Source organism: Breoghania sp., assembly GCF_963674635.1.
In the GTDB taxonomy this organism is placed as follows: Bacteria; Pseudomonadota; Alphaproteobacteria; order Rhizobiales; family Stappiaceae; genus Breoghania.
Genome location: NZ_OY771475.1, coordinates 456,574 through 514,244, shown reverse-complemented (window position 1 = coordinate 514,244; position 57,671 = coordinate 456,574). Strand labels below are relative to the sequence as shown.

The window sequence follows — 57,671 nt, the reverse complement described above, 5'->3', positions numbered from 1 at the left end:
GCCGTCGCGCTTGGCGTCCCCCTGGAGGAGGTGGTCAAAGCCATCGAGAAGGGCTTGGGCGGCACCCTCGGCCACATCGCGCTGATCTTCGGTATCGGAGCCATGCTGGGGCGGCTTCTTGCCGATGCCGGCGGCGCCCACCGCATCGCCCTGACATTGATCGAGAGATTTGGCGAAAAGCGCGTCGAATGGGCCGTCATCGTCGCCTCCTTCATCGTCGGCGTCGCACTCTTCTTCGAGGTGGGTCTCGTTCTGCTGGTCCCGCTGGTCTACACGATGGCCAAGGAGATGCGGATCTCCCTGCTGCGGCTCGGTGTGCCGATGGTCGCGGCCCTGCTTGCCACCCATTGTTTTCTGCCGCCGCACCCCGGCCCGACCGTCATCGCAGGCGAATACGGCGCCGATATCGGCAAGGTGCTGCTCTATGGCATCATTATCGCGATCCCAACCGTGATCGTTTGCGGCCCCGTCTTCAACCGCCTTGCCATGCGCCTGATCCCGGACGCCTACGCCAAGTTCGAACTGCCTGAGGGGGCGAGCGCCTCCACCGACTTCAAGCTTGAGGAGACCCCCGGTTTCGGCATCTCCGTGCTAACCGCCATGCTCCCGGTCATCCTCATGGCCGCATCGACCATCGTCACCATTGCCCACGGAGCCCCCGGCGACAGCCAGTTCTTCACCATCATCGACGTGGTCGGCGATGCCTCCGTCGCCATGGTCCTCTCCCTGATCTTCGCCTTCTTCACCATGGGCGTGAACCGCAATATCCCGGTCGAGAAGATCATGGGGTCCTGCGCTTCGGCCGCCAACCACATCGGCATGATGCTGCTGATCATCGGCGGCGGCGGCGCCTTCAAGCAGGTGCTGATCGTCGGCGGCGTTGGCGACTATATCGCCCAGCTGTTTCAGGGAAGCCATGCCTCCCCCGTGCTGTTCGCCTGGGTTGTGGCCGCCATCCTGCGCATCTCGCTGGGATCCGCCACAGTCGCGGCAATCTCCACCGCAGGCCTTGTCATCCCGGTTCTGGCGCAAACACCGGCGGATCTGGCGCTTGTCACACTGGCAACCGGCGCCGGAAGCGCTATCTGCTCGCACGTCAACGATGCCGGCTTCTGGATGTACAAGGAATTCTTCGGCCTCTCGATGAAGGAAACCTTCGCAACCTGGACGCTGATGTCCACCTTCGTCTCGGTGATGGGCCTCCTCGTCATCCTGTTGATCGAAGCGCTCACCATAGTCTGAGCGACCGGCGTGCCAAGACGACACGCCCCCTGAAACCAAAGGCGGCCGCTCCCCTATCCGGCCGCCTCCCCCGCGCCCCTGCCATAAGACACCACAGGCATTGCGCACCCGAACCGAACGCCCCGCAACGCCGGGACCAAGCCCCCTGCCTCACTCTCCCAACACGAGGATAAAGCCATGAACGTTTATGCAGATCCCTCCAGCCTTTATGCCGATCCGTGGGCAGGGTTCAGCGACGGACAGTGGCGTCAGGCAATCGACGTCCGTGGCTTCATCCAGGAAAACTACACGCCTTATGAAGGCGATGACGCCTTTCTGAGCCCGGCGACCGAACGCACCAGGGCGATCTGGGCGAAGCTCGGCGAATTGCTGAAGGAAGAGCGCAAGAAGGGCGTTCTCGACGTTTCCACCGACCGTCCCTCCACGATCACCGCCCATGATGCGGGCTACATCGATCGGGACAACGAGGTGATTGTCGGCCTGCAGACCGATGCCCCGCTCAAACGCTCGATCATGCCGAATGGCGGCCTGCGCATGGTGGAAGGCGGCCTGGCCGCCTATGGCTACGAGCTTGCCCCGGAAGTGAAGGAGATCTGGAGCAAGTACCGCAAGAGCCACAACCAGGGTGTCTTCGACGTCTACAGCCCGGAAATCCTTGCGGCGCGCAAATACGGGGTCATCACCGGCCTGCCGGATGCCTATGGCCGCGGCCGCATCATCGGCGACTATCGCCGCGTGGCGCTTTACGGCACCGATTTCCTGCGTACCCAGAAACAGGCCGACTTCCACGCCCTCGACGACACCGTTTTCGACGAGAAGACGATGCGTCTGCGCGAGGAAATGTCGGAACAGTTCCGTGCGCTCGACGAGCTGCGCGAAATGGCGGCGAAATACGGCTGCGATATCTCGCGCCCGGCCGCCAATGCCCTTGAGGCCATCCAGTGGACCTATTTCGGCTATCTGGGCGCGGTGAAGGAGCAGAACGGCGCGGCCATGTCGCTCGGCCGCATCTCCACCTTCCTCGACATCTACATCCAGCGCGATCTTGAGGCCGGGTTCCTCACCGAAGAAGCCGCGCAGGAAATGATCGACGACATGGTCATCAAGCTGCGCATTGTCCGCTTCCTGCGCACGCCCGACTATGACGCCCTCTTCTCCGGCGATCCGACCTGGGTGACGGAAGTGCTTGGCGGCATGGGCGAGGATGGCCGCACGCTCGTCTCCAAATCGAGCTTCCGCTTCCTCAACACCCTCTACAATCTCGGCCCCGCCCCCGAACCGAACCTGACGGTTCTGTGGAGCACGAGGCTCCCCAAGGGCTTCAAGAACTTCTGCGCCAAGGTCTCTGCCGACACCTCCGCCATCCAGTATGAAAACGATGACCTGATGCGCCCGCACTGGGGCGACGACTATGGCATCGCCTGCTGCGTCTCGGCCATGCGCATCGGCAAGCAGATGCAGTTCTTCGGCGCGCGCGCCAATCTCGCCAAGGCGCTGCTCTATGCCATCAATGGCGGCGTCGACGAGAAGTCGCAAAAGCTCGTCGCACCGGGGTTCGAGCCCATCACCGCCGACGTGCTGGACTATGACGAGGTGATGGCCAAGTTCGACAAGACCATGGACTGGCTGGCCAAGACCTACGTCAAGGCGCTCAACATCATCCACTACATGCACGACAAATACGCCTATGAGCGGATCGAGATGGCGCTGCATGATCGTGATGTGCTGCGCACCATGGCTTGCGGCATTGCCGGGCTTTCGATTGCCGCCGACAGCCTCTCGGCGATCAAATACGCCAAGGTGCATGTCATTCGCGACGAAAACGGCCTGGCGGTGGATTACAGGATCGAGGGCGACTACCCGGCCTTCGGCAACAATGACGACCGCGTCGACGACATCGCCGTCTGGCTGACCGAGACCTTCATGGACAAGATCAAGGCCCAGCCCTCCTTCTATCGCGACGCCATGCCGACACAGTCGATCCTTACGATCACCTCGAACGTGGTCTATGGCAAGAAGACCGGCAACACGCCGGACGGACGGCGCGCGGGCGAGCCCTTCGCACCGGGCGCAAACCCGATGAACGGACGCGACAAGAAGGGCTTCGTGGCCGCGGGCGCATCGATCGCCAAGCTGCCCTACGAAGCCGCGCTCGACGGCATCAGCTGGACGGCCTCGGCCACGCCCGGTTCCATGGGCAACACCGAGGAAGAGCGGATCGAGAACCTGTCCAACTGCCTCGACGGCTTCGCCGCCGCCAATGGCTTCCACGTCAACGTCAACCTGTTGAAGCGCGAGACGCTCCTCGACGCCATGGAGCACCCGGAAAACTATCCCCAGCTCACCATCCGCGTCTCCGGCTATGCGGTGAACTTCATCAAGCTCACCCGAGAACAGCAGCTCGACGTCATAAACCGCACCTTCCACGCATCCATGTGAGGGGCAGATCAACACCAGGGGGAGACGCCCGCCTCCCCCTGGTCACTACCCCGGCATCGACATGAGCGCCTGCCCCTCGGCGCGGTTCTTTTTCGACAAGACGCACGACCACCGCAAAAGCACGTCGCAACAGGCTGAACGGGGCTCTTCAAGCTTGCCGACCGTCTACAGGGGAACTTGAGCCGCCTCTGCTGCGCACCGACCGACAATCTTCTTGTTGATGAATGGCTGCGCTTTGCGGCAATCTCCAGCCATGGATTCCATCAAGACAACGCGTCTCTGCCTTCGAAACTTCCTGAGCAGTGACGCAGACGCCCTCTTTGCCTATCTGCACGACCCTGTGGTCAGCTGCTTTCTCGATCTCAGGCTCAAGAGCCTCCAGGAGGCGCAAGCCGAAGCCGTGAAACGCAGCACCAACGACGAGCATATCGCGGTCTGCCTGCGGGACACGGGCGAGCTCATCGGCGACCTGTTTGCCGTTCCCGAGGAAGACACTTTTTCCGTGGGCTGGAATTTCAATCCGGCCTTTGCGGGCAAGGGATATGCGACGGAGGCAGCCCGCGCGCTGTTTGCCCATCTTTTCGCGCATAAAGGCGCACGTCGCCTCTACGCTTATGTGGAAGACCACAACACGTCATCGCAGCGCCTGTGCGAACGGCTCGGAATGCGCCAGGAAGGTCTGTTCCTGGAGTTTGTCTCTTTCCGAAGCGATTCAGCCGGCAATCCCGTCTACGAAAACACCTTTCAGTATGCCCTCCTCCGCAAGGAGTGGACGCCGGACACACAAAGCGCGTTGCGGGATTGATATGAGGCACCTCCCAATCGACCAAACGATTGCACCGGTCGGAAAGCACGAACGCGCCTGAACAGGCAAATGGTGGAGAGGAAGCCCTCTCTCGGCACAACCGGACGCCACATCAGGACATATTATATCCTATAGTCTTTATTTAGATATTGCCCCGTCGGCTCATCCCTCTCGTCAGATATCATCGAATATCGTCAAATCGCGCGTCTTGGGATGGGCTGAATGAGCTGCCAGGCCGCACGGACATCCATGCCGCCGAGCCAGGCCTTTCATTTGCAAATGCAGGCAGAGCCGAGGCCTGGATTGGCGCGTAAATCCGCAACGCGAACACATGCCCAGCGCGCCCTCCCTGTCCCAATCATCTACCCTCGCAAGATCGGCTACGCCTCAGGCCTGCCGCTCTTGTCGGGCCTGAGCCGCGCTCAAATGAAATTCACTCCAGGAGCAACATCAAAAGACAACGCGAAACTACTTATGTATTAAAACGAATACAAAAGGACTCTTACTTACTTCTCGCGGATTTTCTCTCGTTCCCTCCAGCGGGTTTTTTTGCCTTTGCTTTACCCACGCAAGATCTCAACGCCCCCATCCAGATCAAATTAAGCCCTCATTAAATAGATTGCTTTATTGATAGATTACGTAAAGTACACTACTCGCACAGGTTGCGTCTTGTCACTTGAAACGCCCATATGGCAGCAATAGAAAATTCGACGATGCGAAAAAGCGAAGATCTATCAGAGAACGCGGTTACCACTTACGGGCCAGCCGCCTTGATCGGCTTATCCGGTTTTCTGATTGTTGGCTATCTGACCTTGTTCAGCTTTGCGGAGAACGCGCCGGTTATTGTCATTTCTGCCCCCTGGGACAGTGAACGGCAAGCGATAACCCGCGCCCTGACACCGGCCTCAAAACTCATACGATCGGACTTTGACGGCACCTTCGTGACGGTTTTGCCTGAGCAACAGGATTACCCGGCAAAGGTGCGGGCGCTTGGCGCCTGGGCGGTCATCAGTTCCTTTGGTGTCGGAGGCTGCATGCCGAAACCAACAACAAATGACGGCAGCAACGTCTAATGAATCGTCCCCAATCAGCTCGTTCCTGATCAAGTTTACCCAGAGGACAGAAATGAACGCGACCTCCCCATCTTCCGTCGTCGAGACCGCCCCTGAACTCACAAAACTCCGCCAGATCGCGAGCAAGGCGTTCATTGCAAGCCTTTGGCTCATGATACTGGTCATTGGAAGCGTCGCTTCGTTTTCATCCGCACCAGCACTGACGGTATCCGCGATCGCAGCGGCGCTCGCGGGCGTCTCAACCCTCATGTTTGTCAAGGACCCGGTTGGACCGGCGACCCGATTTGCCATCGGGGCATCACTGACCACCGACTGGGCGCTGTTGGTTTTCAGCGCAAGCGGATTGCCGGACGGACTGGTTCTCGATGCCCACATGCTGTTTTTCGTTCTGAATGCAGTGCTGGTCATCTATTTCTGCTGGCGGACTATGCTGATCGTCAATGCGATCGCGACCGTGCATCACGTCGCCTTTTCCTTGCTTTTGCCGCTCTATATCTGGCCATCGGCCGAGTATGTCCTGCACCATTTCCTCATCCATGCCAGCTATGTCGTGCTGGTGGGCGGTCCGATGCTTTGGCTGGCCTATCGCATCAATCGTCAGTTCACAGACAATCACCAGGCGATGAAGGATCTGAACCTCGCTCAGGCTGAGGCAGGCAAACTGGTGGAAGAAACCAAAATCCGTGCCCAGCAAGAAGAAACCAAGCGGACAGCCATGTTCGATTTGGCCGAGAAACTCGATGCCAGCGTTGCGGGTGTCGTCGGGTCCCTGTCCTCCGCATCATCCAAACTCCGGACCTCCGCGCAGGAAATGGCGGCAGGAGCGACGCAAACAAACCAGCAAAGCCAGAACATGTCTCAAGCGGCCAATGAGACATCAAGCAATCTTGAATCTCTGGCAGCCGCGTCCGAAGAGCTCTCAGCGTCCATCGCCGAGATCAGCCGGCAGATCACCCAGTCGACCGACATTGCCAACGGAGCGGCCCGGGAAGCAGAAGAAACCAATCATAAGATTCAGGGCCTGGCCAAGGCCTCGTTCAAGGTTGGCGAGGTTGTCCAGCTGATCACTGCCATTGCAGAGCAGACCAACCTTCTCGCCCTCAATGCCACCATTGAAGCCGCCAGAGCCGGAGATGCGGGCAAGGGCTTTGCCATTGTGGCCGCGGAAGTCAAGGAACTGGCAAATCAGACCTCGAGCGCGACGGAGAGCATCGGAAACCAGATCGCTCAGATCCAGAGCGCCACGCAAGAAGCCGTGGATGCGATTGATGGCATCGGCAAAACGATCGACAAGGTGAAGGAAATCTCGGTTTCCGTCGCCACCGCCATCGAAGAACAAGACAGCGCCACCCGCGAAATTGCGCGCAATGTCGAGCAAGCTGCGAATGGCGTCAAAGGCGTTGCCCACAACATCTCAGACGTCGCCAGCGCGTCCGAGAGCAATCTCAAATCGGTTGGGAACTTTGTCGATACAGCCGAGGAGCTTTCCAAGCAGTCTCAGGCATTGCGGACAGAGGTCGACGACTATCTGATCAAGACAAAAGCCATCTGATCATCGACTTCGAAGACTATGGCGAATGCTCTTTGCTTTCCATGGAAAGAGCATTCGCCAGCTCATATCGTGCGACGAAGATCCCTATCGCATGACAGCGCGAGGATCATACCCGCTTTTCGGCGGCAATGAAGGGCACGGACCGGGACCGATGCCCGAACACCTGTCGGCCGTCCCGGAGGGCGCGGGTGCGGAACACTCAGCCCGCCCCGCCCTTCGCTTTCCAGCGACAGCTGCGATTGGGCAACTGCGGGATATGGCTCTCCGCCGCCCCCCCTTCTTGAAAGAGGCGCCTGACCGATCATAGGCGGTTGAATGCCAACGGAAGTCTCAAGGGCGCACGATCAAGCCACCTGCAGGACGTTCGTGTCGCGTGTGACTTCGAAGATGGGATTGCTGCCAGCTTATCCAGATATCCGCCAGCTTTGGACAAGACTATCTCCACGAAAGAGCCCCACACCGAAGACACATCCCAAAATCCACCAACCTTGTTGGCGGATAGAGAAGGTATAGCGGTTTATTAAAAGCGTACGAGACTGCGTGTATTGAATAAAAAGACGCAGGATGGTTCCCCTAAATAGGAGAGGACTGTTTCTTTCGATATATGGAAAGGGAATATGGCGGAGAGGAAGGGATTCGAACCCTCGATACCATCGCTGGTATACTCCCTTAGCAGGGGAGCGCCTTCGACCACTCGGCCACCTCTCCGGTCCCGCGTTGGTATCGGCAAAGAGCAAGGATTTCAAGGGATATTTCACCCCTGCACAACTTGTCCACGCGCGTTTCCGTCAAGACCTTCCATAAACAATAGGCGAACAACGCAACAGCGCGCTGAAGCTCCCAAATGCAGCGAAGCGCAGTCCCCTTCTCCGCTCTAGACGGAAAACGGAACTACGCTCCGCTCAATTCCAGACATCCTCGCTATCGGGAAACAGCCAAGATTCCCGCAGCCACATGACACGTCGCGCGACCCGGCCGGCAACTGCTCGCCCGACATCCTCGCATCCGCCCGCAGGCGCAAAATGCAACGCGCTCACTGCATGGACAGCCATTCACGCGCCGCACGTTGGGCCTCCGCAATATCCGAAGAACTCATCTCCTCGGAAATTTCCTTGCGATACTGAACCGCCTCACGAACGCCGCGCATCGCTGCAAGGTTGAACCACTTGTGCGCGCTCACCAGATCCTCCGGAACATCGCGACCGGTCGCATAATTCATGCCCAACTCAAACAGCATTTCGCCATTGATCTGCCGCGACCCCATCACGGCCATGTCTTCACTCAGAACCTCTATGCGTGCCATTGTCGTCTCCTCGCTTCTCCGTTTTGACCTAAGACCGGATGCCCTTGCAGCTCCGGGCCTTTCGCGAGGAAAAGTCTCGTCCAATGGCTTCAACCGCGCGTAAATTTTCTCGGTTAATCGACCGAATACAAATCAAAAACGAGAAGTAAATTTGACGTATCATTTACCACCTCGCACCAATTCCGGCATATGAATCAAGACCGATCGAATAGAAACCGACGCTTAACTGTCACGCTTTGCTAACCATGCGCGAAAAACGCTTGCCGGGCGGGACGGGAAATGGCGCTTCACTCCGCCTCGCCCATGTGCCAGCCCCCCCCAGCCGCATCCGCGAACAGTCTTTCGCCTTGCCGGATCAATTATCGCCCACATGCCGCTACGGCATGTCTTGCGCCCTATCGCAAAGGCGGTAGGCTCCACTTGACGATGGCAAGTTGACGCGCACCGAAGACATCAGAGACCGGGCGCCGAACGGCCGTCGAGATTGAAAAACAAGACAATCAATTTTGGGGAGGAGACAAGTATGACAGTTGGAAACCACTTGGATGTCGATACGCACAAGAGAATTGGCGCCCGCAGGGCGGGATCTGTCTTGCGACTGGGGGCATGCCTCGCGCTTGCCGGGGGCTTGATGGTGTCTGCCCTGTCCGGAGCGGCTTTTGCCGCCGACGCCAAGGGTACCTGGGCGCGCCCCTCCGGCTCCTCCCAGATAAGGATCGCCAAGTGTGGCGGCAGCCTTTGCGGCAAGCTGGTCTGGCTGCGTGACAAGGGCAAGAAGGACGAAAAGAACCCCGACGCCTCAAAGCGTGACCGCTCGTTGCTGGGGGTACAGACGGTCTATGGCATGAAGCCGTCGGGTGACGATGTCTGGAAGGGCAAGGTCTACAATGCCGAGGATGGCAAGACCTATACCGGCAAGATGGAACTCGTCGGCCCGAACAAGCTGAAGCTCTCCGGCTGCGTGCTGGGCGGGCTCATCTGCAAGGGCGAGACATGGAACCGGGTCAACTGACCCGAAGCCTCTCACACCACCACCGTCTGGCGGGAAACGGGATCAGCCGCGGGCTGGTCCCGTCGCGAGGTCGAGAGCGGCGCCCCTATCCCCCTCGGCCTGCGGCTCTGGCGCCGCGTCGCGCGGCCTGCTGTAGTAGTCCAGCGCGCGGCGGGCTGCTGCGATGATCGCGTCCTCGCGCCATTCCTGCGGGGTCAGAAAGATGCCGCGATTGCGGGCGCGCTCACCGGACCCGATGGACGCCGTCCACCACACGATGATCGGCGCAAGGATCAGCGGCAGCACGACCGGGCTTAACCAGGCGACCAGGCTGGGCACGAAGTAAAACGCAAAGCCCAGCGTTCCCATGCCGACCACGCACATCCACCAACTTGCCTTGAACGATGTGAGCAAGTCGAGAGAGCCGTCCTCGCGCTCGCTCGATGGCCAGCCGAAATCGGCCCCCGTTATCACCTGCCAGACAGAACGGCTCTGGAACATCATGTGGATCGGGGCGAGAAGCGATGCGAGCAACAATTCCAAAAGCGCCGACCAGGCTGTGCGCAGGCGACCGCCATATGGCCCCGCCTCGCCCGTCACGACGGCGCGAAGAAGCAGCAGCGCCTTTGGCAGAATCAGAAGCGCGACGACGCCAAAGAGCAGCGCCAGGCCCTTTTCCGTTTCCGGATGCGGGAACCGCGGGAACATGGAATCCGACATGAAATAGACCGGCGGCGGCGCAAACAGGGGAGCTGCGACACTGGCAATCAGGAACAACAGCCATACTGGCGAGGCCAGGTAGCCGAAAATCCCCTGAAGGATGTTGAGCCGGCTCCACAGCGGCAGGCCGGGGGCTCTCAAGACGCGGGAATGCTGAAGATTGCCCTGACACCAGCGGCGGTCGCGCTTGGCATATTCGATGAGATTGGCCGGAGCCTCCTCAAACGATCCCTCAAGGTCGGGATCAAGCCGCACCCGCCAGCCGCCACGCGCCAACATGGCCGCCTCGACCGTGTCATGGGAAAGGATGTCGCCGCCGAAGGGCGGCTTGCCCTCAAGCGCGGGCAGGCCGCAGGTCTCGGCAAAGGCGCGCACCCGGATAAGGGCATTGTGCCCCCAGAACGGCCCCTGCCGCCCCTGAAGGGCCGCCACACCGCGCGAAAAGAGCGGCGAATAGAAGCTGGCGGAAAACTGGATCATGCGCCCGAACAGCGTGCGTCGCCCGATGATCTGCGGAACCGTCTGCAAAAGACCCAGATCCGGCACCGCCTCCATGCGGCGCACCATCTCCACAATGGTGCGGGCATGCATCAGACTGTCGGCATCGAGCACCAGCATGTAGTCATAGGCGCCGCCATTGGCGCGGATGAAATCCGCGATATTGCCCGCTTTGCGACCGACATTCGGCGAGCGATGGCGATAGAAGAGCCGCCCGCCTGCCCCCAGCGCCATCACGGCACGGCGATAAAGCGCCTTCTCGTCCACCACCGATTGCGCACGCGTGGAATCCGACAAGACGTGGAAATCGAACGTGTCGAGAACACCCATGTCATCAATGGCGCGATACATGGCATCGAGCCGGGCAAAGACCGCATCCGCGGCCTCGTTGTAGACCGGAATGACGATGGCTGTGCGACCACGCGGAGGCCCGTCGGAGACCGGGACCTTATCCGCCCCGAAGAGCAGCCCAAGCACTGCGGTACAGGCCCCCCATGAGAGCCACAGCGCACAGAAGGAGACCAGTGTCACGCGCACCACGTCGACCCAGTCGAATCCGTCCGCCACGGCGATGGAGCCGAACATGGCGGCAGCGCCGGCCGTCAGCCCAAGGGTGAGAATGATCGCTCCGGACCGGCGCAAGCCAACGGCGAACGCTTCCATACGACCCGATTTTCCACGATCATGCGCCATCGCGCGACACTCCGGGCGGGGTCGCCCCCAAGACGCCCGCGCATTGATGAGAGAGGAAGAGATCAGCCCTGGCGGGCGCGGATCCGCGAGAAGAGGCGGGCGAATACCGGCCTGCGTTCGCTTTGAAGGACCTGCACCGGCATGGCGAGCGGCGCGCGCGGTGCGGGCAGGCACAAGGAGGCCACCACCACGCGCGGCAGTTGCCCCTCAAGGTCTCCAGCCACAAGCTGACCGATCAGGCGCGAACGATCCTCATCGCACGACGGCCGCACGATCGTCTCGATGGCATCGCTGACCGCCTCGCCCAGCACCTCATCATCGAGATCGGGCCGGCCTAAAGCCTCACGCAAGGTTGCCCATGATAGATTGGAGTGAACCGCTTGCACGGACGCGCGAGCGAAGCCACCGGATTGCATCTCGGCACTCATACCGTCTGTCCCCACTGATATGTCCAAATTTCGCTCAAACGATCCTCTCCAAGCAAAAGTGCCGCGTTTATCTCCACCGGATCACCCGCGTCCTTGCGCCTGATATCGAGGATCAACCTCCAAACGTCGCTACCCTGCAATTTGTTCAAAATTTTGTGCTGGACCTTCCCGTTGCTGACACTGACCCGCGCCACAACCTCGGCATCCTCGCCAAGCCCGACAAGCGGATCGCCCGCAAAATCGATCAGGAACTTGCGAAGGTTCGGATCCGGTTTCGAGGCGGAGGTTCCGCCAGCGCCGGCATGGGTGCGCAGGACACGGGCGAGCGGAACATCGCCCTCCACATCCATCGCCCAGAGCATGCGGTAGTGAAGCCAGTGCTCAGCGCCCGCCTCAAGCCCGTTTTCCGGCATCCAGAAGGCCACCACATTGTCGTGGACCTCCTCCTTGGATGGGATTTCCGCCAGAAAGACGGAGCCCTTGCCCCACTCGCCCACCGGCTCGATCCAGACCGACGGTCGCCGTTCGTAACGCGCCTCGGTGTCGAGATAATGGTCGGGCGAACGATCGCGCTGCAGAAGGCCGAAGCCGCCGGGATTGTCCTCGGAGAAGACCGAAAGCTGGAGCTGGCCAGGATTGGTCAGCGGACGCCAGATCCGCTCGCCATTGGCCCGCAGAATCACCAGCCCGTCGCTGTCATGCACCTCCGGACGATAATCGTCGAACCCGGTGCGGTCGTTCTCACCGAACAGATACATGGAGGTGAGCGGCGCAAGGCCGAGACGCGCAACCGCATCGCGCAGGAAGATCGCGGCCTGCACGTCCACAACGGTTTCAACGCCCGGGGTGATCGAAAAGGCGTAGGCCCCCGCCACCCGCGCGCTTTCCAGCTCGGCGAAGATCTTGATATCGCGCGCGCCCTTTTCCGGGCGCTCGATATAGAAACGAGTGAAGCGGGGAAACTCCTCCGCACTGCCCGAGGCGGTATCGACCGCAAGCCCGCGCGCGGAAAGCCCGTAATTATTGCCACGACCCAGCGCACGGAAGTAGCTGGAGCCCAGAAAGGCAATCAACTCATCGTGATAGTCGGACCGGTTCAAAGGATAATGGAGCCGGAAGCCGGCAACGCCGGGAAGATCTATCTTGTCGAAGCCTTGCTCATCCAGAGGACTGCGGAACTCGAAGTCGCCAGGATGGAAATCCAGCGGCCGCGAGATGCCCTCATCCACTTCAAAGATACGAACGGGCTTGTCGAACAGCCAGCCGGGATAAAAGGCCTGCAATTCGAAATTGTAGCCATCCTCGCGCCAGCGCGCATGATCCGGCCGGAACCGGATTCGGCGGTGCGCGTCATACCCGAGCGCACTCACCTGTTCCGGCAGTTCACCTTGATCATCGACAAAGGGCGCAGCCGCGCGCGCCTTCATGCGAGCGACAAGCCAGTCCCAGTTAAAGGGCTTGCCCTTGTCGGCCACGGTCGCCGTCGCCTCGCCTTCCGGAGAAGGCGCATTGCCTTTCGCCGGGTCCGCGTCCTGCGCAAAGGCTGGGAGGATTCCGCCGCCCGTCATCGCTGCGATGAAACAGGCGCTGGCCTTCAGGTAATGTCGTCTGTTGATTTCTGAACTCGTATTCTGTGGCACGTGAGAACCTGACCGATGGGTCCTGACCCGGCGCTCATGCAGCCACCGCGCGCCGGAGTGCATGGCGCGCGTCACGCAGATCGCAAGTCATTTCCCGAAATTTGCTTCGTGAAGACCGAACCACCGGCCTGCTGTGCAAACGCAGCAAACACAAACAGGTTCCACCCCGTTCGGTTGTACTGACGCTCAGCGGCCAAGGCCGTTCATATCTCCCTATGTGGGTTTTACTGCAAGCAAATTCATCAAGGATCGAGGCAAAGGCATGGCAGGATTAGGAAAATCTGATGCAACGCACAAGACAGCGCCGTTCCGAACGCAATCAGGGGCCCTTAGGCCCCTGACATAAATCACGATATTCGAACGAAGAGCCGGCTTATTCGATGCCGATCTTCTGGCGCAGCAGATCGTTGACAGCCTGAGGATTCGCCTTGCCTTGCGAGGCTTTCATGACCTGCCCGACGAACCAGCCGAGGAGACCCGGCTTTTCCTTGGCCTGAGCCGCCTTCTCGGGATTGGCTGCGACAATTTCGTCCACGATGGCCTCGATCGCGCCAAGGTCCGTGACCTGCTTCATGCCGCGATCTTCCACGATCTTCTTCGGGTCTCCGCCTTCCGACCACACGATCTCGAAGAGATCCTTTGCGATCTTGCCCGAAATCTCGCCGCCCTTGATAAGATCGACGATGCCACCCAGCTGATCGGCCGAAACCGGGCTGTTGGTGACATCCAGACCTTCCTTGTTCAGGCGGCCGAACAGTTCGTTGATCACCCAGTTCGCGGAAAGCTTCGCATCACGGCCCTCAGCGACGTCCTCGAAGAAATCGGCGGACGCCTTTTCATGCACCAGAATATCGGCGTCATAGGGCGTCAGGCCGTAATCGGCGATGAAACGGGCCTTCTTGTCGTCGGGAAGCTCCGGCAGATCGGCTGCCAGCGCATCCACAAAGGCCTGATCGAATTCCAGCGGCAGCAGGTCGGGATCGGGGAAGTAGCGGTAATCATGCGCCTCTTCCTTGGAGCGCATGGAGCGCGTCTCGCCCTTGCCCGGATCGAACAGCCGGGTTTCCTGATCGATGGACCCGCCATCTTCCAGAATGCCGATCTGGCGGCGTGCTTCATACTCGATGGCCTGACCGGCGAAGCGGATGGAATTGACGTTCTTGATCTCGCAGCGCGTGCCGAATTCACCACCGGGCTTGCGCACGGAGACGTTGATGTCGGCGCGCATGGAGCCCTGTTCCATGTTGCCGTCACAGGTACCCAGATAACGCAGGATGGTGCGCAGCTTGGTCAGATAGGCCTTGGCCTCGTCGGAACAGCGCAGATCCGGCTTGGACACGATTTCCATCAGCGCCACGCCGGAACGGTTCAGGTCGACGAAAGACATTGTCGGGTGCTGGTCATGCAGCGACTTGCCTGCGTCCTGTTCCAGATGCAGGCGCTCCACGCCGATTTCCACCTGCTCGCCATCCGCCATGTCGAGAAGGATCTTGCCTTCGCCGACAATGGGCTGCTTGAACTGCGAAATCTGATAGCCCTGCGGCAGATCCGGATAGAAATAGTTCTTCCGGTCGAAGACGCTTTTCAGGTTGATCTCGGCCTTGAGGCCAAGACCCGTGCGAACCGCCTGACGTACACATTCCTCGTTGATCACGGGCAGCATGCCGGGCATGGCCGCATCGACCAGCGACACGTTGGAATTGGGATCCTGACCGAATTCGGTGGAAGCCCCGGAAAATAGCTTCGACTTGGAAGTCACCTGAGCGTGGACCTCCATGCCGATGACGATTTCCCAGTCGCCCGTGGCGCCCTTGATAAACTTCTTGGGATCGGGGGTTCGGGTGTCGACGATCGTCATGACTGCAAAGTGTCCTGTCTGCGGCAAAACGGATACCTGCGCGCGGTCACGAAATCGCACGCGGGCTTTTGTTTGTTGGGTAGTGCGTCTTTCGCCGCGCCGCAAGAGGTTCTTGCGACAAGCCTTACTTCGACGCCTTTGCTCCACGGCGAAGGATGAAGCCGATGATGACCGCAACCGCCTTGTAGAGCTCCTCCGGGATCTCCTCACCCAGCTCCACCTGCGAAAGCGCCTGGGCCAGAATCGCATCCTCCTCCACCGGCACGCCGCTTTCGCGCGCGAGCTTCAGGATGTTCTCCGCGATATGTCCTTCGCCCTTGGCCGTAACCGTCGGCGCGCCCTGGTTGTCATAGTGAAGCGCGACGGCAACGCGACGCTTTTCGTCGCGGCGGGCCGGGACTGTCTTTTTCGCCGGATCGCCCATCATGTCAGCCGATCCAGAAAATAGCCCGAAGGCGCGGCCTTGTTCTTGGCGGGCCCTGCGGGCAAACCGTGCCGGATGCGGACGCTGGCCACATCGATGCCAGCGAGTTCCAGAACGCCGGAAAGCTCGTCTGCCCCCTCGCGAAGTGCGGCGGCCACATCGGGACGCTGCGCCCAGAGTGTCACCGTCGTGCCCTGCCCGCCAAGCGCCACGAGGCTCTCCACAGCCCCGGTTTCGGGAAGATCGAGCGCGAAGTGAAGCCGCCATCCGGCCGCTTCCGGCTGTTCAAAGGTCCCCCCACCTTCCTCGTCGCGAAAGATCTGAAACTGCGCCATCGCCGTGCCCGCGGAGACCATGAGAGGGATTTCGAAGGTCCAATGAGCCGCCTGCCCTGGCCGCCCGTGCAAGGTCGCGGCATCCGGTCCGCCGGATTGCCCGCTCGGCTGTGAGGCGATCTGAGAGAGCCGGATGCGCGAAAGCGCGGCTTCCGTATCCGACAGAAGCATGCGCGCCGCCTGTTTCGGCCCGGTCGCATCCGCGAGCCCCGATTGCGCCGGCTGCTGGCCCTGCGGCTGACCGCCCGCGCGCGGCGGTGGCGGCGGTGTTCCGGCGCGGGGCGGCAGCGGCAGGTCCGCATCCTCTCCAAGAAAGCCGGACAAGACCGCGCGCAACAGGAAGAGCGTGTTTTTCAGGTCCGCCTTGCCCCCGCCCTGAACACTCGCATTGACGAGCGCCTGCAATGTGTCGGGTGCCGCCAAAACGTCTCCCGCCGCCGTCGCGCGTGCTGGTGAGGATTGGGAACGCGCACCCTGCGGCACCTGACCTGAGGCGCTTTCCCCCCTGGCCGTTGCCGCCTGCGCTTCGCTGAAGAGCCCGGACCGCCCGGCGGCGACACGCACCTGCTCGCCGGTCACCCCATCGGCGGGAAGCCGGAAGCCCAGAACATCGCGCACCACTTGCTGAAGAACGGGCGGCAGCGGGCTCGATTTTCCCGAGGCCGCCGCCGCATTGGCAAAGAGCGGGGCCATGGAATCCTGCCGCGATGCTGCCAGGGGGCGCGCCTCATTCACCGCCTTTTCCAGCGCTTCGGGCGCCGCCGTCGGCTTCAGCGTACCGGGGGCGGACGTCTGAACGAGCTTCACCTCGCCCGATGGCATTTGCCGGGCAGAGGCCAATGCCTGCGTTGTCTCCCCGTTGACGGGTGCCCCCTGACGGTTCGTCAGAAGCGATAGCTGCGGCGGCTCTGCGCCAGTCCCATTCGATGCGATCTTTACGAGAACAGTTCCGCCCGCTTCCGGCAGTGCGCCGAGCGGGGCCTTGATCACGCTCTTGCCGATCGCGATCTGCGGCATGCCGTCGGATGCGGCAAGCAGGACCTTCGCCGCGACAAGGCTCCCCGCAGGCGGCAATTTGCCGGGCCCGGAGACCACCGTCGCCTGCACGGGAGCCTGCGCGCGCGCGGCGTTGGCCATGCGCGCGACATCGCCCGAAAGCGGCTGGTTGTGCGGATCGACGAGCGCGCCGAGCCGCAATGTGGGCTGAGCGCTGCCAACACCCGTGCCGACCTCCGCCCGCAAGGTGACCGTCGCGCCCTCCTTGAGCGCGACCGGCAGGCGAACCTCCACCTGCGCGCGCCCGATGGACAGCCGCGTCGTGCCATCCGCGCCCTGCTGGATGACCTTGGCATTGACCAGATCGCCGGTCTTGAGGGCTGCAAGCGTTTGCGCCGGGTCGGATTGGGCAGCCACCGACCCCGCCGTCTGCCCCGAGGCCGGCGGTGTTGCGGTGAAGGCAGGACCGGTGCGCACCTGGCCGCTTGCCGCCTGGGCTCGCACCGCCTCGGGATTTGCCGGACGCCCCTCCCCATCCACCACCACCGCAAGGCGTGGCTGCGTGCCACCCGTCTCCACCTTCAGGGCGACGGTTCGCATGCCTTGGGGCAAGGCTTCGGGAAGCCGCGCATCAAGCATGGTGCGCCCCACATTGAGACGGGTCGCACCTTCGGCTGTCTGTCCGAGAACCTGAGCATTCAGAACATCGCCCGGCGTGAAGACGGGACGCTGCACGGCAGGTTGCGGCAATGGGATGGCCTGACCGGCCGCAGTGCCCCCTGTTCCGGTATTCTGCGAGGCCGCAAGAGCGGCGCGCGCGACATCCGGTGTCATCGGCTGGCCCTGCGCATCGACCATCAACGCCAGATTGGGCTGCGTCCCGCCAGATTGCACCTGCAGGGCCACCGTTGTGCCCGCCGGAAGGGCCATCGGCAGGCGCACCTCCACCTGCTGTCCCTTGCCAAGCGAAAGCTGTGTCGTGCCGTCCCCACCTTGCGAAACCACGCGCGCAGCCACCACCTGCCCGGCTCCCAGAGCCGTCAGGCTCTGCCCGGTATTGGTCGGCACCGACACTGGAATGCTCGCCACGGCGGACAAGAGTGTGCCTCTCGGTTGAAATCTCCAAGGCACCAGACAACAGCCATATCGGTTAATTCCCGGTATCCGACGCGCTCGCGCGCGTTTTCGAGCCGCGGCCCCGCTGTCGGATGAGAGGCCGCGCCTTGATCCGGATCAAGGACATTTCCCGCCGCAACACCCAAACTTCTCGCAACGTAATCTGATGGTGGCCCGGGTGCCCGATCTGGAGAAAGACGTCATGGGAATTCTCAAGCACGCCAATGACCACATGCACTACATGGGCGAAATGATGCGCCGGACGGACACCGACCCCAGCAAGGCCAGCGGCCCCGCCGGTGAAGCATTCCTGCGTGGCTCCATCGTGCGGTGTCTCTTCTGCAAGCATGGCGAGGAATGCCGGGAATGGCTGGAAGAGGGAAACACCCACTGCGATGCCCCGGCCTTTTGCCGCAACGCCGGACACTTCCAGAACTTCCGCGACAACCGCTGAAACGCCACTCTCTCGCAGATCTGAAAGAAAAAACGCCGACCCCGCGAACCGCAGGATCGGCGTTTTTCATATGTGCTTCGTGAAGCGTGAGACCGATCAGGCCCACCACTTCTCCGGCTGGAAGCGACCGGCGGCGTTCTCGATCACCTGCGCCACCTGGAAGAGCGTTTCCTCGCCGAACGGCTTGCCGATGAGCTGAAGGCCAAGCGGCAGCCCCTTGCCGTCGAGACCGGCGGGAACCGAGATACCCGGCAAACCGGCCATGTTCACCGTCACCGTGAAGATGTCCTGCAGATACATGGACACCGGATCCGTGATCGCGCCCGGCTCGAAGGCCGCCGACGGCGTGGTCGGCGTCAGGATCGCATCGACACCCGCCTCAAAGGCAAGGTCGAAGTCGCGCTTGATGAGCGTGCGAACCTTCTGCGCCTTCAGGTAGTAGGCATCGTAATAGCCTGCCGACAAAACGTAGGTGCCGATCATCACGCGGCGCTTGACCTCGGCGCCGAAACCGGCGGCGCGGGTCTTCTCGTACATGTCGGTGATGTCATTGCCCGGAACCCGCAGGCCGTAGCGAACGCCGTCATAGCGCGCGAGGTTCGAGGAGGCTTCCGCGGGCGCCACGATGTAATAGGCCGGAAGGGCGTAATGGGTGTGCGGCAACGAGATATCGATGATCTCGGCGCCTTCCGCCTTCAGCCAGTCGATGCCCTGCTGCCACAGCGTCTCGATCTCGGGGGCCATTCCGTCGATACGGTATTCCTTCGGGATGCCGATCTTCAGGCCCTTGACCGGGCGTCCGACCGCGGCCGCGTAATCCGGCACCGGACGGTCCACGGAGGTGGTGTCCCTGGGATCGACGGAGGCCATCGACTTCAGCAGCGTCGCCGCATCCTTGACGGTGCGCGCGATCGGACCGGCCTGGTCGAGCGAGGAGGCAAAGGCCACCACGCCCCAGCGCGAGCAGCGGCCATAGGTCGGCTTGATGCCGACGGTGCCGGTGAGTGCGGCAGGCTGGCGGATGGAGCCGCCCGTGTCGGTGGCGGTCGCCCCGGCGCAAAGATGCGCGGCGACGGCCGCCGCAGAGCCGCCCGAGGAACCACCGGGAACCAGTGTGGCATCGGAGCCCTTGGCCTTCCACGGGTTGGCGACGGGACCGTAGTAGCTGGTCTCGTTGGACGAGCCCATGGCGAACTCATCCATGTTGAGCTTGCCCAGCATCACCGCGCCATCGGCCCACAGATTGGCCGTGACGGTCGATTCGTAGCGCGGCTTGAAGCCGTCGAGAATGTGGCTGCAAGCCTGCGTGTGAACGCCCTCGGTGCCGAACAGGTCCTTGATGCCCAGCGGAATGCCTTCCAGCGTCCCGCCCTCGCCTGCGGCGATTTTCTTGTCGGAGGCCGCCGCCATCTCGCGCGCCTTTTCCGGCGTCGTCGTCACATAGGCGTTGATCTGCTTCGCCGCGTCGATGGCCGCGATATAGGCATCGGTCAGTTCCACCGCGGAGAAGTCTTTCTTCTCCAGCCCCTCGCGGGCTTCGGTGATCGTCAGGTTGGTAAGGTCGGTCATGGAAAAATCTCGGGTCAGGCCAAGGCGGCTGAATGCACGGACGATGAGGGCGGGCGGTTACTCGACCACCTTCGGCACCATGAAGAAATTATCTTCGCTCATCGGCGCATTGGCGACGATATCGTCGGCGCGGTCGCCGTCGGTCACCGCATCCACGCGCTTGCGCATGGTCGTCTCGACCACGGACGTCATCGGTTCGACGCCGGAAACATCGACCTTATCGAGCTGTTCGACAAAACCGAGAATGGCGTTCAGTTCACCCTGCATCTTTTCGGCTTCGGCATCAGTGACGGCAATGCGCGCCAATCGGGCAACGCGCTTCACCGTGGCGGTATCGACGGACATGGAATTAATCCCGTTGGCTTGAGCAAACGTCTTGGCGGCGTATAGCACCGGCGCTTGCGCACACGCAATCCACTGAGCGCAAGACGCGACGATCCGGTGAGTGTCACAGACCGCTTACGCGCCTGTGAGCTGGCTTGATTGGCATCATTCCGCCTTTCGCGCCAAGACTGCAAGGCCCTGCGGTTCACTCCATGCCAGAAGCTTGAGACAGACCGCATTCCGATTATCCGGGAGAAACGGATTTGACCCTGTTGAGTGCCCCGCCCAAAAGCCGACTCATGTCTGCATTGCTTATCGCCTTGCCACTGGCTGTCTCAGGAATCTGCCTGCCCGCCCATGCCGATGAGATCACCACCTATGTGAAAGATGGCGCTGCCATTGGCGGCACCGATCCGGTGGCCTATTTCACCGACGGCAAGCCGGTTGCAGGCTCCGACGAGTTCACCGCCACCCATGACGGCGTGACGTGGAAATTCTCCAGCGCCGAACACCGCGACATGTTCAAGGCGGAGCCTGAGAAATATGCCCCGGCCTATGGAGGCTACTGCGCCACCGGGGCAAGCTTCGGCTACAAGATCCCCATCGATCCGACCACATGGGATATTCACAACGGCAAGCTTTATCTCAATGCCGGGTCAGCGCCGCACAAGCGCTATCTCTCCGACGTGGACGGCACCATAGCGCGGGCTGACAAGAACTGGACCAAGATCAAGGACGTGCCCGCAGACAAGCTCTGACGCGCCCATACTTCGACGCGCCAGTGCCCAGAACAAAACGCCCTCCCCGCTTCATGGCCGGGAGGGCGTCCGTGTTTCACAGGCTAACCGCGCCTTAAACCGTGAAGGCCTCGCCAATGGTGGCGACATTCACCTTCGAGGCATCCGCGCCCAGCTCCGCCTTGAACTTCTCCGCATCCGGATCAAGGCCGGGGAACGTCCCGAAGTGACAGGGGATGATGGTCTCGAAATCGAAGAACCGCTTGCAGGCGAGCGAGGCTTCCCTGGCGCCCATGGTGTAGCGGTCGCCGATCGGCACGATGCCGATCTTTGGCGCATGCAACTCGTTGATGAGCTGCATGTCCATGAAGGCGCAGGTATCGCCCATGTGGTAGAGCGTCTTTTCACCGGGTGCTGAAATCACCAGCCCGTGCGGATTGCCCAGATAGATGTTGCCTTCTTCGCTGGTGTGGCGCGAGGAGGAATGATGCGCGATCGTCATGGCCACGCTGAACGGGCCGACATCGATCTTGCCACCCGAATTCATCGGATTGAGAGCTTCGATGCCGTGCTTGCCGACCCAGCCGCAGATCTCCGCATTGCCGGTAATCTGCGCGCCCGTCTTCTTCGCAATCTCGATGGTGTCGCCGATGTGATCATCATGGCCGTGGGTCAACAGAATGTGCGTGACACCCGCCGAGGCCTCATCGACGGACAGATCCTTGGGAAAGACCGGGCTGCCGCTCAGGAACGGATCGATCAGAATGACGGCGCCCGCGATCTCGATGCGAAAGGCGGCATGGCCGAACCATGTGATTTTCATGAAGTGTCTCCCATCTGAACAAAATGCTGCCGGTCTGCCCTGCCGGATACATGCCTGCCAGAGGGGCAGGCGAATTTGCGCCAGAGTATAGGGCTCACTCTCCCGACCTCAAGGATTTGCCCAATCAGACGCCCGGATATTCGCCAAGACGGGAACACACGATTCATGCAAACGGCAATGGGTGAATGAGCAGCCCCCGAAGGGCAAATGCCCTCTGCCGTGATATCATCTCGCGACGTCGTTTTTGCGACACACGGCCTTTTCATTGAAGACACCACCTGCGAGGTTTGCCATGTATCCGTTTTTCTGGCCCAGCGACATCAACGCCCCGTTTGCGGGCGGCAATTTCCAGACGATCTCTCCGACCAGCGGCTGGTTTTCCACCACGATCAACTACAAGGGCTCGCCCGAGATCGAGCGCCGCATCGCCGAAAACGTGGCCAGCAGCGGCCGTCAGCTCGGCATCATCACGGAAGCACTGCTTGAACTGGCGGGAAACCGGAAAGGCGAAAAGCTCGACCGGCTGCGCGAAATCGACAAGCAGATCCGCGAGATCAAGGAACGTTCGACCGCCCAGTTGCGCCGCGAAGCCAGCGCGGGACTTCAGGCCCTTGCCGAGCGCGACAAGAATCAGGCGCGCCATGTGGCCGAGGCTCTCTTGCGCGAACTCGCTTGAGTGATGGATCACGGCGCGGGCAGACAGTGCAAAATCCGATGCCGAGCAATCGGAACCGCGGCGCGGGCGTTCAAAAGCATCTGTGCCGAAGCGTTCCGCGATTCTTCCTGGCTCCACTCAGATCCTCATCGCCGGGTCTGGAAATGACTTGAAGACTTTCGGCTTGGAGTTTGATACGGCAGCGATCAGGAATACGTTTTTCACCCCTTGATCATGCCGGGAAAATGGCCGCAGATCCGACGCTGTCCCTTGAAGACTTCACCGCCGCACTGCCGACTTTCGGGCGGCTGATCGGTATTGATCTTGGCACCAAGACCATCGGCATCGCCCTTTCCGATGGTCGCCGCTCCATCGCAAGTCCACTGGAAACCATCCGTCGCACCAAGTTCACCGCCGATAGCAACCGGCTGCTGGAACTGGTGGACGCGCAGGAAGTGGCGGGCCTTGTCATCGGCCTGCCGCTCAATATGGATGGATCGGAAGGCCCCCGCGCACAGGCGACCCGCGCCTTCGTGCGCAACCTGTCCGCGCGCCGTGCAATGCCGATCACCTATTGGGATGAACGACTGTCCACAGTCGCGGTCACGCGGACGCTGCTTGAGGCGGATACCTCGCGCGCACGCCGTGACGAGGTCGTCGACAAGATGGCCGCCGCCTTCATCCTTCAGGGTTTTCTCGACCGGATGGCACGCGGATCACTCTCCTGACAGTCAGCTGAAGGCCCCTTCCCCATGATGATGGCTCTCGACGCGCTCCTGCCCGTCCTCCTGGTCATCGCCACCGGTCACGTCGTTGCCCGCATCGGACTTGTGACCGGCGACAATTGGCGCGGCTTCGAAAAACTCACCTACTTCGTTCTCTTTCCCTGCATCATCATCCGCAATCTGGCGCTGGTGGATTTCGGCGCTTTGCCCTTTGTGCAACTGGGCCTGACGCTTGCAGGTGCGGTTTCCATCGTCGCGACCTTCCTCCTCCTCATCCGAACCCGGCTGGAAAGGCGGTACGGCATAAGCCCGGCCCGCTTTACCTCCATCTTTCAGGGCTCGGTGCGCTGGAATACGTTCGTGGCGCTGGCCATGGCGGACCAGATGTGGGGACCGGAAGGCGTGGCCCTGATCGCGGTAGCGATCGTCGCCATGGTGCCGCTTCTCAACATGCTCTCCGTGACCGTGATGAGCCGTTTCGCCAATGCCGACACCCCGTTCAGCCTTACGAGGCTTCTCCGCGACCTCACCCGCAACCCCTATATCGTCGCGACGCTGGTCGGCCTCGTCATCAACATGACCGGCCTGATGCCGCCCGAAGCGGTGATGACATCGATGGAAATGCTGGGACGGTGCGCCCTGGCCGCAGGACTTCTGGTGGTGGGGGCCAGCCTCGATATCGGCGCGCTGCGCCGCCCGGGCCCGGCCCTCAGTACCGCCGCCATCCTGCGCCTTGTCGCCCTGCCGACAGTGGCCGCGGGCCTTGGCACGCTTCTGGGCCTTTCCGGCATGGCGCTTGCCGCCGCCGTCCTGTGCACCTCCGTCCCCACCTCATCGGGCGCCTACCTGCTCGCCCGCGAGATGGGAGGCGATGCGGAACTTATGGCGGAAATCCTGACGCTTCAGTCCATTGCGGCCATCGTAACCCTGCCGATAGCTCTGGTCGTGCTTGGCGCGATGTAGCCGCCTTCACGCGTTCTTAAAGCCCCGGCCTTAGGAAAAGACGCAAGGACAGGGGGGCTTTCAATGATCGTGCGAATGCTTGTGCTGGCGCTGATTGCAGCGCCGACCTTGGGCGGTTGCGCGGCTGTCGCGGTAACGGGAGCCGTGGTTGGCGGCACGGCCAAGATCGCCACCACCGCCGTCGGCACGACCGTCGGCGCAACAACCTCGGCCGTTGGCCTCGTCATCCCCGATGGGGACGACGAGGAAGACGCCGAAAGCTAGATCGCAGTCTAGCCTTCGGGAAACGCGTATTCGACCAGCGCCTTGGCGTCGAAGCGCGAATCCAGCATGCCGTAAGTCGCACGCCACTGACCGCCCAGCCGGGTGTCGATGAAGGCGTCCGCCACCGCACGCGGCGCGACCTGACGCAGGCAGGCCGCCGCAACCGTCAGCGCAAGCTGCTCGGTCAGAATGCGCGAGGAGCCGGGATCAGCGACACAGGCCCGCGCCGCCGCCTTCAGCACCTGGCTGGACACCGGCCCGCTGGACCCCAGATCGCGCTCGACTTCGCCGATCACCGCATCGAGCGACTGCGGCTGCTTCTGGAGCGCGCGCAGCACGTCGAGACACATGACATTCCCCGCCCCTTCCCAGATCGCATCGAGCGGCGCTTCGCGGTAAAGCCGCGCCATCGGGCTTTCCTCCACATAGCCATTGCCGCCCAGACACTCCATCGCCTCATAGACCAGCGCAGGCGTCGCCTTGCAGACCCAGTATTTGGCTGCAGGCGTGACCAACCGCGCAAACAGCGCCTCGCGCTCGTTCTTGGGCGCATGGTCGAAGGCACGCGCAAGGCGCATGGTGAGCGCGGTGGCCGCCGCGACGTCCAGCGCCATGTCTGCGAGAACCCGCGTCATCATCGGCTGATCGATGAGCTTGGCCCCGAACACCTGACGGTGGCGGGCATGATGCACCGCCTCGCCCAATGCGGCGCGCATCTGCCCGGCCGAGGCCAACGCGCAATCGAGGCGCGTCATCGTCACCATTTCCAAGATGGTGGCGACACCGCGCCCCTCCTCACCCACGAGCCACGCCCCCGCACCATGGAATTCCACTTCCGAGGAGGCGTTGGAGCGGTTACCGAGCTTGTCCTTGAGGCGCTGGAGACGGAGGCGGTTGACAGATCCGTCCGGTAGGAACCGCGGCATCAGGAAACAGGTGGGGCCTGCCTGCGTCTGCGCCAGAACAAGGAACGCATCGCACATGGGCGCGGAGAAGAACCACTTGTGCCCGGTAATCCGCCACATGCCGTCATCGCCGGGCTCGGCGCGCGTGGTGTTGGCGCGCACATCCGTGCCACCCTGCTTTTCGGTCATGCCCATGCCGATGGTCACACCGGCTTTCTGGTCGGCGGGCAGGAAGCGATAATCGTAGCGACGCGACACGATACGCGGCAGCCAGGTCTCCAGCAGTTCGGGAGAGAGCTTCAGCGCGGCGATCGCGGCATTGGTCATGGTCATGGGACACAGATGCCCGCACTCGCCCTGCGCGGTCATGTAGAGCCGCGCCGCCCTCAGTGTGTGACGCCGCCCGGTCAGGGTCGGATCGCCGTCCCAAGCGGAACAATGCAGGCCGCCTTCCACCGAACGGCGCATCAGGGCGTGATAGGCGGGATGGAACTCCACCGTATCCAGCCTGCGCCCCTGCGCATCGTGGGTTCGCAATGTCGGCGTGTGCGAGTTGGCAAGACGCGCCATTTCCAGCGCATCCGTGGAGCCCCAATAGGCCCCTGCCCGGGTCAGATCTTCTTCGGTCTGCGGATCGAGCAGGGCATCAAGCGCACTGCGCAGCACCGGATCACCGGAAAACAGGTTACGCCCCGCAAAAGGTGGGGTCTGGTTGAACACCTCGTGGGTGGTGCCCGGATCGTGATCCATTCCTTCGATTCTCCGCAGTTTCGGCAGTTTCGGTGCGCGATTCGCCATTCGGAGACGACACTAGCACGGGCGCGGGGGATAACAGGTGAACGGTCCGAATGTCTTCTTGTGACAAAACCCGACTTCACCTATAGAAACAACTTTAATGACAGCACATCTCACAGATCACGCGGTCTCGTTTCCGCACCGCCACCTCCTTGGCATCGAGGGCCTTACGCCTTCCGACATTCTCACCCTGCTGGACCTCGCCGACGAAGCCGTCGAAGTCAGCCGGCAGGTGGAGAAGAAGAAGGCCGTCCTGCGCGGCCGCACCCAGATCAATCTCTTCTTCGAAGCCTCCACGCGCACGCAATCCTCCTTCGAGCTTGCGGGCAAGCGGCTGGGCGCGGACGTGATGAACATGTCGGTGTCCTCCTCTTCGGTGAAAAAGGGCGAGACCCTGATCGACACGGCCGCAACGCTGAACGCGATGCACCCGGATCTGCTGGTGGTGCGCCACCACGCGGCGGGCGCGGTTCGCCTGCTGGCCGACAAGGTTGGCTGCTCGGTCGTCAATGCGGGCGACGGCGCGCACGAACACCCCACGCAAGCCCTGCTGGACGCGCTCACCATGCGCCGTCACAAGGGCACGATCGGCGGGCTCACGGTCGCCATCTGCGGCGATATCCGCCATTCGCGTGTGGCGCGCTCGAATATCCTGCTGCTCAATGCGCTAGGCGCGCGGGTCCGCGTGGTCGCCCCGCCGACGCTGCTCCCCGCCAATGTCGACCGACTGGGCGTGGACGTCTACACCTCCATGCGCACCGGGCTTGCGGATGCCGATATCGTGATGATGCTGCGCCTTCAGCGCGAGCGCATGAGCGGCTCTTTCGTGCCGTCGGTGCGGGAATATTTCCGCTACTGGGGGCTCGATGCGGAAAAACTCGCCTACGCCAAGCCCGACGCGATGGTCATGCACCCCGGTCCGATGAACCGCGGCGTGGAAATCGACCCGGAAGTCGCCGACGGGCCGCGCAGCCTCATCAAGGAACAGGTGGAGATGGGCGTCGCTGTACGCATGGCCGTGCTGGAAGCACTCGCCGCCCACCTGCCGAACTGACAACGCGGAGCATGCGATGAACGGCGATGCCGACACACGGGGCGCCCCCAAGCCGCTGGTGCTCGAAAATGCGCGGGTCGTGGACCCGGCGCGAGATCTTGATGCAATCGGCACGGTGATCGTCGCCGACGGCGTGATCCAGGCTGCCGGACCCGATGCCGCCGGCAAGCCCGCGCCGGCCGGTGCGGAGGTCGTGAACTGCGGTGGCAAGGTCGTGGCCCCCGGCCTGATCGACATGCGCGTCTTCGTCGGAGAACCCGGCCGCGAACACCGCGAGACCCTGCGCTCCGCCTCCAAGGCGGCGGCTGTGGGCGGTGTGACCACGCTCATCACCATGCCGGACACCGAGCCCGTCATCGACGAACCCGCGCTCGTCGATTACGTGCTGCGCCGGGCCCGCGACACGGCCATCGTGCGCGTTCATCCTGCCGCCGCCCTCACCAAGGGGCTGGAAGGCAAGGAGATGACTGAAATCGGCATGCTGAAGGAGGCGGGCGCCATCGCCTTCACCGATGGGCGCAAGTCCATCGCCAATTCCCGCGTGATGCAGCGCATGATGACCTATGCGCGCGAATTCGGCGCGCTGATCATGCACCACCCGCAGGACGTGACGCTGGCCGATGGCGGCGTCATGAACATGGGCGAGACCGCCTCCCGCCTTGGCCTGATGGGCATTCCGGTGGAAGCGGAAATCATCATGCTGGAGCGCGATATCCGGCTGGCGGCGATGACCGGCGGCAACTATCACGCTGCCCTCATTTCCTGTGGCGAATCGGCGGACGTGATCCGCGCGGCGAAGATGCGCGGACTTCGCGTGAGCGCGGGTGTCTCCATCAACCATCTGACGCTCAACGAAAACGACATCGGCCCCTACCGGACCTTCTTCAAGATGTCGCCGCCTCTGCGCCTGGAGGACGATCGCCGCGCCATGGTGGAAGCGCTTCGCGACGGCACGATCGACGTGATCGTTTCCTCGCACGACCCGCAGGATGTGGAAACCAAACGGCACCCCTTCGCGGAAGCCGCTGACGGGGCCATCGGGCTTGAAACCCTGCTTCCGGCAGCGCTCAGGCTGGTGCATTCGCAGGATGTTGATCTTCTGACCGTGCTGCGCGCCATGACCGCGCGCCCGGCGCAGTTGCTCGGGCTCGACGGCGGCACACTGACACCTGGCGCCCCCGCCGACCTGATCGTCTTCGACCCGAACATCCCGTGGGTTCTCGACAAGGCCGACATCGTCTCGCGGTCCAAAAACTCGCCCTTCGAGGATGCACGTTTTCAGGGCCGTGTGGAGCGTACGCTGGTTGCAGGACGCACGGTACACCCCTACTCTGGTCGCCATTCGTGACGCTCCGGCGTCGTCCTTTCTTGGGTTGAGGAATTGCCGTGCCCGATCCGATCAGCTGGGCCATTGCCTGGCCGTATCTCGTCGCAAGCCTGATCATCGGTTATCTACTGGGGTCGATCCCGTTCGGCCTGTTGCTGACACGCGCCGCGGGCCTGGGAGACATCCGCTCCATCGGCTCCGGCAATATCGGCACGACCAACGTTCTGCGCACCGGCAAGAAGAGCCTCGCTGCGGCAACCCTGCTGGGTGACGCGCTCAAGGGCACCGCGGCGGTTCTCATCGTCTTTTACTGGGCGGGCATCGACCACGCCATCGTGGCAGGCCTCGGGGCCTTTCTCGGCCACCTGTTTCCCATCTGGCTCAAGTTCAAAGGTGGCAAGGGCGTCGCCACCTATATCGGAATCATCCTCGGGCTTTACTGGCCCGGCGCGCTGATCTTCTGCGCCATCTGGATCTATGTGGCGGTGTTCACCCGCTATTCCTCGTTTTCCGCGCTTACCGCCAGCCTCGCGACACCGTTCATTCTGGCCGGGCTGGGCCATTGGCAACTTGCCGAACTTTTCACGCTGCTGACGATTTTGATCTGGGCAAAGCATCACGCAAACATTTCCCGCCTCATCAAGGGTACGGAGTCACGTATCGGGGCCAAGTAACCGGAACCTGCGCATGATCGAAACGCCGCCTGCGCCCGCCACGGGGCGGGTATTAACCGAACGCCAGAAACTGGCCTGGTTGCGGCTGATCAGATCGGAAAACGTAGGCCCCGCCACCTTCCGCACATTGCTGAACCACTACGGCTCCGCAGGTGCAGCGCTTGAAGCCTTGCCCAGCCTTTCGAAACGCGGCGGGGCGCGGCGCGCCATTCACATCTGCCCCGAAGAAGACGCCATCGGCGAGCTTCGTCACCTCGAACGGCTTGGTGCTCGCCTCGTGGCACTCGGTGAGCCGGATTACCCACCGCTCCTGCGCCATATCGACGGCCCGCCCCCGCTTCTGGCAATGAAAGGCGGTGAAGGGCTTTTCCTGAACGCTCCCCCGGTCGCCATTGTCGGGGCCCGCAACTGCTCGCTGGCAGGCGCGAAGATCGCCGGACAAATCGCAAGCGACCTGGGAGTGGCCGGGTTCACCACCGTCTCCGGCCTCGCCCGCGGCATCGACACCGCAGCCCACAACGCCAGCCTTCGCACAGGCACGGTGGCTGTCTTCGCAGGCGGGCTCAGCCATCTCTATCCGCCCGAAAACGCGCAGCTTGCCGACCGTATCGTAGGGGACGGCGGCGCATGGGTCAGCGAAATGCCGCCCGGTTGGCAGGCCCGCGCGCGCGATTTTCCACGCCGCAACAGGCTGATCTCCGGCATATCGCATGGCGTGGTGCTGGTCGAAGCGGCCCGACGGTCGGGCTCCCTCCACACCGCGCGCTTTGCCGCAGAACAGGGCCGCGAGGTGCTGGCCGTGCCCGGCTCCCCGCTCGATCCGCGTTGCGAGGGCTGCAATATCCTGATCCGTGACGGCGCCGTTCTGGTGCGCCATGCCGAAGACGTGATGTCCGCGCTCGACCTGGGCCGCGCCCTGCCGCCTCTTCCCCCCCTGGTGGAGGAACCCGGCCGCGACCGCCTCATCGATCCCGACGAGATCAGCACCGACGCCCGACAGCGCATCCTTGATGCGCTCGGCCCCGTGCCCTGCGACATAGACGAACTCATCCGCCATACGGGCCTTGAAGTGGCAAGCGTCCAGACCATCCTTCTGGAGCTGGAACTGGCGGGACGGCTGGAACGCCATCCCCCCAATCGCGTTTCGATCCTCGCGCAGGACGTGTTACTGTGAGGAGCTTGGCTCAGCCCCTCCCGTTACCGGCCTCATCCGGCTCCGCCTCCATGCGGGCCATTTCGAGCAGATAGGAAAGCATGGGCATATCGATGTTGCGAGCCATCTCGCTCATTTCGTGACACATTCTGGCGATGTAACGGCGTGTGTCCTCAGGCTTTGCGGTCCTTGCGGCGATCATTCAAAACCTCAAATAGAAGAGACAATCAAAACAGGTTGCGCAAGGCCGCAAACGGCAAGGCGCGTCATCAAAAGAAAATCTAAAATTGCAATAATGACAGTATGCAACTTAGCGTTTTTTACAGGGAGATATCAAGCAGTATGCTAAGAGGTGGACAAACCGCACCGAACAGGTCATTTGACAGGGCCTTCCCGATCTAAGAATGTCCCTGCGATCCGGACCTTCCGGCCAATATGTACAAATTGGCTTTCAAGTCCTTCTGTTGAAACAATATTTCCCCCAGGCTTCCATGAACGTCGTCATCGTTGAATCGCCCGCCAAGGCCAAGACAATCAACAAATACCTCGGTTCGGACTATCTGGTCCTGGCCTCCTACGGCCATGTCCGGGATCTTCCGCCCAAGGATGGCTCCGTTCGCCCGGATGAAGACTTCGACATGAGCTGGACGGTCGATGCCAAGTCCCAGAAGCGGCTGAACGAGATCGCCAAGGCGGTCAAGGAATCCGACCGCCTGATACTGGCCACTGACCCCGACCGCGAGGGAGAGGCCATTTCCTGGCACGTTCTGCAGGTGCTCAGGGACAAGAAGGCGCTGAAGGACAAGCCGGTGGAGCGGGTGGTGTTCAACGCGATCACCAAGACCGCGATCCTGGAAGCCATGGCCAATCCACGCGCCATTGACGAGCCGCTGGTCGACGCCTATCTGGCGCGCCGTGCGCTGGACTATCTCGTCGGCTTTACGCTCTCGCCCGTTCTTTGGCGCAAGCTGCCCGGCGCGCGTTCGGCAGGCCGCGTGCAGTCCGTTGCGCTGCGCCTCATCTGCGACCGCGAAAGCGAGATCGAACGGTTCGTCACGCAGGAATACTGGTCGATCCTCGCCAACCTCACCACCGCCAATGGCGATGCGGTCCAGGCCCGGCTGACCGAATTCGACGGCAAGAAGATCGGGCGTCTCGATATTGGCGGTGAGGAAGAGGCAACCGCCATCCGCACCATGCTGGAAAGCGCGGCCTTCAAGGTGGCTTCGGTGGAATCCAAGCCCACCAAGCGCAACCCTTACGCGCCCTTCACCACCTCCACGCTTCAGCAGGAAGCATCCCGCAAGCTCGGCTTTGCCGCGGCGCGCACCATGCAGGTCGCCCAGCGGCTCTATGAAGGCGCCAATCTCGGCGGCGAGACCGTGGGTCTCATCACCTATATGCGTACCGACGGTGTGCAGATCGCGGGCGAGGCTATTGCCTCGGCACGCTCCGTCATCGGTCGCGAATTCGGCGACAACTACGTGCCGGAAAAGCCGCGCCACTATTCCTCCAAGGCCAAGAACGCGCAGGAAGCCCACGAAGCCATCCGCCCGACGGATCTCTCGCGCCTGCCCAAGGACATGCGCCGCTTCCTCGATGACGATCAGGCCCGCCTTTACGAACTGATCTGGAAGCGCACCATCGCCAGCCAGATGCAGTCGGCCACCATCGAGCGCACCACGGTCGAGATCGAGGCATCCGCCGGGGGCCGCGAAGCCGCTCTTCGCGCCACCGGCTCCGTCATCCGTTTTGATGGCTTCCTTGCCCTTTATCAGGAAGGCCGCGACGACGAGGAAGACGAGGAATCCCGTCGCCTGCCCCCAATGAGCGCGGACGAGATCCTGACCCGTCAGGAAATCGAAAAGGCGATCGAGGCCAACCAGCACTTCACCGAACCGCCGCCGCGTTTCACCGAAGCGACGCTGGTGAAGAAGATGGAAGAACTCGGCATTGGCCGCCCGTCGACCTATGCCTCCACACTGCAGACGCTGCGCGATCGCGACTACGTGGCGCTCGACAAGAAGCGGCTCATTCCCGATGACAAGGGGCGTCTGGTCACCGCGTTCCTGGAGAGCTTTTTCAATCGCTATGTGGAATACGATTTCACTGCCGATCTGGAAGAAAAGCTCGACAAGATTTCCGCCAACGAGCTCAACTGGAAGGACGTCCTGCGCGACTTCTGGAAGAATTTCTCCGGTGCGGTGGACGAGATCAAGGATCTGCGCGTGGCGCAGGTCATCGACGCCCTCAACGAGATCCTCGCCGCTCATATCTTCCCCGACAGGGGCGACGGCAGCAATCCGCGCGTCTGCCCGGTATGTTCCAACGGCCAGCTTTCTCTGAAGATCGGGCGCTATGGCTCCTTTGTGGGCTGCTCCAACTATCCCGAATGCCGCTACACCCGCCAGCTTGGCTCCAACGGCGAGGAAGACGGTGCATCGGACGGTCCGACCGTGCTCGGCCAGGATCCCGAAACCGGGCTCGACGTCACGCTGCGCACCGGTCGTTTCGGCCCCTATGTGCAGCTTGGCGAGGAAGCCAAGCCGAAACGCGCCTCCCTGCCCAAGGGATGGTCGGCACAGGCGATGGATCTGGAAAAGGCGCTGCGCCTGCTCTCACTTCCGCGCGAGGTGGGCTTGCATCCGGAAACCGGAAAGCCCATTTCCGCGGGCATCGGACGCTATGGCCCCTTCGTGCTGCATGACGGGACCTACGCAAATCTGGACAATGTCGATGAGGTCTTCGAGGTCGGCATCAACCGTGCCGTCGACGCTTTGGCGCAAAAGGCCGCCAAGAGCGGACGCGGACGGGCAACGCCTGCCGCGCTCAAGGAACTCGGCGAGCATCCCGATCTCGGCGGCGCCATTACGGTGCGCGACGGGCGTTACGGCCCCTATGTGAACCACGGCAAGATCAACGCCACCCTGCCCCGGGATACCGACCCGCAATCGGTCACCATGGAGCAGGCCGTGGAGCTGATCGCGGCCAAGGCGGAAAAGTCGGGAAAGAAACCGGCGGCCAAAAAGACCGCGGCAAAGAAGCCTGCGGCCAAGAAGACGACCAAGACGGCAGCGACGAAGAAACCGGCCGCGAAGAAATCAACGTCCGCCTCGAAGGCCAAGACTAAGGCCAAGGCGGAGACGGAAAACGAATAGGCAAGACAGCAATTGGCATCGCGCAAGACCCGCCGGAGGGACGAAAACCTCCCTTCCCGCGAGGAAATCCTCGCATTCGTGGCGGAAAATCCCGGCAAGGCGGGCAAACGTGAAATCGCGCGCGCCTTCGGGCTCAGCGGAGCCGCAAAGATCGGCCTGAAGCAGCTTCTTCGGGAACTGGCTGAAGAAGGGCTCGTGGAAAAACGCCACCGCCGCCTCGCAACGCCCGGCTCCCTGCCCCCCGTTTTCGTCGCCAATCTCACCGGCCGTGACGCCGACGGCGAACTTCTGGGCCAGCCGGGACGCTGGTATGAGGAAGACGGTCCCGTCCCCAACATTCTGGTTATCCCCGAACGCCACCGCAACAGCCCGCAACCGGGCGTCGGCGACCGCGTTCTGGTTCGCCTTATCTCTGGCGATCCGGGTGAAGAAGCGCGCCATGTCGCCCGCGTCATCAAGATCCTCGAAAAGGAACGGTCCTCAACGTTGGGCGTCGTACGCCTGCCGGAAGGCGCGCCCGTCGCCCGTCTCGTGCCGGTCGATCGCAAGCAAAAGGAACTGCCCATCGATCTGGCCGATCTGGATGGGGCGGAGGATGACGAGCTGGTGGCCGTGGAAACCACCCGCTCCGGGCGCTATGGCATTCCGAAAGCCAAGGTGATCGAACGCATCGGCTCGATGAAATCGGAAAAGGCGATCTCCATGATCGCCCTGCACGAATACGGCATCCGCCATGTGTTTTCGCAGGCCGTGCTCGATGAGGCGGAGCGTGCAAAGCCTGTCGATCCCAAAGGCCGTGAGGACTGGCGCGCCCTGCCGCTCGTCACCATCGATCCGCCCGACGCCAAGGACCACGACGACGCCATCCACGCGGAAGCCGACACCGACGAAGCCAATCAGGACGGCTGGATCGTCACCGTCGCCATTGCCGACGTGGCCGCCTATGTGCGACCCGGCTCCGCGATGGACCGCGAGGCGCATCTGCGCGGCAACTCCGTCTATTTCCCCGACCGCGTCATCCCCATGCTGCCGGAGCAGATCTCGAACAATCTCTGCTCCTTGCGCGAAAAGGAAGACCGCCCGGCCATGGTCGTGCGCATGGTCTTCGGCGCCGATGGGCGCAAGAAGAGCCACACCTTCCACCGGGTGATCATGCGCTCTGCGGCCAAACTGGCCTATGCGCAGGCACAGGACGCCATCGAAGGCCGCACCGACGACAAGACCGGCCCGCTGCTGGAGCCTGTCCTGAAGCCCCTTTGGGGGGCCTATGCCTGCCTTATGCGGGGACGCAAGGACCGCGAACCGTTGGACCTCGACCTGCCCGAACGCAAGGTTGTGCTGACCAAGGACGGCCTCGTCGACCGCGTCGTCGTTCCCGAACGCCTCGATGCGCACAAGCTGGTCGAGGAGTTCATGATCCAGGCCAATGTGGCGGCCGCGGAAACGCTGGAAAAGAAGCGCATCCCGCTTCTATATCGTATCCATGACGCTTCGAGCCCGGAAAAGCTGGAATCGCTGCGCGATTTCCTGTCCACGATGGACATCAGCCTGCCCAAGGCGGGCAATCTGCGCCCGGCCCATTTCAACGGCATCCTGAACCGCGTGGCCGACACGCCCAATGCGGAACTGGTCAACACCGTGGTTCTGCGCTCCCAAGCGCAGGCCGAATATGCACCTGCCAATATCGGCCATTTCGGCTTGAACCTGCGCCGCTATGCGCATTTCACCTCGCCCATCCGCCGCTATGCCGATCTGATCGTCCATCGCGGTCTGATCCGTGCTCTGGGGCTTGGCGAGGACGGCTTGCCGGAAGGCGTTGAGCGCAAGCTTGAAGCCATCGGGTCGGAGATTTCCGCGACCGAACGCCAGGCCATGAAGGCGGAGCGTTCCACCATCGACCGGCTGATCGCCCATTGGCTCTGCGATCAGGTGGGCGCGCGTTTTACGGGGCGCATTGCGGGCGTGACGAAATCCGGTCTGTTTGTGCAACTTGACGAAACGGGCGCGGACGGGTTCATTCCGGCTTCAACCCTGGGCGCGGATTACTATCACTATGACGAGCCCAGTCATGCGCTGGTGGGGAGGACCACCGGCGAGACCTATCAGCTGGGCCTGCGTGTGGAGGTGAAGCTGGTGGAGGCGGCCCCGCTTGCGGGTGCGCTGCGGTTCGAGATGCTGAGCGACGGCGTGAAGGGACGTCCGTTGAGAGGAGGACGATCGGGAGCCGGACGCTCACCGGTCAAGCGTGTCGTGCGTACACGCAAGGCGGCTTCGCCCGCCGGGAGGAAGGGAAAGAAAAATGGTGGTGGAAATAAACGGCGTTCCTAAGAGCGATGCGTTGGCGCGTCCCCCACGGGACCTGTCCCTTTCCATGAAGCGCGGTGCATTGGGCCGTTGCCCGAAATGCGGCGAAGGCCATCTTTTCGACGGCTATCTCAAGGTCCGCCCGGTTTGCGACCATTGCGGCGAGGAACTGTTCCATCATCGCGCCGATGACGCCCCGCCCTATTTCACGATCCTGATCCTGGGCCATATCCTGGTCAGCGTCGTTCTGGGCGTTGAGATCGCCTATGAGCCCCCCATGTGGGTTCATGTCGTCTTGTGGACCCCTTTCACGATCCTGACGGCGCTTGCGCTGCTGCGCCCCATCAAGGGCGCGCTGGTGGGCCTGCAATGGGCCTTGCGCATGCACGGCTTTGATCCCGACTCGGAAGACGATTTCGCCCTCATGGCCCGCGAACAGGGAGGTTCGGAGCTGTGACGACCAATCTCGTTGAACGCCTGAGCAGTTCCGAGCGGCGCATGGACCATGCGAACCAGCGCCCGCGCGACGCCGCAACCCTGCTTATTCTGGACCGCTCCAGCGGTGGCGAGCCGCGCGTCCTGATGGGCCGGCGCCACATGCGCCACAAGTTCATGCCCGGCAAGTTCGTGTTTCCCGGTGGCCGCGTTGATCCCATGGATTCCCGCGTCCCGGTTACCGCCGATTACGCCGAGCCGGTCAAGACCAAGCTCATGCATGCCATGAAGCATCGCAAGGGCGAGGCTCGCGCCCGCGCTTTCGCTGTGGCCGCGATCCGCGAAACCTATGAGGAAGCCGGTATCTTCATCGGCCGCAAAGACGGGGCGACCTGGAAGGCGCACGGGGATTTCGAGGCCTTCACCGAACGCGGTATCTCGCTCGACCTCTCCCCCATCCGCTTCATCGCCCGCGCCATCACACCGCCGCGCCGTCCGCGCCGGTTCGACACGCGCTTTCTCGCCGTCTGGTCTGATGCGATCTGCGACCGGCTGCCGGAAGGAACGGGCCCGACGGGCGAACTGGAAGAGCTGTGCTGGCTGAGCCTTGAGGAAACCAAAACCCTCGAACTTCCCACAATCACACTCACCATCATCGAGGAATTGCAGCGCCGACTGTCGGAAGATCCGGCGCTGGAACCCACCACATCGTCCCCCTACTACTATTGGCAGCGCAAGGGCTTCGTTCGCGAAGAAGTCTGATCCGCCACATGGCTTTCCGCCAGCCCCGAAATGGATCTGATACCGCATCGACACGGACGCGAAATGTGTCCTTGCGGCATCAGGGCCTGTGTCTCGCGCACTTGGGGAAGGAATGTCCATTGCCAAAACGGATGTTCCGGGCCAGTTAGGAAACCCGCCCCATTTTGGGCGACGTTTCCTTTCCGACCTCAGGACCACTTCCAATGAGAGAAGCCTCACCGCTTCACGGCCCCGTATTGACCAATGGCGCACGCGTGCGCGGCCTGGCGGCTGCAATCTCGTCCATCACGGCCGTGGGCGTCGCGCTTGGCCTGAGCCTGCCGCTTCTCGCGCTTCTGCTGGAACAGCGCGGCATTACCTCCGCCTGGATCGGCATCAACAGCGCCGTTGCCGGTATCGCCGCCATTGGCGTGACACCGTTCGTCACGGCGCTTGCGCGCCGTTTCGGCACGGCGCAACTCACCTTCGCGATGACCTTCATCGCCGCCGTGACCTTCTCGTTCTTCTTCCTGATCGAGAATTTCTGGCTGTGGTTTCCCTTGCGCCTCGTCTTTCACGGATCGTTGGCGATGGTTTTCGTGCTGTCGGAGTTCTGGATCAACTCACTGGCGCCGGAAAGCCGCCGCGGTCTGGTCATGGGCATCTACGCCACGATCCTCTCGCTGGGCTTTGTGGCGGGCCCGCTGATCTTCGCCGCGTTCGATACGCTGAGCTTCATGCCCTTCGCCATCGGGACCGGCATTCTCCTCCTCGCATCCTTTCCGGCCCTGCTGGCGCGCAAGTCCAGCCCTCGTCTGGAAAGCGGCAGCAATGGTCCGTTCATCCGCTTTCTGCTGATTGCGCCCATGGCGACGATGGCGGGGTTCGTCTTCGGTGCGGTGGAATCAGGGGCGATGACGCTGCTTCCGCTCTACGGGCTGAAGATCGGTCTGGAACAGACGAAAGCGGCCCTGCTGGTCTCCGCCTTTGTCGGCGGCAACGTGATGATGCAGATCCCGATGGGGCTTCTCGCGGATCGCTACGAACGTCGCCAGCTCCTGACGCTGTGCGCGGCGGTCGGCTTCTTCGGGGCGCTCCTTATCCCCGTGTTCAGTGGCACGTTCACGCTCCTTGCCCCCTATCTCTTCCTGTGGGGCGGCGTCATCGCGGGCCTTTACACCATCAGCCTCACGCATCTGGGCTCACGCTTCACCGGCGCGGATCTGGCCTCCGCCAATGCGGCATTCGTGATGATGTATGCCACCGGCATGCTGACCGGGCCGGCGTCTTTGGGCGTGGCCCTCGATACCGATGTGCCCAGCGCCATGGCATGGACATTGGCGGGTTATTTTGCCCTCTATCTCTTCATCGCTTTTTGGCGTATGAGAACCCCCGAAGGTCGCTGAAACACGAAACTCGGGGACCGACGCCACAACTTACCGCTAGCGCCTGCAAGAGCCTGCTTGACTTTGGAGCGCCGATAAGTAGGTTGGCGGCTCAATTTCCAAGCCATCGCCCTCCCCTTAACGGCCGCCTGCGGCGCGAGGGCGTAGACCAAACGGGATTTACGGCAATGGCCAAGGCCACTACGATCAAGATCAAGCTCGTTTCGACGGCGGACACCGGCTACTTCTACGTTGCGAAGAAGAACAGCCGCACGATGACCGAAAAGATGTCGATGAAGAAGTACGACCCGGTCGCGCGCAAGCACGTCGAGTTCAAGGAAGCGAAGATCAAATAGGTCTTCTGCTCCGAATCGGAAATACCCAAAAGCGCGGCTCAGGCCGCGCTTTTTTGTTTTCGCAACAGCCGTTCCGACCCGCCCGAGGCGCGCGAGGCCGCCCTTGCCTTTTCCCGCATCCACACGAAAAGGCGCATGCGCGCAAAAATGCTCCGGCCCTTTTCCAGGACCGGAGCAGCAGCTACGTCAAACACAAACGGTGCAGATAGGTGGTGACCGGCGGGAAGCGGCGCTTGAGGAGGCCACTCTAGGCCGCTTCCCAGCCGGTCAGACCCCACGGACCCAGGAGATGCGGCGGACCTGAGCACTCCGTAGGGCATTCGAAATGCCATGTGATGCGGCCTGCACCGCGTAATCCTAAGCGAAGTCATTTGTCGGGAGCCCCTTTTGCCGGCCTCAGCTGGCACACCCGACAGTCTGCGTCCCGCGCCGGTTCGCGCGCCCTGACGCACCCGAGTTCTTCCAGCCCCCGCCGAAGCCCCCTGCCAGGCCCGGCGAAGCCGCCGACCTTGCTGTCCCACAGATGCATCAGATGCACTGCGAAACAGACCAAATATTCAGGCGCTCAACTTGCCATTGCGCTTTCATGATGCATGAAATCACACGTGGTTCTTTTCGCAAGACGCCTGCGCGTCTTTACGCCACCCCCAAAATCTTGAGCACACACTACTCGAAGACGTGAAATTTTCAACGACTTGTGCGCATTGCGGGCGTCTCACTTGAGATTTTAGTAAATTTTTAACCTTTACGGCGGCGCGCACCTGCCTTTGGCAGCCGAGCCGCCACGGCGACGCGCGTCTGCCGCCGCCATATCGCATTGTTTTTGTAATGAAATCGCGTCAGGCGGCGTCGGCGACGACCCTGTTGCGCCCTTTGCGCTTGGCCGCATAAAGCGCCGTGTCGGCCCGCTTGATGAGCTTTTCGACCGTATCGTCAGGCCCTTCGAGGCAGGCAGCCCCGACGCTGACCGTCACATCGATGGCTCTTGCGCCCCCTTCCACAAGGAACGGTTCGGACGCAATCGTCAGGCGCACGCGTTCGGCGACGCCAAAGGCCAGCGACAAATCCGTCTCCGGCATGACGACAACGAATTCCTCGCCGCCATAGCGGCATACCAGATCGAGCCCGCGCAACGAGCGGCGCAAGCGGCGCGCGAATTCCTTCAAAACCTCATCGCCCGCATCGTGGCCATAGCTGTCATTGATCGACTTGAAGAAGTCGATATCGCAGATCAGCAGCGTCATGGCCGAGCGGCGTTGCAGCGACTGCTGGAACGAGCTTTCCAGATGGGTCATCAGATAGCGGCGATTGTGCAGGCCGGTCAGCTCATCCGTGACGGCCTGCTCCATTGTCTCGCGCACAGCGGCGCGCAGATTGTCGCCATAGCGCTTGCGCCGCACCTGGGTGCGCACACGCGCCAGCAGCTCATTCTGGTCGACCGGGCGCTGGATGTAATCGTTGACGCCGATTTCCAGTCCGCGCACCAGCCGCTGATCGTCCTCCGGTTCCGCGATAAGCAGGATCGGCAGACTGCGGGTGCGCTCCAGCGAACGAAGCTGCGAGCACAGACGCAAGCTGTCGAACCCTTCAAGCGAAAGCGAGATCATGACGAGATCGAAGTCGCCATCGGCGATCCGGAAGAGGGCGTCTTCGGGATAGGGCTCAACCGTCACCTCGACCTCACGCGACAGGCCGGCGGCGATCCGCTCATAGGAAGAGCGCCGGTCATCGACCAGCAGCGCCCTGCCGGCGCAGGCGCGGAAGCTCTCTTCCACGTCCTCCATCTCGTCGAAGCCCATTTCCCGGTTGGTCAGCGCACGCATGCGCAGCTCGTCCGCGGCGCGCTTCAGCCGCACCAGGTTCTTCACCCGCGCAATGAGGGCAAGTTCGCTCACCGGTTTGGTCAGGAAATCGTCCGCCCCCACCTGCAACCCGCGCACCCGGTCGGCGGGCTGGTCAAGTGCGGTCACCATCACCACCGGAATATGCCGCGTTGCCGGATCGGCTTTCAGCCGCGTGCAGACCTCGAACCCGTCCATCCCCGGCATCATCACGTCCAGAAGGACGATATCGCATTCTTCCGCCTGGCAAATCTGAAGCGCTTCCGGACCGCTGGTCGCGGTCAGAACCTCGAAATACTCTGCCATCAGGCGCACCTGAAGCAGCTTCACATTCGCTGGTATGTCGTCGACGACGAGAATGCGTGCGCTCATGGGACTACCGGTTTTCTTCCTTCGACCCGTTTCGAACCGTCAAGTCCGCGTGTTCAGCCTTCGCCCAGATAGGAGCGGACCGTTTCCAGAAACTTGGCGACGGAAATCGGCTTGGAGATGTAGGCTTCACATCCACCCTGACGGATTCGCTCCTCATCGCCCTTCATCGCAAAGGCGGTGACGGCAATGACCGGGATGGTCTTGAGGTCGTCGTCTTCCTTGATCCATTTGGTTACCTCCAGCCCCGAAACCTCGGGAAGCTGGATGTCCATCAGGATAAGGTCGGGGCGGTTGGCGCGCGCAAGATCGAGCGCCTCCAGCCCGTTGCGGGTCTGAAGCGTGGAGTAGCCATGCGCTTCCAGAAGGTCGTGGAAAAGCTTCATATTGAGCTCGTTGTCTTCCACGATAAGCACGGTTTTAGCCATCAGAGCGCCTCTTGTGCGGGGTATGGGCGACTGACCGCACGCAAGGCGGGTTGCCCTGGCTGCGCATGATCCCCATGTCCGTCCCCCGGATATCGGTGGAAAGACTAATCGGGATTCGTTTCGGAAAGGCAAACAGGTGACACATATCGAACGTCATGGCGGGCTCTCCCCGCAAGAAGCTGAAGGAATTGCCGTTGAAGCCCTGAGCTTCGTGGCCGCAGATCAGGATCATCTTGGCCGCTTCCTCGCTTTTTCAGGTCTCGGACCCAACACACTGCGCGACGCGGCGACAGAACCTGGCTTCCTCGCCGGAGTGCTTGAGTTTCTCATGTCGGACGAAACGCTTTTGCTCGCCTTCACCGAAAATGCGAGAATTCGCCCAACCGTGATCGCAATCGCCCATTTCCGCCTAGTAGGATCCATCGACGACGATGTCTGACGCCACGACCGGATTAAACCCCGCCTTTGCCCAGATAGATAGTCTTCAGCTGAACGGCGACCCGCTGATCATATGCGACGTCGATGAAGTCGTGCTGCATTTCATCGAGCCCCTCGAAAAGCGCATGGCACGCCTTGGCATGGAGTTCATCGACACCCGCTACCGCCTGACCGGCAACATCCGCCACGCCGCCACGCAGGACCTCGCAAGTTATGAGGAAGTGTACGACCTGCTGCACGGCTTCTTCGATGATCCCGATCTCCATCAGGAACCGGTTCCAGGCGCCTCCAGAGCCCTTGCAGAGCTTTCCCGCACTGCGCAGGTGATCATGCTCACCAATATGCCCGCGCGCTTCCAGAAGAACCGCGAGCGCGTTCTGGCGAGCAATGGTGTTCCCTACCCCGTCATTGTCAATGAAGGCGCGAAGGGGCCCGCCGTCTCACGTCTCGCGGAGCGCATCGATGGCCCGATCATTTTTCTCGACGATAGCCCCTCAAATCTCGCCTCTGTGCGCGACGCGGTGAATCACGCCCACATCATCCAGTTCATTGCCGACCCGCGTTTCTTCGCGACTGCGGAAATCGTGGACGGCGCGAAGCTGACATCGAACTGCTGGGATGAAACACACCGCTTCATCCAAGGCATCCTGAGCGAACACATGGCCACCCGATAGGGCGAAACGTGGTAACATCCGCGCCCATCCATGAAGAGACCGCCGACCATGTCCGCAGGCACACCCGAGCCCGGTCAGCCCGATGCGTCGCTATCCGCCGCGATGCCCCGGCGCGCGCTTTGCCGCGATTGCCTTGAGCGCGCACGGGCCGATGCCCGCCGGTGCCCGAGCTGCGGCAGCCCCCGCCTCCTCCGTCACGATGAACTCGACCAGCTCGCCATCGCCCATATCGATTGCGACGCCTTCTATGCCTCCATCGAGAAGCGCGACAACCCGGACCTGCTCGACAAGCCCGTGATCATCGGCGGCCAGACGCGCGGCGTCGTCTCCACCGCCTGCTACATCGCGCGCATCTCCGGCGTGCATTCCGCCATGCCCATGTTCAAGGCGCTGGAAGCCTGTCCGGATGCGGTGGTCCTGCCGCCCAACATGGAGAAATACACCCGCGTCGGCCATCAGATCCGCGACATGATGCGGGCGCTCACGCCGCTGGTGGAACCGCTCTCCATCGACGAGGCCTTCCTCGACCTGACGGGAACCGAGCGCCTGCATCACGCAAGTCCGGCCGAAACGCTCGCCCGCTTCGCCGCAACCGTGGAACGCGAGATCGGCATTTCGGTCTCCGTCGGCCTCTCCCACAACAAGTTCCTCGCCAAGATGGCCTCCGACATGGACAAGCCGCGCGGCTTTTCCGTTATCGGCAAGGCGGAAACCGTTGCTCTTCTTGCACAGATGCCGGTGAAGCGGATCTGGGGCGTGGGCAAGGCGATGGAGGCGAAACTCGCCGCCGACGGCATCCGCACGATCGGCCAGTTACAGCAGGCCGACGAGGCGGATCTGGCGCGCCGTTACGGGGCGATGGGGCTCAGGCTCGCCCGCCTGTCGCAAGGCCGCGACGCGCGAAAGGTGACCCCCGACAGCGAAGCCAAGAGCGTGTCCGCCGAGACGACGTTCAACACGGATATCTCCGATCCGGACGAACTCATCCGTATCCTGCGGAAACTCTCGGAGAAGGTCTCTGCGCGGCTGAAAAAGGCCGGGATTGCCGGACGCTCGGTCACATTGAAGCTCAAGACACCGGATTTTCGGCTTCACACCCGTACCCGGCAGCTGAGCGACCCGACCCAGCTCGCGGACCGGATATTCCGAACCGGGCGCGACCTTCTTCAGGCGGAAGCCAATGGCCGCCGCTTCCGTCTGCTCGGGATTGGCGCGGGCGATTTATGCGACGCCGCCTTCGCAGATCCCGCCGATCTCGTCGACGAGGCCGCCACCCGCGCCGCCAAGGCGGAACACGCGGTGGATGCGTTGCGAGAGAAATTCGGCAAGGACGCGGTGGAACTGGGCCTTGTGTGGCGCGGCAAGCGCTAGGAGCGCAGCCCTAGTCCGTCGGGCACGCCGGTGCCGGATCGTGAAGCTCGAGGCTTTTCAACGCCCCGGCCACGGCAAATTCCCCGTAATCCATCCGCAGCCGACGGGTGATGCCGTTCTCATAGAGCATGAACGAAACCTGGTACTCCGGCTCGCTTTCTTCCATGCGCGTGTTGGCACTGTAATAGCTGACGGTCACCGGCCAGGCGCGCTTTCCATCGATCTTGGCGACCTCCGCCGGATCATCCATGGCGCGCGCGTTCTGTTCCCCCGGATCACCCGCCGCCTTGTCCTGCGCCGGCTCCTTGATGGGCGCACCGATCACGGTGAGCGTCGGGAAAGAGACCTTGCCATCCTCCGAACCGTCAAAGGCGCTGGCCTGCAGAAGATGCTCACCGGCGCGCGCGGTGGCCAGGATTGCGGACGTGTGTTCTGTCGGGAAAAGCGCCTTGCCTTCGATGGAGACGGCCTCCTCTTCCGGTCGTTTCAGTGTGACCTCGATGCTGTCTTCCCCATGAACCGCCACGCCGAGCGTGTCCTCGATGGGGGCACCATTTGCGAAGGTGCGAACGGTGAAATTGTATTCTCCGTCCAGCTCGAAAGCGGAGCTTTGCAGGTCGGAGAGCTGTGATTTGCCCTGGGTATCGAAAATGCGCATCACCAGACGAAAGGTGGAGGTGTATCCCTCGCACCGCGAGCCGCTGATATCGTAGACGATGCGCCCATCAACACCGGAGATCCCTGCGCGATCCGATGCGTGATCCAGCGAGAGATCGTAGACGGCGCGATGCGGCACGAGATCGGCGGTCTCCTGTGCAGAAACGGCGACAGGCGCCGCGACAAGGCCGCCCGCCAGCGCGGCGATCATCGCGCCAGAAGAAGAGATTCGCGAAAAACGAAGACCGAGTTGCCGCACCGGACGACCTTTCGAAACGGACGCGCCGGTCCCATCGCCAAAGGCTGAGCCGGTCGTCTTGTCTGCACCAACCCGGACAAAACCGGGCGAAACCACCATGCGCTACTTTGAACGCACTGAAAAGACGCGAGGCTTGGCAGTTGCCGCCAGCCCCGAATTGGGCCAATCTCCCCGCACTTTTCCCCTCCCCCCTCTGACCGGAGTCTTTCTCATGACCGGCACCATCGAATCCAAGCTTGCCGAACTCGGCGTCACCTTGCCAAGCCCCGCAGCCCCCGCCGCCAACTACGTTCCCTATGTGGTCAGCGGCCTGCACCTCTACGTGTCCGGCCAGCTCCCGTCTGATTCCGAGGGGCTGAAATTTCAGGGTCGTTGTGGCGAGACCATGTCCGTGGAAGACGGCCAGAAGGCCGCGCGTCTTTGCGCGATCAATCTGCTGGCGCAGGCCAAGGCCGCGACCGGCGATCTGGAACGCATCGCGCGCTTGGTGAAACTCACCGCCTTCGTCAACTCCACCGCCGATTTCGGCGATCAGCCGAAAGTGGTCAACGGCGCTTCGGACTTCATGGTCGAAGCTCTGGGCGAAAAGGGACGCCACGCCCGCTCCGCCGTTGGCGTTGCGGCCCTGCCCTTCGGCGTCGCCGTGGAAATCGAGGCGATCTTCGAACTGGCCTGATCCCGCGGCCCATCCGGAGACACAGCGCCATGCCCGCACCCGAGTGGCTCACAGCGACCCCGATCGCCCATCGCGGCTTCCACGAAGCCTCCGCCGGGCGCATCGAGAATTCGCCCTCGGCCGTGGCCGCAGCTCTCGAGCGCGGCTTCGCCATAGAGGTCGATCTTCAGGAAACCGCGGAGCAAGGCGCCCTTGTCTTTCACGACAATGATCTGGACAGATTGACATGCGAGACGGGGCCTGTGCGGTCCCGTCCGCTTTCCGAACTCACCTCCATTCCCATGCGCGACGGCACCGACACGCTGTGGGATCTCGACGCGCTTCTGGAGATGGTGGCAGGCCGTGTGCCGCTGATCATCGAGATGAAGTCGCTCAATGCCCGCGACGGCCAGCGCGCCTTCGTGGAGACCGTCGCCGCAAGGCTCGCAAGCTATGACGGGCCGGTGGCGCTCAAGACCTTCGATCCGGAAATGCTCGCCAATATCCGCAGCCTTGCTCCGGCTCTGCCACGCGGCATCATCGCGGAAGACACGTCCGGGGCCGACTATCGCCGCTTCGGCCTGATGGAGCGGTTCATCCTGCGCAACCTGCTGCACTGGCCGCGCACCCGCCCCGATTTCATTTCCTACGGCATCCGATCGCTCCCCGCCCCCGCGGTGTGGTTCTTCAAGACTGTCTTCCGTGTGCCGGTGATCACCTGGACCGTGCGCACCGCCAACGACCGCGCTGCCGCGGCCCGATACGCCGATCAGATCGTGTTCGAAGGCTTCGATCCGAGCCGGATCTGACAAGCCTCGCCCCTGTTAAAACGACAGGGAGGATCCGTGTAAGGACCGCCTTCGCATGGACCTGCGCGCAAGGCACACTAGATCTATCAGGCAACCCACCCGCGAACCGGCGAGCGATGACCGAAAAACCCGAACACATCATCCGTGTGCTCTCCACGCTCGGCGACATATCCGCCGCGAGCTGGGACCGAATGGCAAACCCGCACTGGACCCTCCACGAGGGCGGCCGACTTGAATCAACACATGAAGCAGCCCCCGACCGCACAGCCTCAGGATCAAAAATCACAAGTCCCACAGGGACTTTGAGCGACCTGGATGAATCGGATTGCAAGGCAGGTGACTCGACACGTGAAGCGGCGGGAAGCGCCCCCACACCGCTTGAATCAGCACATCAGGAAGCGGAATCAGACCCTGAAGAAACCGCCTTTAACCCATTCATTTCACACGCATTTCTACGCACACTCGAAGATGCGGGTTGCGTGAGCGCCCGCACCGGATGGATGCCTCGACACCTGGTTCTTGAGGACAGCGCAGGCACACCGCTGGCCACCTGCCCCTGCTATGTGAAATCGCACTCGCAAGGGGAATATGTCTTCGATTACGGCTGGGCGGATGCCTTTGAGCGCGCGGGCGGACGCTACTATCCCAAGCTCCAAGTGAGCGTGCCCTTCACGCCCGCGACCGGCCGACGCCTGTTGGTGAGCCCCGATCTCGACATTGAGACCGGACGCAGGATTCTGGCTGCCGGGCTCCATGAACTGTGTGCGCAACTCGGCACATCGTCGGTGCACCTCACTTTCCTGACCAAGGCCGAAGCGCGCCTTCTGGAACGTGAAAATTTCCTCCTGAGAACCGACCGCCAATTCCACTGGGTCAATCGCGACTACGCAAGCTTCGACGACTTCCTGTCCTCGCTGTCGTCGCGCAAGCGCAAGGCGGTGAAGCGGGAACGGCGTGAGGCACTTCAGGAAGGCGAGATCACCATCGAGTGGCTGACTGGCGACGCGATCACCGAAGATCATTGGGACGCCTTCTACGCCTTCTACATGGACACCGGTTCGCGCAAATGGGGTCGCCCTTACCTGAACCGCACCTTCTTCTCATTACTGGGCGAGAGGCTCGGGGAGCGGGTCCTTCTGGTCATGGCCAAACGCGAGGGGCGCTACATTGCGGGCGCCCTCAACATGATCGGCTCCGACACGCTCTATGGCCGCTACTGGGGTTGCACCGAGGACCACCCCTTCCTGCATTTCGAGGTCTGCTATCATCAGGCCATCGACTACGCGATCCGCCATGGCCTTTCGCGCGTCGAAGCAGGCGCACAGGGGGCGCACAAGCTGGCGCGCGGCTACCTTGCCCACACCACCTGGTCCGCCCACTGGATCGCGCATGCGGGCCTGCGCCATGCGGTGGAGGATTTTCTGGAAGACGAACGCCGTGCGGTCGCCGAAGAACAGGAACTGCTCAACGAGCACGCCCCCTACAAACACCGATGAGACCGGATTCACAGGGCACGCCAAGGCACTGGCGCGACTCGTGAAAACGGCCCCGTTGAATCGGATTGTGAGCGTGTTCACCCCGACCTCGAAGCAGGCCTTAGGGCTCAAGTCGCGTTTTGTATCCGGTCGATATCGGATATAGACAGACAAGCAGCATCAACAGGAAGGGAACGCGACTCCATGACCACGCCCGAGTATGACGACCAGAATGTCTTCGCCAAGATCCTTCGTGGCGAATTGCCGTGCCACAAGGTCTATGAGGACGAGACCACCCTGGCCTTCATGGATGTCATGCCACGCGGCGACGGCCACGTTCTGGTGATCCCCAAAGCCCCGTCCCGCAACATCTACGATATTGCCACCAATGATCTGACCGCCCTGATTCAAAGCGTCCAGAAGCTGGCTCGCGCCGCGGTCGCCGCCTTTGAAGCCGATGGGTGCACCATCCAGCAGTTTTCCGAAGAAGCGGGCGGACAAGCCGTCTTCCACACCCACTTTCACGTGATCCCGCGTTTCGCCGGCGTCAGCCTGCGCCCGCACACCGGCGAAATGGGCGACCAGGACACGCTCGCCTCACAGGCAGAGCAGATCCGCCGCGCGCTCGCCTGACCAGAAACTCCAACCGGAAGGGTGACCGCGAAAACAGGCGCGCGAACCGCGCGCCTGCGGCCCCTCCCCGGATCAAGCGAAGCTAGAGCCCAAGCGCCAGCCAACCGCCGATCAGCACGACTTCCGCGCTCACCACGCCGAAGATCAGGCGTTGCCCCGCCCCCAGAAAGGCAACAAAGCCCGCAAGCGCCGCCGCCACACGCAGCCACATCGGCGCTTCCGCCAGCGCCCCGCTTGGAAACAGGATCAGACGGGCGATCACACCCGCCACCAGCGCGGTCGCCACGGCCTTGACCCAACCGAGGATCTCGCTGTCCTCGCGCAGGCGCCCGGAAACCATCACCCCGATCCAGCGCCAGATATCCGTCGCCAGCCACCCCGCGACAATGATCATCACATAGGGCCACCACCACGCTTCCGCCGCCGCGCTCATGAGCGCACCGCCCGGGCAAGGCGCGTGCCCGCATAGGCAAGCGTTCCGCCGAGAAGACCGGTCCACAGAAGGTCGAGCCCGGGCAGGTAGATATGGAAAATTGGCCCAAGCACCAGCCCCGCGATCATCGCCGATTTTTCAGCCGAAAGCCGCGAAGCGCCCCAAAGCGAACACAGGAAATAGACCGGGGTCAGCAGGAACAGCGCCGCCGTCAGCGGCTTGGGCATCGCCCCCACCATCAGATAGGACACCGCCGTCATGCAGAAGACGAAAGTGGAGATCGTGCCGCCAAAGCCGACAAAGAACGGCAATCGCCCGGATCTAGGAATATGCGGCAGATGGATCATGGCATAGACCCAGGCCGTCACCGCCACGAAATGCGAGGCGACAAAGAGTTTCCAGCGCGGGGTCTTCCCATCTTCCTCACGCAGGATCGGCACCAGCGCCACGGTCATCGGCATGAGCCGCACCGAAGCAAGCGCCACGGCGATGGCGGCGGGAATGAGCCCCATGCCCGAGGTGAGCGCGCCCGTCATCACCACAATGGAGGGCAGCGCCCAGACAAGCCCGGTCAGCATCAGCGTCTCGCCAAGCGAAAGACCGCTTTCGCGCGCCAGACCCGCGTAACCGACAAAGGCAGCCGTCAGGATGACCGCTGGCAGAGACACGATCGCGCGCGCCCCGCGAAAAAACCAGACACGAGCAGGAAGATGTGATTCCGGATTTCCGGCGTCATCAGAAACGGACAAGGGGCGATTCCATTTGGAAATTTTAAAATGCAGGACGCACACCCTAACAATCTAAATCCGCTGCGTCAGCCCGCCACCTGCATGACAACATCGCGCTGCCATGCGGCAAGCACATACCTTAGGTCACTTTTGCGCGCGCGGTCGCCCCACACCCTTCACTTCATTACCGGCGACACAGCCCGGGCAAAAGGTTCCGTCTGAAGGGGCGCCCCCGCATGCGCATAAAAAAGGCCGACCTCCGTGTGGAAGCCGGCCTTTTCGCTTTCAACGCGCATGCCGATCAGTCGGCAAGCGGAACCTTCGGGACCAGGGAGCGCTTCTTGCCCTCATCCGAACCGGAGGCCTTGGCGGAAACCTTGGCCTTGGCAGCAGGCTTTTTCTTCTTCGGAGCGGATGGCTTCTTGGGCTGAACCGGCGCGTCCTCGATGGATTCAAGGATAAGGCCGGGCTTGCCACCTTCCGGTGTCTCCACCGAGACCTTCACCGTTCCGCCCTTTTTGAGCTTGCCGAATAGAACCTCATCGGCCAAGGGCCGCTTGATGTTCTCCTGGATGACGCGGGCCAGCGGGCGCGCGCCCATCTGCTGGTCATAGCCATTATCCGCCAGCCACTTCACGGCCTCGTCGGTCAGTTCGAACGTCACGCCGCGATCGGCCAGCTGGGCCTCAAGCTGCATGACGAACTTGTTGACGATCTGGTAGACGACTTCCATCGGCAGATTGCCGAAGGGGATGATCGCATCCAGGCGATTGCGGAATTCCGGCGTGAACAGCCGGTTGATCGCTTCCTTGTCGTCGCCTTCCCGCTTCGTGCGCGCAAACCCGATGGCCTCCTTGGCCATATCGGATGCGCCCGCATTCGTGGTCATGATCAGGATCACATTGCGGAAATCGACCGTCTTGCCGTTGTGATCGGTCAGTTTGCCGTGGTCCATCACCTGCAACAGGATGTTGAACAGGTCCGGATGCGCCTTCTCGATCTCGTCAAGCAGAAGCACGCAATGCGGGTTCTGGTCGACGCCATCAGTCAGAAGACCGCCCTGATCGAAGCCGACATAGCCCGGAGGCGCACCGATCAAACGCGAGACCGTGTGCCGCTCCATATATTCCGACATGTCGAAACGGATCAGCTCCACCCCCAGCGAGGAGGCAAGCTGACGGGCAACCTCTGTCTTGCCGACGCCGGTCGGGCCAGAGAAGAGATAGGACCCGATGGGCTTTTCCGGCTCGCGAAGGCCCGCACGCGCCAGCTTGATGGCCGACGACAGCGCATCGATCGCCGTATCCTGCCCGTAGACGACCCGCTTGAGCGATGCGGAAAGGCCTGAGAGCATCTCCGCGTCGTCCCGCGACACAGTCTTTGGCGGAATGCGCGCCATCGTGGCGATGGTGGATTCGATCTCCTTCACCCCGATGGTCTTGCGACGACGGGATTCCGGCAGCAGCATCTGCGAGGCCCCGGTCTCGTCGATCACATCGATCGCCTTGTCCGGCAGCTTGCGGTCGGAAATGTAGCGGGCCGACAACTCCACCGCCGTCTTGATGGCGTCGTTGGTGTAGCGAACCTTGTGATAGGTCTCGAAATAGGGCTTGAGCCCCTTCAGGATCTCGATCGCGTCACTCACCGACGGCTCGTTCACGTCGATCTTCTGGAACCGGCGCACAAGTGCACGGTCCTTCTCGAAGAACTGTCGGTACTCCTTGTAGGTCGTGGATCCGACGCACCGGATGGCCCCCGACGCAAGAGCAGGCTTCAGCAGATTGGAGGCGTCCATCGCCCCGCCCGAGGTCGCGCCGGCACCAATCACCGTATGGATTTCATCGATGAACATGATGGCGCCGGGATAATCCTCGATCTCCTTCACGACCTGTTTCAGCCGTTCTTCGAAATCGCCGCGATAACGCGTCCCCGCCAGAAGCGAGCCCATGTCGAGCGAGAAGATCGTGGATTCGCTCAACACTTCTGGCACGTCGCCATTGACGATGCGAAGCGCAAGACCTTCCGCAATGGCCGTCTTGCCCACGCCCGGATCGCCCACAAAGAGCGGATTGTTCTTCTGGCGACGGCACAGGACCTGAATGGTGCGCTGGATTTCCTTCGCCCGCCCGATGAGCGGATCGATCTTGCCGCCACGCGCCTTCTCGTTGAGATTGACGCAATAGGCCTCCAGGGCATCCGTCTTCTTTTTCGGCGTCTCTTGATCCTCCACGGTCGCAGCCTCCTCGTCCGCGCCGCGCACCGGACGGTGCTCGGATGAGCCTGAGCGCTTGGCGATGCCGTGCGAGATGTAATTGACCGCATCGTAGCGGGTCATGTCCTGCTCCTGCAGGAAATAGGCCGCATGGCTCTCGCGTTCGGCGAAAATCGCCACCAGCACATTGGCGCCGGTCACCTCCTCGCGACCGGACGACTGCACATGGATGACGGCGCGCTGGATCACGCGCTGGAATCCAGCCGTGGGCTTGGAATCGTCGTCGGAATCGTGGACGAGGTTCTCAAGCTCGGTATCTACATATTCGATGAGGTTGCGCCGCAGCAGGTCCAGATCGACGTTGCAGGCACGCATCACCGCAGCCGCGTCCTGATCATCGATCAGCGCGAGCAACAGGTGTTCGAGCGTCGCGTATTCCTGGTTGCGGTCATTTGCATAGGCAAGCGCCTGATGCAGTGCTTTTTCCAGGCTCCGGGAGAATGACGGCACGTGGGTCCCCTTATTTCTTCTCCATGACGCATTGCAGCGGATGCTGGTGCTTCCGCGCAAAGTCCATCACTTGGGTCACCTTCGTTTCGGCAACTTCGTAGGTGAATACGCCGCATTCACCCACTCCATGATGGTGGACGTGCAACATGATGCGAGTGGCATCTTCCAGGTTCTTCTGAAAAAACCGCTCCAGCACATGCACGACGAATTCCATCGGCGTGTAATCGTCGTTCAGAAGCAGCACACGATACATGTTCGGCCGCTTCGTCTTCGGTTTCGTCTTGGTGACGACAACGGTTCCTATGTCGCCATCACCAGAATCATCTTCATCCTTGGCCATTCTCGGCGCCATGACCTGTGACAAGGCACTGTCGAAACATGCCTGCCTGACAGCGTCCACGACACCATCGCTTGCCGCCTCTGGGCTCGAAACACATCCACCCCCGGCAGCATCGCTCGACCCCGCCGCGAGATGGCCCTCACCCAACTGAGGCACCGTCCTCATGCCCGGTCCCCCGTTCAGTCCCGACGCCGTTCCCGTATTTGGCCCTGTATTCGGCCCGGTATTCGGCGTCGCATTCATGCTCGATCGCGTCTTCACTGTCGCTTTCGTCTTCACTGTCGGCTTCGTTCCCGCTCTCATTTCGTTCGCGATCGCCCTTTGGCAAGCCCCTGGCCCGAAGACGCAGGCGGAAACGGAGCAGGCTGGATACATGCCTGTCAACCGATCGGGCCGGAGCCCGAGCGACACCGTGCTATCGCACCATCATTGACGCGGGACTTCGCCTCATTAGCGGGCGGATCGCCCCTCGACAGGCACACCATCCCGACATCCAAACCACCCAAGGCCGTCCCAGGGATCACCTCACGCCTCACATCGGCGGCAGATGGAACACCCGAAGCGCACCCGGCCCAGATCCGAAAAGATGCCGAGAAGCACACCTTCACAGGGCATTATGTAGGTCACGTTAATAGGATTGTAAGCCGCTCAACGGCATGCGCAATGGGGCTTACCCGCATTCGCGCCGTCTCCATGATCAAAAAAGTGAAAGTTGACGGCAAACCGCCTGCTTCACATCAGGCCTTCCCCGAAGGGGCATCCGGGGAGTTGCGAGCAAGGCGATGGCCTTGGCCGAGGGATGAGCAGGAATGAGCAGCGACACCGCAGGCGATCGGGACGCGGAAGCCCCTCCCCAAAAGACGCGAAAACCCCTGCCCAAAACAAGAAAAGGCCCGGCAAGCCGGGCCTTCTGAATATCACGCCATCTGCGAGCTGCACCGCCTCAGACACTCAAAGCACACAAGATGCTTGCTCGCGACGCGGGAAGAGGCGAACGCGCCGGTCCTGACAACTCCGGACCGCCTGAAATGGCAGCCTTACTTGCCGGACGCCTTGGCCGCCAGCCCCTCATAGGGCTTGTAGGCCTCCTTGCCGAGGTCCATGTACATCTCCGAGAGCTTGTTGAACTCACCAACCATGCTCTCGTAGGCGCTTTTCATGTAGTCGGACTGAATCTCAAAAGCCTTGTCCGGAGACTTGGCGGCAATCATCTTTTCAAAGGCGGCGGTGGACTGCTCGATCGACTTTTTGGAGTAGTCGGCATATTCCGTGGCGATTGCCTGAAGGCCCTTGGAAACAGCGCCGAAGCTCTTGGTGGCCATATCCATGTTGTCCTTGCTTGCCTTCTGCAACTCGTCAAACCCGTTAATCATATTGTTGAACCCCATCTTCATTTGCACTCACGACGAAGCCCCCGGGGAATTCCGGGCACCAGAACCAATACCAGGAATTATATGCACTGCACAAAAAATGTCAATGGATGAATATTGCACTGCAAAATCTTTTACAGTCGTCCCGAAGCGAGACGCTTCCCTATAATTTCTCGATGCGGCTTTACAGATTCGTAACCGCGTTTCGGCATGCTGAATACATGTTGCGAAAACGACAGGGTCGTTGCGCATGGGCCCCGAAAGAGGGTCACGAAGGGAAGTTCAAGACGGTTACCGGACAGGATCCGCGAGGGGCCGACATGCAGCCCTGACACGTCTTGATACCGAAAAGTCAATGTGTTCAAGCCGGAAGCCGAGAGCGAAACCGGTCGGTAAATTGGGGTTGTCTCGATCATGCAATGTCGCAAACGTCGAACCACTGTGCTTTCGACGCTGATCCGGGCATGTGCGATTGTCTGTATCGCCACTGTCGCTGCCGTTTCAATGGCGCCACAGGCTTCGGCCAACTCCAAATACTCAGGCATCGTCGTGGACGCCAAGACCGGAAAGGTGCTCTACGCCAATCACGCCAATTCGCGCCGTTACCCGGCCTCCCTCACCAAGATCATGACGCTCTATGTGCTGTTCGAGGAGCTGGAGGCGGGGCGCATGTCGATGAGCACGCGCCTGAAGGCGTCTCGTCATTCCGCCGGAATGCCGCCCTCCAAGGTCGGGCTGCGCCCCGGCCAGACGATTTCCGTCAAGGACGCGATCGGCGCGCTTGTCACCAAGTCCGCCAATGACGTGGCCGCGACCGTTGCGGAGAACATCGCCGGCTCTGAGCCCGCCTTCGCGCGCCGTATGACCAAGACGGCCCGTCGGCTTGGCATGCGCCGCACCCAGTTTCGCAATGCCTCCGGCCTGCCGAACTCTCAGCAGTGGACCACCGCTGCCGATATGGCGCGCCTCGGCCGCGCCATCCAGGAGCGGTTCCCGACCTACTACAAGCACTTCTCCACGCGCGTCTTCACCTATAACGGCCGCCGCTATGGCAACCACAACCGGTTGCTGGGCCGGGTGAACGGCGTCGACGGCATCAAGACCGGCTACATCCGCGCCTCCGGCTTCAATCTCGTGACCTCGGTCCGCAAGGACGGACGCCACATCGTGGCCGTTGTCTTCGGCGGGCGCACCGGCGCATCCCGCGATGCGCAGATGCGCACGCTTATCGCCCAGTACCTGCCTAAGGCGAGCCGCGGCCCCAAACGCGATTCCATCGTCATCGCCCGCAAGGCCCCGCTTCCCAACAAGAAGCCCTTCTTCGCCGAGAGCGCGCCCCAGGCGCCCATCGTGGTCGCCAATGTGCCGCTGCCCCCGGTCCTGTCCGAAGACGAAATCCCCGACATGGCGCCTGAAACCGTGGATGATCTCGTCCCCCCCGCCATCGCGGAAGGTGATGCCGATCCGGAATCCACCATCGAAACGGCGAGTGTCCTGCCCGCTCCCAAGGCCATCAATACCGTGATTGCCCGGGCCCATGCCCTCGCAAAGGCCTCCGAGCTGGGCACAGACGCCAAGCCGGCAACACCTGCGTCCCTGCCCCCGGCGCCGATCGCCCAACGCAGGACGCCGGTCGTGACAGCATCTGTCGCCGCCCCGGCTCCGGCCCCGCTTGGTTACGCCGCCCAGCCCGACAGCGAGATCCATACGGCCTCGCTCGCTCTGGCAAAGCCTGTCGCCAAGATCGCACAGCCCAAGCGCCCGGAAGGCTGGCACGTCCAGATCGCGGCCGCACCGACGAAGGAAGGTGCGCTCGCCATGCTTGAGAAGGTTCAGGCCAAGGCCGGAACGACGCTGCGCAACCGTCAGCCCTTCACCGAAGCCGTCGAGAGCAAGGGAGAAACTCTATACCGCGCCCGCTTCGCCGGCTTTCCTGATCAGGACGCCGCCGTCGCAGCTTGCAAGGCCCTGAAAAAAGCAAAGATCGGCTGTTACGCCACCCAGTAATATCGCCTGCGACCGGCGGAAGCGTATCCTCCACCGGTCGTGACTTCGGAAAGCCAGGAGCGAAACTGTCATGCCCTCGCCCCAGACTTTCCAGCCTCCAGCTAGTTTCGCGTATGGGAGGAACCATGATTTCTGAGAAGCCTGTCCTTGGCCTCGTTGATCTTGGCCGCAAGGAACGTAGATCCGCCCTGGTCGGGGTGCATTCGAAGCATGAGCCGTCTGTGGGCCGCTCGGACTTCCGCCTCGCTGGCGCCGGGCGCAAGCCCAAGCACCTGATAGGCCTCCTCCTGGCTCATGGGGCCAGATCCCGCAGGGCTGTCATGCCCCGGTGCTCCATCCGCCTCGAAGTCTACACGCCATCCGGCATGCCTGCGGTCGAGATAAGCTTCGAGTAACGCGCGGCTTTCCGGATCACTTTCCGTGAGCCTCCAAAGAGCGAGGGTCTCGTCCCGGTCGAGTTCGTCCAGACGGCGCCCTTCATACTCGCCGGCGATCACGAGGCCCTGCAAGTCTCCGGTGTCGTGATCCAGTTCCATTTCCAGCATCGCCGAACGCACCGTGGAACGTTGCCCACCCGAGGGCTTCGAAGCGGTGCGGCCGAAACCGGGGATGCCACGCGCTGACCCGAAGATCGAGAAAGCGAACAGCAGCAGCGGAAGCGCAAAGCCGAAGCGCCCGGCAAAAAACAGCCCGCCAGCCACGACAAGCAGCAGCACGCCCCCTGCCATCTTCACCCAATAGGCCAACCGGGCCGGGTCCGCCCGCAGGAAACTGTTGGCGAAAAAGAGACCCAGCACCAGGAGCACCGCGCCAATGATGAAGAAAACCATGCGTGTTTCCGTCCTTGTCCGCCGCACACCGCCGCGGGCCCCGAAGGGACTTTCTTCCACCTGTCCTTAAGCTCGTGGCGTCCGCTCAGCGCATCTGGCCGATCAGCAACCGCGCGCCCGCGCCGCCCCGCCTGCTCAAATCCTCCAGCGCCTCGCGCCCGCCCGCAGCATAGGTCGCCACAGCCGACAGGAGGTCGCGCAACTCCTGCGCGGATCCAGAAGAAAACCGGCAGAATGCCCCGTTCGTGAGACGGGCGATTTCCCTGAAAGTTGCTTCTGCGGTGGGCTCGGCCCCCTCCTGAAAAACGAAGACGGGAACGCCGAGCATACCCAACTCGCCCGCCAGAGCGCACAGATCGTCGGCGTTTTCCTCCATGCAGTCCCCCACATAGACGAGAGCCTGTACCTTGCGCTGGCGCGTTTCCGTGAGCGTGTGGTTCAGCACCTTGCGGATCTGCGTGTGTCCGCCACGGCAGGAAATCCGGCTCATCAGGCCGCCAAGCCGGTTCGCATCACTTGCCCATTTGCTCGCCCGGCACTCCCCCATCCCGCGGAAATAGACAAGCTGCACGTCCAGCCCGCCAATGGCGGCGGTCGTGGCGAACATGTCCCCCTGGATGGCGCAGGCCGTATCCCATGTCGGTTGCCGGCTCATGGTCGCATCGAGTGCGAAGACCAGCCGCCCGCGCCCCGTCTGCGCGGGCTTGGCCGCCGCCAG

General features: G+C 62.1%; 51 protein-coding genes and 1 tRNA gene (2 of these 52 only partly in view). 30 read left to right on the top strand and 22 right to left on the bottom strand.

Annotated elements, in window-relative coordinates; genetic code table 11:
• The 5 genes from ABGM93_RS02375 to ABGM93_RS02355 all read left to right on the top strand — a co-directional run.
• On the top strand, positions 1–1,242 hold the 3' portion of the coding sequence (locus tag ABGM93_RS02375) for a gluconate:H+ symporter (protein WP_321503136.1). The gene continues 105 nt to the left of window position 1, outside the view; the window shows 1,242 of its 1,347 coding nt (coding positions 106–1,347); the start codon falls outside the window, past its left edge; the stop codon is at positions 1,240–1,242.
• Positions 1,243–1,419: 177 nt separating this feature from the next.
• The gene (gene pflB / locus ABGM93_RS02370; RefSeq protein ID WP_321503134.1) at positions 1,420–3,681 is read left to right on the top strand and encodes a formate C-acetyltransferase; all 2,262 of its coding nucleotides are present in this window, start codon (positions 1,420–1,422) and stop codon (positions 3,679–3,681) included.
• A gap of 253 nt (positions 3,682–3,934) precedes the next feature.
• Positions 3,935–4,486 carry a GNAT family N-acetyltransferase gene (locus ABGM93_RS02365; RefSeq protein ID WP_321503132.1) on the top strand — a complete coding sequence of 184 codons (552 nt, stop codon included), beginning with the start codon at positions 3,935–3,937 and terminating at the stop codon, positions 4,484–4,486.
• A gap of 689 nt (positions 4,487–5,175) precedes the next feature.
• On the top strand, positions 5,176–5,559 hold the full coding sequence (locus tag ABGM93_RS02360; protein ID WP_321503130.1) for a hypothetical protein: 384 nt from the start codon (positions 5,176–5,178) through the stop codon (positions 5,557–5,559).
• 52 nt (positions 5,560–5,611) lie between these two features.
• Entirely contained in the window at positions 5,612–7,111 is a 1,500-nt protein-coding gene (locus ABGM93_RS02355) for a methyl-accepting chemotaxis protein (RefSeq protein WP_321503128.1), read from the top strand.
• Between the two features lie 618 nt (positions 7,112–7,729).
• Here ABGM93_RS02355 and ABGM93_RS02350 read toward each other — a convergent pair.
• Positions 7,730–7,819: transfer RNA gene (locus ABGM93_RS02350), tRNA-Ser, on the bottom strand.
• Between the two features lie 325 nt (positions 7,820–8,144).
• Positions 8,145–8,384, bottom strand: coding sequence for a hypothetical protein (locus ABGM93_RS02345; RefSeq protein WP_321505703.1), 240 nt, complete (start codon positions 8,382–8,384; stop codon positions 8,145–8,147).
• A 553-nt stretch (positions 8,385–8,937) separates the two neighbouring features.
• Between ABGM93_RS02345 and ABGM93_RS02340 the strand changes: the two genes are divergently transcribed.
• Positions 8,938–9,426 (top strand): DUF2147 domain-containing protein, encoded by a 489-nt coding sequence (locus ABGM93_RS02340; protein ID WP_321503126.1) that lies wholly within the window; start codon positions 8,938–8,940, stop codon positions 9,424–9,426.
• Between the two features lie 42 nt (positions 9,427–9,468).
• Here the strand turns inward: ABGM93_RS02340 and mdoH are convergent, their stop codons facing one another.
• The 6 genes from mdoH to ABGM93_RS02310 all read right to left on the bottom strand — a co-directional run bounded on the left by mdoH (position 9,469) and on the right by ABGM93_RS02310 (position 18,086).
• Complete coding sequence (gene mdoH / locus ABGM93_RS02335; RefSeq protein WP_321503124.1) at positions 9,469–11,286, bottom strand: glucans biosynthesis glucosyltransferase MdoH; 1,818 nt, start codon at positions 11,284–11,286, stop codon at positions 9,469–9,471.
• Positions 11,287–11,378: 92 nt separating this feature from the next.
• On the bottom strand, positions 11,379–11,744 hold the full coding sequence (locus ABGM93_RS02330; RefSeq protein WP_321503122.1) for a hypothetical protein: 366 nt from the start codon (positions 11,742–11,744) through the stop codon (positions 11,379–11,381).
• Positions 11,741–13,384 (bottom strand): glucan biosynthesis protein G, encoded by a 1,644-nt coding sequence (locus ABGM93_RS02325; RefSeq protein ID WP_321503120.1) that lies wholly within the window; start codon positions 13,382–13,384, stop codon positions 11,741–11,743. The genes ABGM93_RS02330 and ABGM93_RS02325 overlap by 4 nt, the downstream gene beginning before the upstream one ends.
• Positions 13,385–13,757: 373 nt before the next feature.
• On the bottom strand, positions 13,758–15,242 hold the full coding sequence (gene gatB / locus ABGM93_RS02320) for an Asp-tRNA(Asn)/Glu-tRNA(Gln) amidotransferase subunit GatB (RefSeq protein ID WP_321503118.1): 1,485 nt from the start codon (positions 15,240–15,242) through the stop codon (positions 13,758–13,760).
• A 124-nt stretch (positions 15,243–15,366) separates the two neighbouring features.
• Positions 15,367–15,669 (bottom strand): EscU/YscU/HrcU family type III secretion system export apparatus switch protein, encoded by a 303-nt coding sequence (locus ABGM93_RS02315; RefSeq protein WP_319773265.1) that lies wholly within the window; start codon positions 15,667–15,669, stop codon positions 15,367–15,369.
• The gene (locus ABGM93_RS02310; protein WP_321505701.1) at positions 15,666–18,086 is read right to left on the bottom strand and encodes a flagellar hook-length control protein FliK; all 2,421 of its coding nucleotides are present in this window, start codon (positions 18,084–18,086) and stop codon (positions 15,666–15,668) included. Before ABGM93_RS02310 ends, ABGM93_RS02315 begins: the two co-directional genes overlap by 4 nt.
• 229 nt (positions 18,087–18,315) lie before the next feature.
• Here ABGM93_RS02310 and ABGM93_RS02305 point away from each other — a divergent pair, with 229 nt between their 5' ends.
• Complete coding sequence (locus ABGM93_RS02305; RefSeq protein ID WP_319773264.1) at positions 18,316–18,567, top strand: DUF6455 family protein; 252 nt, start codon at positions 18,316–18,318, stop codon at positions 18,565–18,567.
• Between the two features lie 96 nt (positions 18,568–18,663).
• On the opposite strand, the gene gatA is transcribed toward ABGM93_RS02305, so the two are convergent.
• Entirely contained in the window at positions 18,664–20,136 is a 1,473-nt protein-coding gene (gatA, locus tag ABGM93_RS02300; protein WP_321337648.1) for an Asp-tRNA(Asn)/Glu-tRNA(Gln) amidotransferase subunit GatA, read from the bottom strand.
• 57 nt (positions 20,137–20,193) lie between these two features.
• A complete protein-coding gene (gene gatC / locus ABGM93_RS02295; RefSeq protein ID WP_319773262.1) occupies positions 20,194–20,481 on the bottom strand; it encodes an Asp-tRNA(Asn)/Glu-tRNA(Gln) amidotransferase subunit GatC in 288 nt (95 codons plus the stop codon).
• Positions 20,482–20,759: 278 nt separating this feature from the next.
• Here gatC and ABGM93_RS02290 point away from each other — a divergent pair, with 278 nt between their 5' ends.
• Positions 20,760–21,218, top strand: coding sequence for a YHS domain-containing (seleno)protein (locus ABGM93_RS02290; protein ID WP_321503115.1), 459 nt, complete (start codon positions 20,760–20,762; stop codon positions 21,216–21,218).
• 94 nt (positions 21,219–21,312) lie between these two features.
• Here the strand turns inward: ABGM93_RS02290 and ABGM93_RS02285 are convergent, their stop codons facing one another.
• Positions 21,313–22,020: a metal-dependent hydrolase gene (locus ABGM93_RS02285; RefSeq protein ID WP_321503113.1), complete on the bottom strand. Its 708-nt coding sequence runs from the start codon at positions 22,018–22,020 to the stop codon at positions 21,313–21,315.
• Positions 22,021–22,312: 292 nt separating this feature from the next.
• Here ABGM93_RS02285 and ABGM93_RS02280 point away from each other — a divergent pair, with 292 nt between their 5' ends.
• The 4 genes from ABGM93_RS02280 to ABGM93_RS02265 all read left to right on the top strand — a co-directional run bounded on the left by ABGM93_RS02280 (position 22,313) and on the right by ABGM93_RS02265 (position 24,627).
• Positions 22,313–22,696: a hypothetical protein gene (locus tag ABGM93_RS02280; RefSeq protein WP_321503111.1), complete on the top strand. Its 384-nt coding sequence runs from the start codon at positions 22,313–22,315 to the stop codon at positions 22,694–22,696.
• A 224-nt stretch (positions 22,697–22,920) separates the two neighbouring features.
• Positions 22,921–23,403 (top strand): Holliday junction resolvase RuvX, encoded by a 483-nt coding sequence (gene ruvX / locus ABGM93_RS02275; protein ID WP_321503108.1) that lies wholly within the window; start codon positions 22,921–22,923, stop codon positions 23,401–23,403.
• Between the two features lie 24 nt (positions 23,404–23,427).
• Positions 23,428–24,363 carry an AEC family transporter gene (locus ABGM93_RS02270; protein WP_321503104.1) on the top strand — a complete coding sequence of 312 codons (936 nt, stop codon included), beginning with the start codon at positions 23,428–23,430 and terminating at the stop codon, positions 24,361–24,363.
• 63 nt (positions 24,364–24,426) lie between these two features.
• Positions 24,427–24,627 carry a hypothetical protein gene (locus ABGM93_RS02265; protein WP_321503101.1) on the top strand — a complete coding sequence of 67 codons (201 nt, stop codon included), beginning with the start codon at positions 24,427–24,429 and terminating at the stop codon, positions 24,625–24,627.
• Between the two features lie 8 nt (positions 24,628–24,635).
• Here the strand turns inward: ABGM93_RS02265 and ABGM93_RS02260 are convergent, their stop codons facing one another.
• A complete protein-coding gene (locus ABGM93_RS02260) occupies positions 24,636–26,282 on the bottom strand; it encodes an isovaleryl-CoA dehydrogenase (RefSeq protein WP_321503098.1) in 1,647 nt (548 codons plus the stop codon).
• Between the two features lie 145 nt (positions 26,283–26,427).
• Between ABGM93_RS02260 and ABGM93_RS02255 the strand changes: the two genes are divergently transcribed.
• The 10 genes from ABGM93_RS02255 to rpmG all read left to right on the top strand — a co-directional run bounded on the left by ABGM93_RS02255 (position 26,428) and on the right by rpmG (position 38,914).
• The gene (locus ABGM93_RS02255) at positions 26,428–27,381 is read left to right on the top strand and encodes an aspartate carbamoyltransferase catalytic subunit (RefSeq protein WP_321503094.1); all 954 of its coding nucleotides are present in this window, start codon (positions 26,428–26,430) and stop codon (positions 27,379–27,381) included.
• A 16-nt stretch (positions 27,382–27,397) separates the two neighbouring features.
• Positions 27,398–28,729 (top strand): dihydroorotase, encoded by a 1,332-nt coding sequence (locus ABGM93_RS02250; RefSeq protein ID WP_321503090.1) that lies wholly within the window; start codon positions 27,398–27,400, stop codon positions 28,727–28,729.
• Between the two features lie 38 nt (positions 28,730–28,767).
• Positions 28,768–29,382 (top strand): glycerol-3-phosphate 1-O-acyltransferase PlsY, encoded by a 615-nt coding sequence (plsY, locus tag ABGM93_RS02245; RefSeq protein WP_321503087.1) that lies wholly within the window; start codon positions 28,768–28,770, stop codon positions 29,380–29,382.
• Positions 29,383–29,395: 13 nt separating this feature from the next.
• Positions 29,396–30,556 carry a DNA-processing protein DprA gene (dprA, locus tag ABGM93_RS02240; RefSeq protein ID WP_321503084.1) on the top strand — a complete coding sequence of 387 codons (1,161 nt, stop codon included), beginning with the start codon at positions 29,396–29,398 and terminating at the stop codon, positions 30,554–30,556.
• Between the two features lie 470 nt (positions 30,557–31,026).
• Positions 31,027–33,693 (top strand): type I DNA topoisomerase, encoded by a 2,667-nt coding sequence (gene topA / locus ABGM93_RS02235; RefSeq protein ID WP_321503082.1) that lies wholly within the window; start codon positions 31,027–31,029, stop codon positions 33,691–33,693.
• A 78-nt stretch (positions 33,694–33,771) separates the two neighbouring features.
• Entirely contained in the window at positions 33,772–36,021 is a 2,250-nt protein-coding gene (gene rnr, locus ABGM93_RS02230) for a ribonuclease R (protein WP_321503080.1), read from the top strand.
• Complete coding sequence (locus tag ABGM93_RS02225; protein WP_321503078.1) at positions 35,993–36,454, top strand: DUF983 domain-containing protein; 462 nt, start codon at positions 35,993–35,995, stop codon at positions 36,452–36,454. Before rnr ends, ABGM93_RS02225 begins: the two co-directional genes overlap by 29 nt.
• Positions 36,451–37,194, top strand: coding sequence for an NUDIX domain-containing protein (locus ABGM93_RS02220; protein ID WP_321503076.1), 744 nt, complete (start codon positions 36,451–36,453; stop codon positions 37,192–37,194). The genes ABGM93_RS02225 and ABGM93_RS02220 overlap by 4 nt, the downstream gene beginning before the upstream one ends.
• A 203-nt stretch (positions 37,195–37,397) precedes the next feature.
• On the top strand, positions 37,398–38,579 hold the full coding sequence (locus ABGM93_RS02215) for an MFS transporter (RefSeq protein WP_321503074.1): 1,182 nt from the start codon (positions 37,398–37,400) through the stop codon (positions 38,577–38,579).
• Positions 38,580–38,746: 167 nt separating this feature from the next.
• A complete protein-coding gene (gene rpmG, locus ABGM93_RS02210) occupies positions 38,747–38,914 on the top strand; it encodes a 50S ribosomal protein L33 (RefSeq protein WP_319773245.1) in 168 nt (55 codons plus the stop codon).
• A gap of 839 nt (positions 38,915–39,753) precedes the next feature.
• On the opposite strand, the gene ABGM93_RS02205 is transcribed toward rpmG, so the two are convergent.
• Both ABGM93_RS02205 and ABGM93_RS02200 read right to left on the bottom strand, forming a co-directional pair.
• Positions 39,754–41,127: a PleD family two-component system response regulator gene (locus ABGM93_RS02205; protein ID WP_321503072.1), complete on the bottom strand. Its 1,374-nt coding sequence runs from the start codon at positions 41,125–41,127 to the stop codon at positions 39,754–39,756.
• 53 nt (positions 41,128–41,180) lie between these two features.
• Entirely contained in the window at positions 41,181–41,552 is a 372-nt protein-coding gene (locus ABGM93_RS02200; protein ID WP_321503071.1) for a response regulator, read from the bottom strand.
• Positions 41,553–41,688: 136 nt separating this feature from the next.
• Between ABGM93_RS02200 and ABGM93_RS02195 the strand changes: the two genes are divergently transcribed.
• The 3 genes from ABGM93_RS02195 (at position 41,689) to ABGM93_RS02185 (ending at position 44,035) form a co-directional block, all read left to right on the top strand.
• Positions 41,689–41,991, top strand: coding sequence for a DUF3572 domain-containing protein (locus ABGM93_RS02195; protein ID WP_321503069.1), 303 nt, complete (start codon positions 41,689–41,691; stop codon positions 41,989–41,991).
• Complete coding sequence (locus tag ABGM93_RS02190) at positions 41,984–42,664, top strand: hypothetical protein (protein WP_321503067.1); 681 nt, start codon at positions 41,984–41,986, stop codon at positions 42,662–42,664. Before ABGM93_RS02195 ends, ABGM93_RS02190 begins: the two co-directional genes overlap by 8 nt.
• A 102-nt stretch (positions 42,665–42,766) precedes the next feature.
• Complete coding sequence (locus tag ABGM93_RS02185; RefSeq protein WP_321505699.1) at positions 42,767–44,035, top strand: DNA polymerase IV; 1,269 nt, start codon at positions 42,767–42,769, stop codon at positions 44,033–44,035.
• Positions 44,036–44,045: 10 nt separating this feature from the next.
• Here the strand turns inward: ABGM93_RS02185 and ABGM93_RS02180 are convergent, their stop codons facing one another.
• Complete coding sequence (locus ABGM93_RS02180; protein ID WP_321503065.1) at positions 44,046–45,050, bottom strand: cell envelope integrity EipB family protein; 1,005 nt, start codon at positions 45,048–45,050, stop codon at positions 44,046–44,048.
• Positions 45,051–45,162: 112 nt separating this feature from the next.
• Between ABGM93_RS02180 and ABGM93_RS02175 the strand changes: the two genes are divergently transcribed.
• The 4 genes from ABGM93_RS02175 (at position 45,163) to ABGM93_RS02160 (ending at position 48,523) form a co-directional block, all read left to right on the top strand.
• A complete protein-coding gene (locus ABGM93_RS02175) occupies positions 45,163–45,627 on the top strand; it encodes a RidA family protein (protein WP_319773239.1) in 465 nt (154 codons plus the stop codon).
• 29 nt (positions 45,628–45,656) lie between these two features.
• On the top strand, positions 45,657–46,415 hold the full coding sequence (locus ABGM93_RS02170; protein WP_321503063.1) for a glycerophosphodiester phosphodiesterase family protein: 759 nt from the start codon (positions 45,657–45,659) through the stop codon (positions 46,413–46,415).
• A 116-nt stretch (positions 46,416–46,531) separates the two neighbouring features.
• Positions 46,532–47,911 carry a GNAT family N-acetyltransferase gene (locus ABGM93_RS02165; protein WP_321503061.1) on the top strand — a complete coding sequence of 460 codons (1,380 nt, stop codon included), beginning with the start codon at positions 46,532–46,534 and terminating at the stop codon, positions 47,909–47,911.
• A 183-nt stretch (positions 47,912–48,094) separates the two neighbouring features.
• Positions 48,095–48,523 carry an HIT domain-containing protein gene (locus ABGM93_RS02160; RefSeq protein ID WP_321503059.1) on the top strand — a complete coding sequence of 143 codons (429 nt, stop codon included), beginning with the start codon at positions 48,095–48,097 and terminating at the stop codon, positions 48,521–48,523.
• An 82-nt stretch (positions 48,524–48,605) separates the two neighbouring features.
• Here the strand turns inward: ABGM93_RS02160 and ABGM93_RS02155 are convergent, their stop codons facing one another.
• The 5 genes from ABGM93_RS02155 to ABGM93_RS02135 all read right to left on the bottom strand — a co-directional run bounded on the left by ABGM93_RS02155 (position 48,606) and on the right by ABGM93_RS02135 (position 54,119).
• Complete coding sequence (locus ABGM93_RS02155) at positions 48,606–48,956, bottom strand: AzlD domain-containing protein (RefSeq protein ID WP_321337689.1); 351 nt, start codon at positions 48,954–48,956, stop codon at positions 48,606–48,608.
• Positions 48,953–49,624, bottom strand: coding sequence for an AzlC family ABC transporter permease (locus tag ABGM93_RS02150; protein ID WP_321503057.1), 672 nt, complete (start codon positions 49,622–49,624; stop codon positions 48,953–48,955). Before ABGM93_RS02150 ends, ABGM93_RS02155 begins: the two co-directional genes overlap by 4 nt.
• A 361-nt stretch (positions 49,625–49,985) precedes the next feature.
• Complete coding sequence (gene clpA / locus ABGM93_RS02145; RefSeq protein WP_321503056.1) at positions 49,986–52,406, bottom strand: ATP-dependent Clp protease ATP-binding subunit ClpA; 2,421 nt, start codon at positions 52,404–52,406, stop codon at positions 49,986–49,988.
• 10 nt (positions 52,407–52,416) lie between these two features.
• Entirely contained in the window at positions 52,417–52,758 is a 342-nt protein-coding gene (gene clpS / locus ABGM93_RS02140; protein WP_321505697.1) for an ATP-dependent Clp protease adapter ClpS, read from the bottom strand.
• A gap of 1,025 nt (positions 52,759–53,783) precedes the next feature.
• The gene (locus tag ABGM93_RS02135) at positions 53,784–54,119 is read right to left on the bottom strand and encodes a phasin family protein (protein ID WP_321503055.1); all 336 of its coding nucleotides are present in this window, start codon (positions 54,117–54,119) and stop codon (positions 53,784–53,786) included.
• Positions 54,120–54,557: 438 nt separating this feature from the next.
• Between ABGM93_RS02135 and ABGM93_RS02130 the strand changes: the two genes are divergently transcribed.
• Entirely contained in the window at positions 54,558–56,123 is a 1,566-nt protein-coding gene (locus ABGM93_RS02130) for a D-alanyl-D-alanine carboxypeptidase (RefSeq protein ID WP_321503054.1), read from the top strand.
• A gap of 101 nt (positions 56,124–56,224) precedes the next feature.
• Here the strand turns inward: ABGM93_RS02130 and ABGM93_RS02125 are convergent, their stop codons facing one another.
• Together ABGM93_RS02125 and ABGM93_RS02120 are read right to left on the bottom strand one after the other, a co-directional pair.
• Positions 56,225–56,953, bottom strand: coding sequence for a DnaJ domain-containing protein (locus ABGM93_RS02125; protein WP_321503053.1), 729 nt, complete (start codon positions 56,951–56,953; stop codon positions 56,225–56,227).
• Between the two features lie 85 nt (positions 56,954–57,038).
• Positions 57,039–57,671: the 3' portion of a VWA domain-containing protein gene (locus tag ABGM93_RS02120; protein WP_321503052.1), read on the bottom strand. The gene runs 132 nt beyond the window's last position; 633 of the gene's 765 nt are visible here — the last part of the coding sequence; its start codon lies off the right edge, out of view; the stop codon is at positions 57,039–57,041.

Bases quoted from the DNA above. Each gene is read 5' to 3' on its own strand.
- pflB (WP_321503134.1), top strand. From the start codon at position 1,420: ATGAACGTTTATGCAGATCCCTCCAGCCTTTATGCCGATCCGTGGGCA.
- ABGM93_RS02365 (WP_321503132.1), top strand. From the start codon at position 3,935: ATGGATTCCATCAAGACAACGCGTCTCTGCCTTCGAAACTTCCTGAGC.
- ABGM93_RS02360 (WP_321503130.1), top strand. From the start codon at position 5,176: ATGGCAGCAATAGAAAATTCGACGATGCGAAAAAGCGAAGATCTATCA.
- ABGM93_RS02355 (WP_321503128.1), top strand. From the start codon at position 5,612: ATGAACGCGACCTCCCCATCTTCCGTCGTCGAGACCGCCCCTGAACTC.
- ABGM93_RS02345 (WP_321505703.1), bottom strand. From the start codon at position 8,384: ATGGCCGTGATGGGGTCGCGGCAGATCAATGGCGAAATGCTGTTTGAG.
- ABGM93_RS02340 (WP_321503126.1), top strand. From the start codon at position 8,938: ATGACAGTTGGAAACCACTTGGATGTCGATACGCACAAGAGAATTGGC.
- mdoH (WP_321503124.1), bottom strand. From the start codon at position 11,286: ATGGAAGCGTTCGCCGTTGGCTTGCGCCGGTCCGGAGCGATCATTCTC.
- ABGM93_RS02330 (WP_321503122.1), bottom strand. From the start codon at position 11,744: ATGAGTGCCGAGATGCAATCCGGTGGCTTCGCTCGCGCGTCCGTGCAA.
- gatB (WP_321503118.1), bottom strand. From the start codon at position 15,242: ATGACGATCGTCGACACCCGAACCCCCGATCCCAAGAAGTTTATCAAG.
- ABGM93_RS02315 (WP_319773265.1), bottom strand. From the start codon at position 15,669: ATGATGGGCGATCCGGCGAAAAAGACAGTCCCGGCCCGCCGCGACGAA.
- ABGM93_RS02305 (WP_319773264.1), top strand. From the start codon at position 18,316: ATGGGAATTCTCAAGCACGCCAATGACCACATGCACTACATGGGCGAA.
- gatA (WP_321337648.1), bottom strand. From the start codon at position 20,136: ATGACCGACCTTACCAACCTGACGATCACCGAAGCCCGCGAGGGGCTG.
- gatC (WP_319773262.1), bottom strand. From the start codon at position 20,481: ATGTCCGTCGATACCGCCACGGTGAAGCGCGTTGCCCGATTGGCGCGC.
- ABGM93_RS02290 (WP_321503115.1), top strand. From the start codon at position 20,760: ATGTCTGCATTGCTTATCGCCTTGCCACTGGCTGTCTCAGGAATCTGC.
- ABGM93_RS02285 (WP_321503113.1), bottom strand. From the start codon at position 22,020: ATGAAAATCACATGGTTCGGCCATGCCGCCTTTCGCATCGAGATCGCG.
- ABGM93_RS02280 (WP_321503111.1), top strand. From the start codon at position 22,313: ATGTATCCGTTTTTCTGGCCCAGCGACATCAACGCCCCGTTTGCGGGC.
- ruvX (WP_321503108.1), top strand. From the start codon at position 22,921: ATGGCCGCAGATCCGACGCTGTCCCTTGAAGACTTCACCGCCGCACTG.
- ABGM93_RS02270 (WP_321503104.1), top strand. From the start codon at position 23,428: ATGATGATGGCTCTCGACGCGCTCCTGCCCGTCCTCCTGGTCATCGCC.
- ABGM93_RS02265 (WP_321503101.1), top strand. From the start codon at position 24,427: ATGATCGTGCGAATGCTTGTGCTGGCGCTGATTGCAGCGCCGACCTTG.
- ABGM93_RS02260 (WP_321503098.1), bottom strand. From the start codon at position 26,282: ATGGATCACGATCCGGGCACCACCCACGAGGTGTTCAACCAGACCCCA.
- ABGM93_RS02255 (WP_321503094.1), top strand. From the start codon at position 26,428: ATGACAGCACATCTCACAGATCACGCGGTCTCGTTTCCGCACCGCCAC.
- ABGM93_RS02250 (WP_321503090.1), top strand. From the start codon at position 27,398: ATGAACGGCGATGCCGACACACGGGGCGCCCCCAAGCCGCTGGTGCTC.
- dprA (WP_321503084.1), top strand. From the start codon at position 29,396: ATGATCGAAACGCCGCCTGCGCCCGCCACGGGGCGGGTATTAACCGAA.
- topA (WP_321503082.1), top strand. From the start codon at position 31,027: ATGAACGTCGTCATCGTTGAATCGCCCGCCAAGGCCAAGACAATCAAC.
- ABGM93_RS02225 (WP_321503078.1), top strand. From the start codon at position 35,993: ATGGTGGTGGAAATAAACGGCGTTCCTAAGAGCGATGCGTTGGCGCGT.
- ABGM93_RS02215 (WP_321503074.1), top strand. From the start codon at position 37,398: ATGAGAGAAGCCTCACCGCTTCACGGCCCCGTATTGACCAATGGCGCA.
- rpmG (WP_319773245.1), top strand. From the start codon at position 38,747: ATGGCCAAGGCCACTACGATCAAGATCAAGCTCGTTTCGACGGCGGAC.
- ABGM93_RS02205 (WP_321503072.1), bottom strand. From the start codon at position 41,127: ATGAGCGCACGCATTCTCGTCGTCGACGACATACCAGCGAATGTGAAG.
- ABGM93_RS02200 (WP_321503071.1), bottom strand. From the start codon at position 41,552: ATGGCTAAAACCGTGCTTATCGTGGAAGACAACGAGCTCAATATGAAG.
- ABGM93_RS02190 (WP_321503067.1), top strand. From the start codon at position 41,984: ATGTCTGACGCCACGACCGGATTAAACCCCGCCTTTGCCCAGATAGAT.
- ABGM93_RS02185 (WP_321505699.1), top strand. From the start codon at position 42,767: ATGCCCCGGCGCGCGCTTTGCCGCGATTGCCTTGAGCGCGCACGGGCC.
- ABGM93_RS02180 (WP_321503065.1), bottom strand. From the start codon at position 45,050: ATGGTGGTTTCGCCCGGTTTTGTCCGGGTTGGTGCAGACAAGACGACC.
- ABGM93_RS02175 (WP_319773239.1), top strand. From the start codon at position 45,163: ATGACCGGCACCATCGAATCCAAGCTTGCCGAACTCGGCGTCACCTTG.
- ABGM93_RS02170 (WP_321503063.1), top strand. From the start codon at position 45,657: ATGCCCGCACCCGAGTGGCTCACAGCGACCCCGATCGCCCATCGCGGC.
- ABGM93_RS02165 (WP_321503061.1), top strand. From the start codon at position 46,532: ATGACCGAAAAACCCGAACACATCATCCGTGTGCTCTCCACGCTCGGC.
- ABGM93_RS02160 (WP_321503059.1), top strand. From the start codon at position 48,095: ATGACCACGCCCGAGTATGACGACCAGAATGTCTTCGCCAAGATCCTT.
- ABGM93_RS02155 (WP_321337689.1), bottom strand. From the start codon at position 48,956: ATGAGCGCGGCGGCGGAAGCGTGGTGGTGGCCCTATGTGATGATCATT.
- clpS (WP_321505697.1), bottom strand. From the start codon at position 52,758: ATGGCGCCGAGAATGGCCAAGGATGAAGATGATTCTGGTGATGGCGAC.
- ABGM93_RS02135 (WP_321503055.1), bottom strand. From the start codon at position 54,119: ATGATTAACGGGTTTGACGAGTTGCAGAAGGCAAGCAAGGACAACATG.
- ABGM93_RS02125 (WP_321503053.1), bottom strand. From the start codon at position 56,953: ATGGTTTTCTTCATCATTGGCGCGGTGCTCCTGGTGCTGGGTCTCTTT.